The organism is Microcoleus sp. D3_18a_C4 (assembly GCF_036702415.1).
In the GTDB taxonomy this organism is placed as follows: Bacteria; Cyanobacteriota; Cyanobacteriia; order Cyanobacteriales; family Microcoleaceae; genus Microcoleus.
In genome coordinates, this window is the sequence record NZ_JAUBTI010000007.1 from 55,372 (window position 1) to 109,134 (window position 53,763).

Sequence of the window (53,763 nt, forward strand, 5' to 3'; positions counted from 1 at the left end):
GGTCAAGACACAGGCAATTACGAGCTTTTTGTTGATGTTTACGACCCACAAGACTCGCCAGATTTTAGCTCTGCAGCTAGTGGCGGCGGCGGCTTCGGAAAAGAAATGCGCGGCCTCACACAGCAAAACCCCATCCTTCCCAATTCTATCCAAAATGGCTGGCAAGTTTTCAACAAAGTTCCCGGCTGTCGCTGGTATGACCCTCCAACTACTTACGGCTTTGAATTCCAATCTCTGGAAGACACTTTATTTACTGAAATTCTCGATTTTCCTGCGGGCGATGACCAGGAATTTACTGTTGCAGTAGGAGATTCGATCCTCGGTAATTTCAGTCCGGGAGATAAATTAGACTTTGTTTCTTTGTTGGGTTATCCAGTAGACAAGTTTAGAATCACTGGGATTGATTCATTATTTGGCCCGACAGCAGAAACAGCATTTCCCATTCAATTAGCTTTTCAGGAACGGGAAGGAAGTTTCAAGATGCGGCAAATTTCCCAGCCAATTGATGCGGAAGCTGTACCGGAACCGGGGAGTATTTTGGCGGCTAAGGGAATGCTGTTATGGTTCGCTGGGATGCGGCATATTTTGCGAAAAAAGCGGCTGGCTGGATAATTTTTCTAGACCCTAATATCCAGACCGGGGCGGGTTTTTGAGATTGTCAATTATTAGCAGGTATTGTTGGTGAACCCGCCCCTACAGGAATCACTATCGAATGAGCCTAATATCCAGACCGGGGCGGGTTTTTGAGATTGTCAATTATTAGCAGATATTGTTGGTGAACCCGCCCCTACAGGAATCACTATCGAATGAACTGAAGATGCTGCGATTGCTTCGATTCGCTGGCACTGACACAAAGCTCGCAATTACACAACTATATTTCATATGAAAAATATTTACACTTTGCTATATGCTTTCAGTCTCATTCTCATCAACCCTTGGGGAGGCAGCCGCGGCGAAATTTGGACGCAACCTAAAGTTTTTGTTGTCCTGCTGATTGTGCTTTCAAATTTATCATTTTTATGGGAAGAAAGGAAACTTTTAACTTTTTCCCGGCAGTGGAAAGTCTGCCTGATTTTGTGGGGAGTGTTTTTGACGGTGGGAGCGATTTCTACCCTAAAAAGTCCTTTCCCGGAGCGTTCTTTTTGGGGACAAGACCAAATGGGAGATGGCTGGCTGTATTGGCTGTTAATTGCTATTTTTTCGCTGAGCAATAGGTTGCTGCTAAAACTTCATCCCGAACTGTTTCTCTCTCAAATGCGGGGTTTGCTGATAGGAGGTGCGGTTGTAGCTGTTAGCGTTTTTCCGCAAGTTGTGAACTGGCAAATTGATTATACAGCAACGAACGGTCAGTTGGTCGCAAATGATGTTTTGGCTAGTACGATTTTTCGAGGACAGCAGCCGATCGCACTTTTCTCGCACCGCGGCCACGCAGCTATAGTATTGGCTCTGACAGCCGTTATTTGTGCGGTAGCTTGGAAGCGGAAATTAATTAGCGATCGCACTGCCACTCTCGCTTTATTTCTCATTCTCCCCGCTTTGCTATTTACCAACACTCGCACAGCAGTTTTATCTTTAATAATAGCAATATTTTACTTATTGGGACGGCAATATTACAAACAATTAATTCCCGCTCTTGCGATCGGCTTTGTGGCCATTAGTGCGATGACTTTTACTAGACCTCTGGACTGGAATCGAGTATCTGTTGCACAAGTAATGTCCAGCCGATCGCCTTTGTGGGAAATTGCTGTGCGCGGGATTCAAAAACGACCTCTCTTTGGCTGGGGTTTTAACGGATTTGGCATCGCATATCCTTTCGTCGCCACTCCCAATAAGGTTCCTGAAATTGTGAATTTAGGTCAGTTTTCTTATGATTATATGGCCCCAAACGGACAGGTTCGCACTGAAAAAATACCGAGTTATAAAGCTCACAATTGGATTTTAGATACTGCTATTTCTACAGGCATTCTGGGACTAATCGCTGCTGTTGCTTTGTGGGGATATTGCTTGAAATGCGCGATCGTGTCGCTAAATACCGATTTATCAGCAGTGGCGATCGGCTATTTAACTTTCATTCTGCCTTGGTTTGAGTGCGCTCAATACGCGCAGGTGCTTTGGTTAGCGCTAGATGGCTCCGAATCGAGTTTTCCGAGTCCAAAACTCTCAATCCTGCAATAATAGTCGGTTTTTCTCTTGCACCCACCGCTAACAAATGATATTATTATAAGTCTGCCTGCAATTAAAACCTCAGCCAAAAATTAAAAATCGTACCCGTAACAAAAACTCTTAAAAAAATTAGATTGCCAAAAAAGTCATGCTCGATACTCCACATCTAGGGCTGACCCCCCAAGTCCCACTCCTATCGGTAGCGTTTTGATACTTGTATCTGGCTGAGTCGGAAAACTCAGTACAAATTTTTGCCTCGTAATTTTTAGCTGAAAGGATTAACATATAAGGGTGACAGAACATTATCATCCCCTAAACTCATTAAAAGATGGCCATTGGTTCAAGCTGATCTGTGGGGCGAGCTTTCAGCACCTACCGGCTGTACGGAATCTCACCTTGGCTTACACCTTAGCAGGCGCTGACTGTATCGATGTCGCGGCAGATCCCGCCGCCGTCGCCGCAGCGAAAGAAGCCCTACAAGTGGCCAGCGACTTACAGGCAAGAACTCAAAACCGCAGGTTTGGCGGCAAAGGGTTGCCGTTGCTGATGGTGAGTTTAAACGATGGGGAAGACCCGCATTTTCGCAAAGCCGAATTCAACCCAGCCGATTGTCCGGCGGACTGCTGGCGGCCGTGCGAAAAAATATGTCCAGCCGAAGCAATAGTTTTTCAGAGTGCTGGCAGTGGTTTTTCCGGGGTGATAGACCAGCAATGCTATGGCTGCGGTCGCTGTCTGCCGATTTGTCCGAGCCAACTGATTTATACTCGTTCTTACGTGTCTGCTCCCGCCGCGATCGCACCTTTAATCTTGCAATCCGGTGCGGATGCCCTAGAAATCCACACGCAAGTAGGCAGAGAGGCAGATTTTGCGCGACTTTGGTCGAGCATAGCTCCCTGGGTCGCTCAACTCAAGGTAATAGCAATTAGTTGCCCCGATGGAGACGGTTTGATTGATTATTTGCGGACACTCTATCAAATAATTTCCCCCCTTCCTTGTCCCCTAATTTGGCAAACGGACGGTAGGCCAATGAGCGGAGATATCGGAACAGGAACTACTAGAGCCGCGGTCAAACTCGGTCAAAAAGTTTTGGCTGCCCAGTTGCCGGGATACGTGCAACTTGCAGGCGGCACTAATGCTCACACTGTCAGCAAGCTGAGAGCCGAGGGACTGATGAAGGATGCCGGGAAAAATTTGTCAGTTCCCCCTGTCCCATACATTGCAGGTGTAGCTTACGGCAGCTATGCCAGGGTTTTGCTATCGCCAGTTTTAGAACAATTAGAAACAATGCAGACCGATCGAGCCTCTGCCGTTCCGGTGGCAGTCGCGCGGCCAGCAGCCGGAGTTCAAACATCTCGGCTACCTCAGCTCGAAGCCGTCCCAGAACTTCTCTCACAGGCCGTGAGTTTAGCTTGTTCTCTAGTTTCCCAGCTCAAAGAATTTTAGTCAGTAGTCATTAGTCATTAGTCAGTAGTTAGTGGTTATATCGCTTCCGCTTTCATCAGAATCATAATTTTCCGAGTGCGAGCGTCCCGCTCGCGAGCGGGACGCTCGCACTGAGAGAGCGTTCGGATGTAATCGGATTTGATATTACAAGTAAAAAACAACTGGCAACTGACAACTGACAACTGGCAACTGACAACTGACTAAAAAGTTGAAAACGTCACCGAACACATCGAGGCGAATGCAGATTACAGACGACCTCAACAGATTATTAGACATCGTGCCAGATGAGATCCGGCAGCCCTTAGAGCAGCACCCGCAGCGCAACAATCTCATTGAGATTGTCATGGATTTGGGCCGCCAACCTGAAGCTCGTTTTCCATCCTTGGCCGAACCTCTTTCCCAAACTCCGATTACCAAAGCACACATCAACTATTGCATCGAGCGAGTCGGCCACTTCGGCGGCGACAACCGAGCCGGTATCGAGCAAACCCTGCACCGAATTAGCGCCCTTCGCAACCGCAGCGGCGAGATTATCGGCTTGACTTTGAGGGTGGGCCGCGCTGTGTTCGGGACGATCGGCATTATCCGCGATTTGGTGGAAACCGGTCAGTCAATTTTGATGCTCGGCCGCCCCGGTGTTGGCAAAACCACGGCCCTGCGCGAAATTGCCCGCGTGCTCGCCGATGACTTGGAAAAACGGGTGGTAATCATCGACACCTCCAACGAAATTGCCGGAGATGGAGATATCCCACACCCAGCGATCGGCAGAGCTCGCAGAATGCAAGTTTCCCGCCCCGAACTCCAGCACCAAGTCATGATCGAAGCAGTGGAAAACCATATGCCGGAAGTGATCGTGATTGACGAAATCGGCACGGAACTCGAAGCTTTGGCGGCTCGGACGATCGCCGAAAGGGGCGTGCAGTTGGTCGGTACAGCCCACGGGAACCGGCTCGAAAACTTGATGAAAAACCCGACTCTGGCCGATTTAATTGGGGGCATCCAAGCGGTGACGCTGGGAGATGACGAAGCAAGACGGCGCGGTTCTCAAAAGACGGTTTTGGAGCGCAAATCACCGCCAACTTTTGAAATAGCCGTCGAAATGCTGGAACGCCAGCGCTGGGTAATACACGAGCGAGTTGCAGATTCGATCGACACTCTGCTGCGGGGACGCGAACCGAGCCAGCAAATCAGAAGTGTCAGCGACAGAGGAGAAGTAATTATCGAGCGCGACTCAGCCGCTCCGCCCGCCCGGTTTCCGGGGATGCCAGCTTCCGGCGGCCCCGCTGCTGTATCGGCAATCCGGCCCGTCACACCGATCTCTGGGTGGCGGAGTGCTGGCAAAATGGTGCCGATGCCCGCTCCAGGCGAGAACTTCGCTGCTAAAAGCGCGCCGGTTTCTGAGACTCGGTATTTCGAGCAACTGCTCGAAGAATCCCTGTCCGTCGAACCAGTACCCACCCCCGGACGCTATTCCCATAATGTCGGCCCTAACGGCGAAGATTTGCCCCTCCACGTTTATCCTTACGGCATACCTCGACACCAGCTCGAACAGGTGATTTCGACGCTGAATCTGCCGGTGCTGCTGACGAAGGATATTGAGAGTGCTGACGTGGTTTTGGCTTTGCGATCGAACGTTCGGAACCAGTCGAAATTGAGGCACTTGGCCAAAACTCGCCAAGTTCCCCTGCACACAATTAAGGCCGCCACTATTCCCCACGTAGCGAGAGCTTTGCGGCGCCTGTTGGACATGGATGACCCAGGTACCCCGGAAGTGGCAGACCTCGCTTTATTCGCCCGCAGCGGTTCTTCTGACGAGCTCGAAGCTCTCGAAGAAACGCGCTTAGCAGTAGAGCAAATTGTCATTCCCAAGGGACAGCCGGTGGAACTCCTGCCCCGTTCTCCCAACGTCCGCAAAATGCAGCACGAACTTGTGGAACACTATCACCTGAAATCCCACAGTTTTGGGGAAGAACCCAATCGCCGCCTGCGGATATATCCAGCTTAAAGTGGGAGGTTGATGCCTGTGAAGGCAGAAGGTGGAAGGCAGAAGGGAGAATTTTTTCCTGGCTTCTGTCTTTTACCTTTTGCCTTTTTCGTTTAAATAGATGACCACTTTCTGATATGATGTTGTGTGATACTGTTCTTGTTAAGGCGATCGGCTAAATTCCCAATTTCTAATTTCAAATTCCCCAATTTCCAATTACCAATACTTCGACTGCACGAGCTTACAAGTTCCCCAATTCCCAATAGTTCAGCTACGCACTTCCCTTCGGCTCCCTTTGGCTTTGCGAACGGACGAGCCGCAGGCTAGCAGCTCTGCTCAGCACAAACTCAGCAACAGCTCAGTAAAAATTCCCAATTTCCCAATTATTAAAAGAATCTACCTGAGTTGAGATGAATGATTCAATAATTCAGCTATTTATTAACTTAATTACTACTCAGATTGGTTTGCGAATTCGGTCGCAAGATCGTTCGGGTTTGTCTCACAAAATTTTGACTCGGATGAGAGCCAAAAAAATCGCCGAACCCGAAAAATATTATAAACTTTTAACTGCCCAAACTTTGGAAAGTAAAAACGAATGGACAGAATTAGTATTGCTATTGACAACAATTGAAAGTTATTTTATGCGAGATAAAGGACAGTTTGCTCTGTTAAATAGAGTAATTTTTCCTGAATTGATAGAGCAGAAAAGAAAATTGCACCAGACCTTGGGAAAGCAGCCGACACTGCGAATCTGGAGTGCGGGCTGCTCCACTGGTGAAGAACCTTATTCTTTAGCTATTGTTTTAAAACAGTTGATTCCCGATTGGGAAGAATGGAAAATATTAATTTTAGGTACAGATATCAATGAAAAAGTAATCAAAAAAGCGCCCCAGGGAGTTTACAGTCATTGGTCGTTTCGCTTGGTTGAACCGCAGATACAAAAGGAGTATTTTCATCAGAGGGAAAATGATTGGGAAATTAATCTAGAATTGCGCCAAAGTGTCAACTTTAGCTGTGTAAATTTAATCACAGATGAGTTTCCTAATATTTACCAAAATCTTTATAACATAGACTTAATTTTGTGTAGAAATGTTTTTGTGTATTTTGAACATAAGTATATTTCACTGGTACTGAAAAAATTTTCCAATACCCTGAGACCTGGAGGATATTTAATGACCGGTCACGCTGAAGTTTACGGTCAAATTATGAACGAGTTTGAACCCAAGATTTTCCCGGAGTCGGTGGTGTATCAGCGTCGGGATGCCGTACCGGAGGAAGGCGGTCAAATAGAGTCTAGGGTTGCGACGGTAGGGGAAGCCAACTCGGCATTTCGGGAATTCCCGAAAGCAGATCCTGTGGGCGATGATAGTGGTGAGTTGCTAACATGGGAAACGATGCCACCTAGTGTTACTACTAACAGCAATTTTCCAGAAATGCCGCCCGTATTAAAAATAAGTAATCCCCTGGGAGCGCGCTCTCAGGAGGACGGCTTGGCGGGCAAGGCAGTGTCAGTCTCACAGACAATAATAGCAGAAAATGGTCAAAATAAAACGCCTCAAATGCTAATTTTAGAGGCTAAAAAATCATTTAAGAATAAAAATTATGCTGAGGCGCTCAACAAGGCACAAGAGGCAATAGATTTGCAGGGACATAATTTTGAGGCTTATTATTTGATGGCTCAAGTTCAGGCAAATTCCGGCAATTATTCTCAGGCCATAGAATACTGTAATCGAGCTAGAAAAGTCGATCCGGGTTCAGTATTTACTGATTATTTACAAGCTCAAATTGCTGAAGAACAGGGGCAATTGGAAACCGCCAAGAATTTATTAAAGAGGACTATTTATATGTGCCCATCTTTTGTGTCGGCTTATATAGAACTAGGGAATATATACAATAAAGAAGGTCAAGTAAAAAGAGCTCTTAAAATGTACAATTCATCTTGTGAAATCCTGAAAGCACTACCGCCCCACACTCCCATAGATTCCCAGGGGAAAATGACAGCTAGTCAAGTGCTGATGAATGTTAAAAAAAAATTGTTAAAATTATACAGTAAAGAAACTGTACACTAAAATATGGAAACTAAACCGTATCTTATCTTTGAACAGAACGGTTTTCTCTGCGGTATAGAAGCCTGCTACGTTCGGGAAATTTTATTTCTGCCGGAGTTGACAGCAATTGCAGAAGCACCTCAAGATATTGTTGGGGCGATCGACCTTCGGGGCGAAATTCTGCCCGTGATGGATCTGAATCTCCGTTTTGGATACGTTTGGCAAGAGTATTCTCTGACAGATAGTACGATCGTCCTAGAGTGGCAAGAATCGCAACTCGGTATAATTGTCAATCAAGTTCGCGAAGTTAAGGAAATCTCAGAAGATGCGATCGCTCCGCAGCTATCTTACGGGCGAGATAATTCAGAAGCCTCTCATCATTTTGTAGCTGGATTGGCCCGCTGCGAAGCCGATATTATCATGCTGCTGAATCTCGATTCCCTAATTAGATATTCTCCCAAAAAGTCAGAGGAAAGCTGGTCTGTTTCTCCCAGCAATGCAGGTAGTGCAGAAACAGCAGGTGAGGCAGAGACGAAAAATTTAAAGTGGCAAATAAATGGAAAATGGTTAGGCGAAAATCCTAAAATTATGAGCAAGCGGGACGTTTTTTGCCCGCACGCTACCCCGCAAGAAAAAGCTATTTTTCAATCGCGGGCTAATAATTTAAGGCGGCAAGGCGAGGGGGAAAATGGTGCTGCAATTAATATGTCTTTGGCAGTGTTTGCTTTGAATGGCGAATACTTGGGTATTCCTTTAGAGCTAGTGCGCGAATTTACTGACATTGGTCAAGTAACTCCGGTTCCTTGCACTCCCGATCGCATAGTGGGAAATATAAATTTACGGGGAGAAATTGTGACGCTAATTGATATTCGCAGTGTTTTAAATATGTCTTTAAATATGTCGGATGCTGCAAATTATCTCTCTAAGGCGATCGTTGTTGAAGTTGGGGATTTTGTCACTGGTATAGTTGTTGACGAAATATTAGATATTATATACTTAAATGTGTCGGAAATTGCGGCTGTTCCGACTGCACTGTATTCTGTCAACCGCGAATATCTCCGGGGGACAGCTATTTACGGGGAAAAAATGATGGCTATTCTGAACTTGCAAAAACTGCTGACCAAAGGAGGACTGGTGGTTGATGAGGAGGTTTGAATCAACAAGTTATCTCAATTATATCAGTTCCGGTTGCACGATCGCGATGATTGTTGACGTTTCACGGTTGACACTGGACGATTGACAGTGAGTCGAAAAGCTGAAAATGGCGCTGATATATGGAAGATACATATGGTGAGCACTTGACTCGACTTTACCACGACGATGCTAGCAGATTTTATCTTATATAGTGCGTCTAAATGAGTTGTAAAATTAAGGTATGTCCACTCCCCCCGTGCTTAAGCGGGTCGGGGTAGGCAGTCTTGTCACTAACCCTACCAATCTGCATGAATGATTTAGACTTGCTATATAGCAACCGCCAATACGGTGAGGAAGTTGTTCGGGGCCCAAATCATTGATTTTATTGCTTCTTCCTTCTTTTTAACTTGCCATTCTACTACGCTCAGGAGAGGAACCGCGACTTGCCGATCGCGCCCCGATCGTAACCGAATGGCGATCGGCTTCGCCTCCCCTGAGCTTAGTCAAAGGGAAGCGAGCCGAAGCAGCTTCTTCCTTCTTCCTTCAACATACGCTATACCAAATCCCCTCGCTTTTCAAGCCATATTGGACTAAAATTAAGGAGAAAAATATGTTTGCTAACTTAATAAAATTAAATATTAGGAAGAGAATGCTGCTTGCATATGTAGCGCCCGCAACTATATACTTGGGTTTTCCCGTGCTAGTTTATACAACCACTAATCAGGTATTGAGTAATTTTCAAGAAGTAGAAAGGATCGAAAATGTGATCAGACACACAAATAATATGTCTGCAGGTGCCGAGCAAATGGTACGGGGGTTGCGCGGCTATTTAATTAATAATAAAAATACGGACTTTTTAAATGATTTTCAAACAGGTTTAGAATTAGCACGGCAGTCGGCTAATAGTGTTGAGTCAATGATCCAAAATCCTGCACAAAAAGAACGTTTAGAGAAGATGCTACAACTCTGCAACCAATATTATGAGAGTTCTAACGAAATGATGGGTTTTTTACAACAAAATAAGAGGGCGGAAGCCGTGGCTATATTTAACACCGGAAAACAGACAAAATTTGTGAATGAATTTGTGGAAGTGAATAAGCAATTTCGCGACATTGAAGTCAATGCGATTAAGCAAGCCACCGCAAAAACGAAGGAATCTTTAGTTTTCTTGCTCTGGGCTGTGGTATTTGCTTCCGTACTTTTATTGGTGTTAGGTACTATTATAGCTGGGTTGATTTCGTCAGGAATTGCACAAACTATCGATCGGGCCATTAGCTCGATCGCCACTTCTTCCACTGAGATCGCAGCCACCGTGGAAGAACAGGAACGCATGGCAAGTCAGCAAGCAGCTTCAGTAAATGAAACTACTACTACAATGGACGAATTGGGAGCATCTTCCAGGGCGACATCACAGCAGATAGAAACAGCCGTGGTTCAAGCAATGCAAGCTTTGAATTTAGCTGGAGGTGGCACAAAAGCTGTAGAACAAACTTTAGAAGCAATGGCCACTCTAAAAACTAAAGTTCAGGATATCCAAGGACAAATTATAGAGTTGAGCGAACAAACAGATCACATTGGTAATATCTCAACTGTAGTTAGCGATTTGGCCAATCAAACTAATATGTTAGCACTCAACGCTGCTGTTGAAGCAGTGCGGGCGGGGGAACACGGCAAGGGGTTTGGCGTGGTGGCGTCAGAAATTCGCAAACTGGCCGATCGCAGTAAAAAATCGGGAGCGCAAATTAATCTATTAGTGGCTGATATTCAAAGGGCGATTAACTCAACGGTAATGGTGACAGACGAAGGAACTAAAACTGTGGAATCGGGCGTGAATATTGCCTCAGAAACCGCAGTGGCATTTGCAGGAGTTGCCAATGCCATTAACAATGTGGTTTTGAGTTCTCAGCAAATTTCGCTGAATGCCAAACAGCAAGCGATCGCGATCGAACAGGTAGTGCAAGCTATGAACTCCCTCAATCAAGCGGCAGCCCAAACCGCTTGCGGTATCAGTCAAACTAAAGTCGGCACTCAAAAATTGAATGAAGCAGCCTTAGATTTGAAAGCAGTTTTGTAGGAGATCGATGAATTATGAGTAGTTCCGAAAAAATGCCCAATATATCCTTAAAAATTAAATCAATTGCTTTGGCGATCGGCATCGCTACAATTCCCGCGATCTTAACGGGAGTAATAACTTGTTTCTGGGCAAATCAGAACCTAATCTCAAATCAGCAGTGTAGTTAGTTGTGATTGGTGAGTTATTATTGGGGAGTTGTTATTTTTTATTTACTACCAATTCCCAATTCCCTATACTTCGGCTACGCTAGCGTACAATTTTCCAATTCCCTATACTTCGGCTACGCGAGCGTACAAGTTCCCAATTCCCTATACTTAGACTATGCGAGCGTACAAGTTCCCAGTAACCAATTCCCCGTAACCAATGATGAACAAATTTTTCCAAAAAATGCAGCACCGACTGCTCCTCCTCCTAATTTTAAGTACCTTGATTCCAGTATCTCTGGTTGGTTGGTATGGCATTTCTTCTTCAACAGAAGCACTACAAAATTTAGCATTAATAACCCTTAGTGACAGTGTTAATTCCACCGCCAATCAAATGATTAACCAATTTGACAATCTGAGAGCCGATATTTTGTTTCTCCGCAAAACTCCCCCAGTTCAGGGAATGATTAGAGCGAGAGAAGGAAAGGGAGTAGACAAACAAACTAATTCAACTTATAAAGATTGGGTTTATCGAATGCAACTCACATTTTTATCGTTGATGGAAGCCAAGCCATATTATATGCAATCGCGTTACATAGATAACAGCGGTAAGGAGATCGTGCGCGTAGATTCTGACGGCACAAATCTCCAAGTTATTCCCGATTCTCAACTACAAAATAAAGCAGACGAAGATTACTTTTCGGCAACTATGAAGCTAAAATCAGGAGAAGTCTATGTGTCTTCCTTAAATCTGAATGAGGAAAGGGGGAAAATAGAAATTCCTTACAAGCCAACCATTCGCTACGCCACTCCAATTTTTAATCCCAAAGGACAAAGACAAGGCTTTATCATTACGAATGCTCTGGGTAGCACTCTGCTCGATCTGGTTAAAAATTTTAACCCTGAACTATCAGACCAATCTTTTATCTTAAATCAAGATGGGTATTATCTGGCTCATCCCAATCCTCAAAAAGCCTGGGGATTTGAACTCAAAACTAAGGAAAATGTCAAAAATGATTATTCAGGAGACATTGTTGCTAAAATACTCTCAGGTGGCAAGGGAAATATTGACAAGACGGATCTAGTGATTAGCTATAATACAGTTTTTCCCAGCCAGGAAAATAAAAATAAATTTTTAGTAATTGTGGATACTTCACCCAAAAAGTTGCTATTTTCTTCTATTGATTCTCTTCAGAAAATAGCAGCGTTTATTGCTATTGTTTCCCTGGCTGTGGTGCTGGGATTGGGATGGTTTTTTTTGCAACAGATTGTTGCTCTCATTCGGGGGTTGATTTACCAAATATCGTCATTTTCACTGCAAATAGAATCTAATATGAACCGGCAAGAGCAAATAGCCGATCGGCAATTTGTCTCTGTCAATCAAACAACTATAACTCTCGAAAATTTGGGCAGATCTTCTCAGCAAACAGCCGAGCAAGCTGAGTCTGTTGCCGCTGCGGCTCGCCAAGCTTTAAATCTCGCCGAAGAAGGTACTAAAAAGGTAGATCAAACTCTCAATCAAATGCTGAATCTTAGAGAAGCTGTGGTGGCAATTTCTAAGCAAAATCATCGACTCGACGACAGCACGAGTCAGATTGGCAATATATCGACTCTCGCAAGTTTGGTTAGCGATTTAGCCAGCCAAACTAATATGCTGGCTCTCAACGCTGCTGTTGAAGCAGTCAGAGCCGGTGAGTACGGTAAAGGTTTTGCGGTGGTAGCAAGCGAAATTCGTAAGTTAGCAGATGAAAGCCAACAAGCAGCACAAAAAATTAATGGTATTGTTCCAGAAATTAAGGGCGCGATCGACTCTACGGTGAAAGCAACTGAAGATAGTCGCAAAACGGTTGCAGAAGGGGTGAAAACAGCACAAGATACGGCAGAAGCTTTTACGGGTGTGAGGGAAGCTTGCAATCTGGTGTTTGCTAGCAACCAGCAAATTTCATTTAATGTTAAACAGCAGGCGATCGCAATTCAGCAAGTAGGTGATGCCATGAGTTCTATGAAGGAATCCGCGTCTCAAACAGTCAGCGGCATTAATCAAGTTAAAATCGGTACTCAACAACTCACAGAAGCTGCATTTAATCTTAAAGAAGTAGTGTAGTCATTAGTCATTAGTCATTAGTCATTAGTCATTAGTCATTAGTCATTAGTCATTAGCAATCGACTGAGTAGTCAAGATAATTATCATTACCAATTACCCACGAGCCATGCTCAATTACCTATTACTCAAAAACATATATGATGATTGAAGATCAAGAACTTCGAGATGTATTTAAAGTCGCTAGTCAAGAACACTTACAGAAACTAGATGACGGATTGCTGTACTTAGAACAACATCCAGACGACTTAGCTAAGTTAGAACAATTGTTGCGGGAAACCCATTCTCTTAAAGGTGATGCTGGGATGCTGGGAGTAAAAAATGTAGCATCTTTAGCTCATCAAATGGAGCATATTTTGGGAGGTGTCAAGCGGGGAGAAACTCCACTAAATTCAGATATTAGCGATCGGCTTTTGCAAGGTTTAGACGCCATCCGCAAACTCGTTAACGAAGCCGTTACCGGCCAAGATTCCGGCATTAATACATTTTATATCCTCGCTAGCATGATGGGTGCTTCTAGTCAGTTACAGCCACAGGCTGCCGCCTCAATCGTAGAGCCATCATCTTCACCAGTACCAGAACAACCGTTGGTAGAAGCGCAATTTACTGAGCCTCCTACCCAACAACCAGAAACAAAAGTTGAAAATTCAGAAGTCGTTAACTTAGAGAATAATTCCTCTTTTTTACCCCTACAATCCCAGCCAGAATTTCCACTGCAAGCTCAAAACTTGCCTGCACCTTCTGAACCCGCCCCTGCGTCGGCCTCGCAGTCGGCAGTTACTGCATCCTCTACCTCATCTTACCGCATTGAAACCATTCGCGTTGCTACCCAAAATTTAGACGATTTAATGACTCAAGCAGGGGAACTTACTGTCACAAAAACTCGACTAGGACACCGAGTTGCAGAGATCGAACAAATTACAACTTTGTGGGAAGAGTGGAGCCGAGAATTTTTTGTAACTAGCTTGACTGTCGATCGGATGCAAATAGATGAAAACGGTATTAAAGCCAACGGTAAATTTAGCCAATTGCAGGATTACTATCACCGTACAGAAGAACGTTTGGAGCGTCTCGGAACTTTAGTCAACCGCTTGAGAAATCGAGTTTATGAAGATACTGCCAGACTCGAATTAATCGCTGAGGCATTAGAATCAGGAATTCGCACTCTGAGACTGCTGCCTTTGTCTACTATTTTTAATTTATTTCCTCGAACTGTTCGAGACTTAGCTAAACGGGAAGGGAAAGAAGTTGCATTAGTGATTGAAGGAGGCGAAACTACAGCAGACAAACGCATTTTAGAGGAAATGAAAGACCCTTTAATGCACATGATTAGAAATGCGATCGACCACGGTATTGAAACTGTTGAGGAGCGGAAAAAACTAGGTAAACCTCCCGTGGCTACTCTCCGAATTAAAGGCTATAATATGGCTAGCAATATTATTATTGAAGTGGCTGATGATGGTCGGGGACTAAATCTAGAGAGCATTAAACAAACGGCTGTAAAACGTAATATTTGTACGCTTGAACAACTGGCAGAAATGACAGAAACTCAAGTACAATCTTTAATTTTTACTCCGGGTTTTTCGACCAAAAAATTTGTTACCGAAGTTTCGGGCCGCGGGGTGGGTTTAGATGTAGTTCGCACTAATGTTGAAGCCCTAAAAGGTAGTATTCAAGTAGAGTCTTTGCCGGGCAAAGGATGCACTTTGAGGCTGCAAATCAGCACGTCTTTAGCTACAGCCAATGTATTAATTGTCGTAGTTGAAGACATTCCTTATGCTCTGCCAGTCGAGTTTGTAGACACGGCACAACAGGTCTCGCCGTCTGAGATATTTGCTATAGAAGGTAAGGAAACTATACTTTCAAAGGGTCAGCCTCTGTCAGTTGCTCACCTGACAAATTTACTAGAATTAAACAATAGACAAGGCTGGCAAAAAAATCGGTATTTGAGACAGGAAACCGGGAGCGAATTTTTGATAAAAAATCAAAAACACTTCCTAAATTCAACTTCCAAAATGCCTTGTATTGTTTTGAAAGTAGGGGAGGAAAGATTGGGATTATTTGTAGATGGTTTGATTGACGAACAGGATGTGGTGATGAAACCTCAAAGTCAATTGCTGAAACGGGTGCGAAATGTTTCGGGTGCCACAATTCTCGCTACTGGGGAAGTTTGTATGGTACTCAATCCCCACGATTTGATAAAATCTGTACGCCAGCAAGTTTCGTCTCGTGGGGTTGGGAGTGCGCGATCGCAACTTGAGACTGCCACCCGGAAACAAGTTATACTATTAGCAGAAGACTCGATCGCCACGCGCACTCAAGAAAAACGCATCCTGGAAGCTGCGGGTTACGAAGTTGTGACTGCCGTAGACGGGTTGGATGCTTTCCATAAATTGAAAACTCGCGATTTTGATGCTGTGATTTCTGACATACAAATGCCCAATTTAGACGGTTTGGCCCTGACTATTAAGATTCGGGAGCAAAAAGAATACAGTGAGTTGCCGATAATTTTAGTAACATCTTTGGCATCGGATGAAGATAAAAAAAGAGGTGCTGATGCGGGAGCAAATGCTTATATTCCTAAAGGTACTTTCAATCAAGATGTGTTGGTAGAGACACTAAAAAGGTTAGTTTAGTCATAAATCATTACTCCTTGGTTATGAGGCATTTGTTATTTACTATCAATTAGCAAGGCCCAATATCCAGTGCCCAGTGCACAATTACCCGTGCATCGATGCTCATCAATGCCCAATACTTTGACTACCCGGTTACTGAGCGACTCGTGCTGAGCTAGCCACTCGCCCTGCGCGGTTTGCCCGCTCAGCTTCGCCGAAGGAAAGTAAGTCGAAGGGCAGCACAAGTGCCCTATTTCCCATTCCCCATTCCCCATTTCCCAGCAAACTGATGTTATCGCCCATTAAACTATTGTTAGTTGAAGATTCTCCAGTAGTTACGCTCGTCCTCAAACGAATTTTTGAGTCCTCGCCAGACATCCAAGTTGTAGGAACCGCTTGCAACGGATTAGAAGGACTAGAATTAATCCCCAAACTTCAGCCCCAAGTAATCTGTACGGATTTGAACATGGTACCAATGAACGGGTTAGAATTTACGGAAGAAGTAATGAAGAAATATCCGCTACCAATTTTAGTAATTAGTGCTTCAGTGCAAGCGAATGATACTCAGAATGTATTTCAACTGTTAAAGGCTGGTGCATTGGATGTTTTTCCGAAACCGATTGGCGGGTTGGTATCTGATTACGGTCGCCTCGCAAATCAATTAATAGCTAAAGTTAAAATCCTCTCAGGAGTTAAAGTATTTACACGGCATCAAAAAAAGATGTCAACAGAATATAATAATCAACTTGTAAAAATCAACCAAGCACCAGTTGCTAATTACAAATTCTCCCACGAAACTGTTAAATCTCCAACAATTAAAGTATTGGCTATAGGGGCTTCGACAGGGGGGCCGCAAGCACTGTACGCGATTATTTCTAAACTTCCGGCTAGCTTTCCCGTGCCTATAATTTGTGTCCAGCACATCAGTGAAGGTTTTTTGCAAGGATTAGTTAATTGGCTGGGTAATGAATCGAAACTGCCTGTTAAGATAGCTTCTTTTGGGGAGTTGCCACAAGCAGGTACTGTTTATTTCCCGCCCGAAAAACGTCATTTAGAATTGGACTCTCAAGGGCGATTTGTTTATTCAGAATCGGCTCATGCTGCGGGACACTGCCCTTCTGTAACGGTGACTTTTAAGTCGGTAGCTAATTTTTATAGTCGGGCAGCAGCGGGGGTTTTGCTGACAGGAATGGGTAGAGATGGTGCTGACGGAATGTTGGCTATCGCCAGACAAGGGGGGTTGACAATCGCCCAAGACGAAGCTAGCTGCATTGTCTTCGGAATGCCCAAGGAGGCGATCGCCCTCGGTGCCGCCCAATATGTTCTACCTGTCAGTGCGATCGCTCCCCTACTCCTGGCTAAATTAAAAATTTAGGACTTACCTCGCAAATTGTGCAGAATACCCCGCCCCCCGACTTGTTAAAGAAGTCGAGGATCACAGAGCGCGATCGCAACTTTTTAGTTCATTAATTACTCAAATTACTTCATTAATTACTCAAAAATGATTTTTTTTCCTAATTCCGATTATTTGATTTTGATAAACTTACCAATTACCTCGCGCAACTTATCAGCATCAAACGGCTTAGTTAAATACTCTGTTGCTCCCGCCAAACGCCCCTGTACCTTATCAAAGGCTCCATCTCGCGCTGTCAGCATTACGATCGGCAAATTCTGAAACTGAGGCAAGCTCCGCACCGTGCGGCAGAGTTCCAATCCGTCAATACCAGGCATCGAAACATCCAGCAACAAAACAGAAATTTGTTCGTGATAAATCGTTGACAAAGCATCCACTGCATTGTCGGTTACGAGAACTCGAAACTCTTTGCTTAAGGCCTGTTTAACAAGTCCTTGCATCACGACGCTATCATCAACTGCCAAAATAGTTGGTACTTGACTGCTACTTGCAGACATATTCTTCTCCCTGTTTATTTATAGTTGTTGAAAATACCAAACATAATTCCCGCCGTCATTTTTTGAGAGTTGTCTCTGTGCAATAATTGTCAACCCCGTTGGAGCGTTAGTTGAAACTTTAGCCCGGTTTTTTTTACCTCAAGCCCGAAAAAAGGGATTGGGAGAGTGGTCTATCGGCAATTACAACAGTTGCAAAATGTGCATCCGGGCCCATAAACCCTAAAAGGTCGAGTTTGAACAACTATTGTTACAAAGTTTAACATCTTACCAATCTTTTGTAATTCATCTCCTAACTGTAGTTGAACTACCGGCTAAGGCACAGCTCGGTAAAGGACACTGGTATTGTGGCACAAACCCCTCATTTAAATCTACCAGCAAGCCAGCTACCCACGATTAGACAAGTCTGTTAAAATACAATTAAACTGATTAAAAAATTATAGGTAAGCAATAGTCATATATTTTGGAAAGCGGCTTCCTCCCAACAGAGGCTCTTAGATTTAGAGAGCCGGAGGTATTCAAAAGCATAGTCAACTGGAAGTATAATTTATATAGTCTTAGATCTGGGGTGCTCTAACTCCCATAACCCAAAAGTTTCCAGATCGGTCAAGAGGTTAGTCTGAATTTGGCGCAAGCAGCCTGCGCCGAATTTGCGCCCACAGTCTCCCATTACACAATTCATAGCTTGTTTTTCTCGAAAGTATTGAGAAGGGCGGTTGCCAGCAACTAGACGGGCAGTTACACATGATGAAAGCACCCTTGCCTCTTGATAAAAAAGTGTTCAAGCTCCATAACATTGACTTGTATCAGCTTCTCGGCTCTGCTCCAGACGCTTGCTTGGACAATTTGGTAGGTTTGGCAGCTCAGATCGGCCGAACTCCTATTGCTTTCTTGAGCTTGATTGACGGTAATCGCCACTGGTTGAAGTCGCAGTTAGGTATCGATCGAACTTTGGCCCACCGTTACCTGAATTTTTGCGCTCGCGCCCTGGACCAAATTCCCGAAGAGTTCGCCGTTGGCTCAAACTCAAACTCGGAATTTGACCGGGTAATTTCCCTGCAACAACCGCCAGTTGCTCCCGAATTGGCGATCGAACTTCCTATAAATTCCTTTAAAGAACTGCCTGCCGCCATTGTTCGAGACGCTTCCACAGATGTGAGATTTGGCGAGCATCCCCTAACGGTTTTCTACCCCTTCGTGAAATTTTACGCCGGAATCCCAGTTGTGAGCTCAGAGGGGCAGATGCTGGGAGTGCTATCCGTCATGGACTCGGTGCCGCGAGACTTGACAAAAGAAACGATAGAAGCTCTCCAAGCTTTAAGTCGGCAAGTTGCGAGTTTGGTGGAGCTGCGCTGGCAATTAGTCAAAGCGCAGAAACAGTTGCCAGAGGTAGAAGATATCAGCTCGAACAGCCAGCAAATCTCGGAGTTAGTTCCTGGCTCGAACCGATCGAGCTGGTATGCGGTACATACGCCACAGAGTAGCAGGACAATATACGGAACAAAAAAGCTCCCGACGCTGGGGGAAACAGGCAAATCTCAATATGGGTGGGAAGCTTCAGCGGGCATCGGGCGCGCGGACGATACCCAACAAATCCGAGAAATTGTTGCCGCCCCCCGCGACACCTCCGATCGCCAACTAACGGCAGCATCCCTACAAGAGCGAGCTCGCTTGGGAGCCCTGCAAGCTAAAGTCGGTGCAGCCCTCGGACAAGGCGGGAAAATATCCGTCATCCTCAACCGCTGCACCGAGGCAATGGTAGAGTACCTAGACGCCACAGGGGTGAGCATCTGGACTTTCAACCCGCAGACAGAGCGGTTAGAATTGCAGGCCTATTCAGGACTTAGCAGCCAAGAGTTGGCACGGGAAATAGAAGATTGGGTGCCAACAGAAGCGGGAAACCTCCAAACGGCTCCTGTGTGCCTACTGTCGAACCCGTCTCTCTGTGCCATTGCCTATCCGCTGATTGTGGAGGAGCGGTTGGTGGGAGTGATGGCTCTGTGCAGTAGCGCTTTGGCAAGCGAGGGAGCGTTAGAAGTTCTGGGCTGCATGGCTAACGCCATCGCCGTGGCGATCGATCGCGTCACTGCCCGAGAAGAATTGTTGAGCCGCCGCGAAGCGCTGCTCTTCGGCCTCGCCAGCCAGATGCGGAATTCCCTCGACCTCGACAAAATTTTAGATACGGCTGTCAACGAAATTCGCAGCTTGTTGCAGGTTGACCAGTGCTACTTTTTGTGGTATTCCATCTCGCGAGACGGGCAGCCAAGCTTTGCAATCACCCACGAAGCGGCAAATCCCGAAGTGCAAGACCGGCTTACAGAATACCCGATCGAACAAGTAACCCTGCTGGCCGAGAAAATTTGCCACCGCCAAACGCTCCGGATCGGCGACGCTGCAACAGCACTGTGCATCGAACCGGCCACGCGAGCTTTTTTGAGCAGTCTCGGTATTGTTTCTAACCTGCTGCTGCCGCTCAAGACTCGCTCCGGTCAAATGGGTGCTGTAGTTTGCAACCATTACAGCAGCCACCGTTCCTGGGCAACGAGCGAAGTGGAATTGCTGCAAGCGGTGGTGGATCAATTGGCGATCGCGATCGACCAAGCCGAACTCTACGCCCAAACCCGCGCGGCAGCCTTAGCCGCTCAAACTCAAGCCCGCCAACTGACGGAAACTTTGCAGCAGTTGCAGCAGAAAGAAGCTCAGCTCATCCAAAACGAAAAAATGTCCTCTCTTGGTCAAATGGTCGCCGGCGTCGCCCACGAAATTAACAATCCGGTTAATTTTATTTACGGCAACTTGACTTATTGCAAGCAGTACATGAAAAATCTGCTGGATTTGCTGCACTTGTATCAAAAGCACTACCCCGAGCCTTGCCCCGAAATTATCGACAAAAACGAAGAAATCGATGTTGAGTTCATAGTGCCGGATTTGCTGAAAATTCTGTCTTCAATAGAGATGGGAACTGAACGCATCCGCCAAATTGTTCTGTCTCTGCGGAACTTCGCGCGACACGACGAAGCAGAGATGAAGCCGGTGGACATTCACGAAGGGATTGACAGCACGCTGCTGATTTTGCAGAGTCGCTTGAAGTCAAACGGGCTAGTGCCGGGAATTGAGGTGATTAAAAACTACGGCGACTTGCCGAAGGTAGAGTGCTATCCCGGACAGCTCAACCAAGTATTTATGAATATTTTGGCGAATGCGATCGACTCTTTGGAAAATCAGCCTCCACCCAAGACGATCAAAATCTCGACGGCGGTGGTGAACCCAGACTCGGAGGCTGATGAGTCAGGAAAGTCGAGGGGTCAAGTTGTGGTGATTCGGATTCAAGACAGCGGGCCCGGATTGCCCGAAAAAGCTAAATGCCACTTGTTTGACCCTTTCTTTACCACTAAACCTGTAGGCAAGGGTACGGGGCTCGGCTTGTCTATCAGCTACCAGATAGTGGTGGAAAAACACGGAGGAAGTTTGAAGTGTATCTCGGAACCGGGACAGGGAGCGGATTTCAGGATTGAAATCCCGCTAGCTCGCCCCCCTGCGAGCAAAGAATAAACCTGCGGGCGATCGCTTCCAAAAACATTTTTTAAATTTTCTTGTCAAAATGCTTGACAGATTCCCGTGTCTGGGTGTTACTATATTAAATGTTGAGACGTTGGGGCGTCGCCAAGTGGTAAGGCAGCTGGTTTTGGTCCAGCCATTCAGAGGTTCGAATCCTTTCGCCCCAGTTAAATTGTGTCAGGTCAATCAATTGTTTAACTGATTGTTTATAGTTAGCGCTTGGCAGACGAGAGACAAACCACTTCATTACTACTCACATCTTTCACCATTCTCAGGAACGGGCAAGATGCCCGTTCCACAAAGACTAGATTTTCTTGTGGAACAGGCCGGAAAGCCTGTTCCTAAAAGACTAATTGAGAATGGTGCAAGATATAAGTTATATCAATTCCGGTTGCACCGGAATGATATAGCTTTGGTTGTAGGCCACCAATGGAAACAAGTAATATCAAATCCGGTTGCATTGGAATGATTAAACCGCTGTTGACGCCTAGAAAACAGAGGAAGAGAACAGAGAGACGAATAATTCCGATGCTACCCGATTGCATCTAACCATCATTCAGTTTTTCGACTAACAGTCAACCGTCAACAGTCAACACTCAACAGTCAACAGGCCCTACTCCATATTACTGCAAAGTGCTGGGGCCACGAGCGTTTAGCCGATCGAAAACGTATCGGGAAATTGCCGGAAATGCTGTTTCGTCCTTGGCATAAGCCGGATCGTCTGCGAAAACAACTAAGATATAAATCGCGCGATCGTCTAAAGTTCTGACAAATGCCGCTTCGCTGCGGGATTTGGAAGTATAGCCTACTTTGGAACCAAAATAAATATTAGGTGGTAAAGATTCGCCCAAAAATCCTTGTATCGAGTTGAGAGGGTCATTTTTCCACGCCTTGGGGTCTAAGTCTCTCGTTAGCAAGTAAGCCATTTTGCGGCTGGCGACGCTAGAAACCGCTTGTCTAGTATAGATTTCATATATTAATCTGGCGGCTTGGTCGGTAGTTACTTGATTGCGAATCGGCACAGAAGCATCGCCCCGCAATTGCAAGTCGCGACCGATTGGCCCTTCTTGTCTTAAATAGTATATGGGATAATTTTTGGTGCTTATACGAAGATCATTGTAGCCGGCAGACTGGAAAAATGTGTTAATTTGAGTGCGCTTTTTCAGCCAGGTTTGCAACTCTTCTCCTGCGAGCCTGCCGCCGGATTTTGTATCTGTGATTTTGTCTAAAAGTCTGCTAGCAGCATCGTTGTTGGAGACGCGCATCATTTGTTCGAGGTCGTTTTTAAAGGCAGATTCTCTTTGCGTAATGAGGCCTTTTTCTATGGCTGAGTAGAACGCTGCCATCCAAAATAACTTGGCCACGCTAGCGGGAAATCGGAGAGTTTGATTTTGATATCCGGCAAAGGTGTGACTTTGGGAATTGCTGACATCAAATAAGGTAATTGATAGCCGTTCTGCGGGCAGTCCTTTGCTGGTTGCAATTTTCACAGATTCATCAACAATCCCTTGCAATTCTTGAGAGTAAACTGGATTGGGAGGTGTTTTGATGTTGTAGCTAAAGGTAGGCTCGCTTTGACGATCGGCTAAATTTTCCGATGGTTCAATTGTCGGAGGCGAGAGTGTTTCTTGAGGCGACACGGCCTGTTGAGGCAAGATGACTGGCGGTTCTGGGGCACGGCGAATTCTGAACGGTATTGTGACAATCCAACCGATCGCGATCGCCCCGGCAATTAAGCACAGGATGTTACGGTATTTTAAGCGAGAAAATTTCGTCCTGACTCGACGACGGGATTGGACAGGAGGCTGGCTGCTTTGGCGTCGTGGCCGGATTGGGCCGAGGGGCTCGATTGGGCGTCGGGCGGGAATTGGGCGCGGGCGGCGTCGGCGTTCTACTTGCATTACAGTTTTGTGCTATCAAACTCGCACGATCAGTTTATAATAGGGCGGCATCTAAATGACAAGTGTATCCATCTAGTCCGCTGTTGCCAATTTTATCGGTCTACTAGGCTGATTGAGACTTCTAGTAATTGTAAAATTTTCAGGATAGCACTGAGTTGAAGCAAAATCCTTTGAAAAACATGAGAAATTTTTGGAGTCTGGCTGTTTTGGGATTTGCGATCGTCGGCGCGAATAATTCTTTGATACCTGATGTTTGGGCATTTCAGTCTCAATCTGCTGCAGGATATGTTGTCGATCGACAAACAGCAGGACAGGGCGCGGATGTAGCGTTTTCCTTGACGGGAGAAAGCGAAAATCGGGAAATAACAAACAAGCAAACTGTTTCCAGTTTTCCGAGTATGTTGTGGGACTTCAACAATTTAGCGGAAATTTCCTATTCCGAATTGCTGAAAGTGCTGGCGAGACGACCGGACTCAAATAATACCGAGAGAGAAACCGTTGCACAACCTGAAGACATAGCACGTTTTGAACAGGTTGTACAGTATGCAAAACAACAAAATTTGCACGATCGCTCGATCGGAGAAATCGTCCAGGCGATCGCCGATAAGTTCCAAGGATTGCCCTACGCCGCGGGTTTGCTGGACAAATCCGGCGAAGAAAAGTTGATCGTAACTTTGAATAAATTTGACTGCGTTTTATTTGTAGAAACCGTTTTGGCGATCGCCAGGGGCGTAGCAGTACAAGATTACGACTATCAAAATTTTGTAAATCGCATAGAAGAACAGCGGTATTTAAACGGTAAAATGAACGGTTATTGCAGCAGATTGCACTATTTTTCCGAATGGATTAACGACAATCAAAAACGGCAAACAGTGGAAAATATCACCGCTGAATTAGGGGGAGTACCCATGAATAAAACACTAAATTTCATGAGTCAGCACCGCAGCAGTTACCCGCAAATGGTCAAAGACTATGCAACTTATCAGTGCATAGTCAGCCAAGAAGCAGACTTAGCCAAAACTACTGTTAATTACATCCCGACAAATCAGATAAAAAGTCTTTATTCTCAGTTAAAACCAGGGGATATTGTAGCGGTAGCCACGGATGTTAAAGGATTGGATGTCACCCACACGGGTTTAGTCTACCGCAATGCTGACGGCAATATGGGTTTAATTCACGCTTCGCCGGCTGGGGAGGTGACAGTTGCTTACGACTTGCACAGATATATTAGCAGAGTCGAAAGTGCGATCGGCATTGTAGTCGCTAGGGCGAAAACACCTAATTAAATTAGTTTGGACTCCTAGGGTGCATCAACTTGCATTATTTTAGCTGCCAATTCACAATTTATGTACTGATATCAAATCCGGTAGCATCGGAATTATTCATCTCTGTATTCTCTCCCTCTGCGTTCTCTGCGCCCTCTGCGGTTAAATCATTCCGATGCAACCGGAAACGATATGACGCACCCTACCAAGTATAGAAACCGGGTTTTTTGCCGAATTTGCGGATGGCAACCCGTCTTTTTGTAAAAAAACCCGGTTTCTGGGCCCATGCGTCAGCCTCAAATCAATTGACAATTTCGCTGCGAGATACCTTACTCTTTCTAGCAGGATTTGGCGTTAATTCCGGCGGCGAAACTTGAACACTTCCCCACTCATTCACAAAGCTTTTCAGCAAAACCTCTTGCTGAGTGCGAAATGTCTCGACATTTGCCCCTCCATTCATAATCACAAACCACACAGTTTCTTGTTTTTGAGTTGGCAGCGCTCCGCCCAAAGCGCTAACATTATCCAACGTGCCAGATTTGACCACTGCTAATTTGGGAAGCGCCCGTTCTGCCAGTATTCCTTCATCTTTCCCAACTACAGTTAAGACATCCGCAACTGTCATGCTGTAAGGTTCTAGATAGCGTTCTAAAGCTATAAACAACGCGCAAGCAGCCCGGGGAGAAATGAGATTTTCTTCGCTCAATCCCGAACCGTTGACGAGTTGAATTTCGGCCGGAGGAACTCCGGTTGCTGCTGCTGCTTTTTGCGCGACTGTTTTGGCGCCGCCGACAGTATCCGCTAGCATATCTGCCATGAGATTGTTGCTGTACTGATTCATTTTTTTGATCAGTTCAGCAAGGGGCAAAGAATAATGTTTGACTAAAGGCTGCACCTCGTTGGGAGATGCGGGCAAAACTTTGACAGTACCCTCAATTGCTATTTGGGGTTTTGGCGTATTGGGAGGCAGGGTTTGATACTGGGCGGCGGCTTCACTGGGCCAGATTTGACTGTTCAATCCTTGTTTGAGCAATTCTCCCGATTTGAGGGGATCGAGTTCAAAGTTCATGTAAAACTTATCGACAATTATCAAATTGCCACTGACTCGCTTGATGCCTTTTTGATTTAAGGCGTTACCAAGGGCGATCGCCTCTTCCCAGACAAACAACGGATCTTCGCTTCCCTGAACAATTAAAGATCCTTTTAATACGCCGTTTTCAATTTTTCCCGTTGTACCAATTAAGGTGATAAATTGATGTTCCGGGCCGAATTGTTGCAGCGCTACGAGAGATGTTGCTACTTTGGTAATAGAAGCGGCGGACAGAGGAACGGTACCTTGATGATTGGCTAGCAAAGTATTGCCAGATTGCATCCAAACGCCTTGGTTTTCTTTGGCAAAACCTTGGGCTGCCAACCCGTTGAGATATTGCTGGATTTTGGTATTTGTGGGGGTTTCGGGATTGGTAGCAGAGACTATTAAGGGCTGAGGCTGACTTGGTTTAACTGGTGGCGGGGAAGATTCAGCTACAGGAGAGGGAGATGCAAGTTGAGGTGATTCAGTAGCTGCACATCCGGCAATAATTGTGAGAAGGGCGATCGAACTCGCGGCAGTCAAGTAGCGGTTTTTCAGCATTACTTTAATTTTTTTCATCAAATGTACGATCGTCTGTTCGGCACGCCCGATGGAAAGTTTAGCATTCTTCTCGCGCGTGGGGCGAGCCTCCGGATCTGCATTACCAAACTCCCGAACCGCTAAAATTGCCTATCTTCTTCCTTCTCCATCTTTCTTCGCGCACTTCGCGTCTTCGCGGTTCGTTAAATATATCTCCTTGAAATGCTTCGGAAACCCATCTTCAGCGCCTGGGTCCTTCACCCCAGGCCGATCGCTCTCACAAATTTAAGGGTAAACTGGTTTATCAAAAAACTGGGTTGAAAACCCCGTCCTTCTAGGACGGCTTTAATTGTAACTTTTCATTACGCCATACTCCGTTTTGTGCTGATTGCGGTAGCATAAGAGTGGAGGTAGAGCCATGCTCGTTTTTGAGTTTAAATCTTACGGAAAATCAAGTCAGTTCAAAGCAGTAGACGAAGCAATTCGTACCGCTCAATTTGTCCGCAATAGCTGTTTGCGCTATTGGATGGACAATCCCAAAAAGAACAAATACGACTTGAATAAATATTGTGCTGTACTGGCAGCTACGTTTCCGTTTGCTGACGAACTCAACTCAATGGCAAGACAATCAAGTGCTGAACGTGCTTGGGCAGCTATCTCCCGATTTTACGAAAACTGCAAGAAGAAGATTCCTGGTAAAAAAGGGTATCCAAAGTTCCAGCGAGACTGTCGCTCGGTAGAGTACAAGTCAACCGGATGGAAGGTTGCAGATGACAGAAAGTCGATAACTTTCACGGATAAAAAAGGAATTGGCAAACTCAAACTCAAAGGCACACGCGACCTGCATTTTTACCAAATCAACCAAATAAAACGGGTTAGATTGGTAAAACGTGCGGATGGTGTGTACGTCCAGTTCTGTATTGATGTTGACCGAAAGGAAAATACAGCGCCGACAGGTAATACTATTGGATTGGATGTCGGGCTAAAAGAATATTACACCGATTCAAACGGAATCAAGGTTGAAAATCCTAGGTTTCTGAGGAAAGGTGAACGTGTTCTCAAACGCAGTCAACGTCGGGTATCTAGAAAAGTCAAAGGTTCAAAGAATAGAGGCAAAGCTCGACAGATTCTTGGTAAGCGCCATCTCAAAATAAGCAGGCAACGTAAAGACCATGCCCTAAAGTTGGCAAGGTGCGTCACTCAGTCCAACGACTTGATAGCCTACGAAGATTTGAGAATCAAAAATATGGTGCAGAATCACTGTCTCGCCAAGTCTATTAACGACGCATCTTGGTATCAATTCCGTGTCTGGCTTGAATATTTTGGAAAAGTATTCGAGCGGGTAACGGTTGCGGTAAATCCGCAATATACCAGTCAAGAATGCTCTAGTTGTGGTGAAATCGTCAAAAAAACTCTATCTACTAGAACCCACGCTTGTAAATGTGGGTGCTTGTTAGATAGAGACGAGAACGCAGCTAGAATAATCCTAAGTCGGGGATTGAGTACGGTAGGGCATACCGGAACTCTTGCACTAGATGCAAATAACGCTTCGGGAGAATTGTCCTCTACTTTCGTTGGAGAAATCCAATTAGAGCAAGTCAGCTCGTAGATAGAAGAATCCTCATGCCTTCAGGCCCAGGAGTGTCAACCAGGCATACTCCCTATACTCAGCGGCACCATTTCGCCGTGCATCGTCAGGCCTAATAACATCGGGCCGCCCGGTCGGATCAACTCTCCTGTAAGCGCGCAGCGTTCCTCCTGCTGTGCTGTGGCATTAATGCTGGCTCGAATATCCGATCGAGAAAACATCTGCCGATACTCTCCAGACTTCTGCTGCACGTAATTCCAGAGCAAATCTCGAATCAAAGCTTGATAGCCTTGATTGCCCGCGAGCTCTTTAAGTCTCTCTTTGAGTTCTCTTTCGAGTCGAATGCTGGTCACTTCCATTTCGGTGGTTGAGGTTCTAGGTAGGGTATGCATAATTTTTTCTCCGTGACGGGTGGACATATGTGTAATATCAGTGTAGTATGTTTACAGCTAGATTGAAAGCCTCTTAACCACCTTCTGCCGACTTTGAAATTTCTCCCCACCTACTCCAGCTATCAACTGAAGTGCGATCGCCCCACGGGTCGCTCCGAGTCGTTATGGCACGTCTTTAGCACGGGTTTTGCGACTGTTGCAGCGACTTCGTGGGCGGGCTTGGGCCTAAATAAACACGGTTATAGTGGATTAGGAGAAATTGCAGAAATTAATTACAACGAGGTAGACCAGCACGGTCTGCAAGTGGCACAGCCAGATCGAGAGACGCGAAGCGGGAGGTACAGCTAAACGACTGTACCAAGACAGGATGAAAATTTGCATGAAAGCAGTTTTTCTAGCCCCCGCTTCTAAGTAAGAGAAGCGGGGGCATTTGATTGGATATTTGATAAATTCGATCGGCTTGGGGAACTGGCAAAAAATCAGATGTAGCCAATGCTGACGAAGCAACCAAAATTCAAAATCGACAATCTAAAATCTAAAATCTAAAATCTAAAATCTAAATGAGGAGGAGCAAGCCGTGAACGTAGTAACTGATGTATTGAGGCAATCTGTGGTGGTGTTTTCTCAGAATTACCTACCGATGAGCCGTGTCAACATCAAACGGGCGATCGTACTGTTGGTAACAGGCAAGGCTGAACCTCTGGATTTTAGCATTGGCAACGGCTGGTTGGTGCGATCGCCCAGCACCAGCATCCACGTACCCGAACAAATCCGCTTGACTTTTGGTAACAGGGAACGCCTGTGGAAAGTACCCCCGGTTAATCGCCGGGAAGTTCTGCGCCGCGACGCTCATTCTTGCCAATACTGCGGTAGCAATCGGCATTTGACGCTGGATCACGTCATGCCTCGATCGAAGGGCGGCCCGCATACTTGGGACAACGTGGTGACTGCTTGCGAACGGTGCAACTCTCGTAAGGGCGATCGAACTCCCGTAGAAGCTGGAATGACTCTGCGAACTAAGCCGAAGGCCCCCATACACCCCACTGTTGCTTTTGCCGAACTGTTTTGGCACGAATATCAAATAGGGGAATAGGTAATGGGAAGAATTTTAGATTTTAGATTTTAGATTTTAAATTGATGCGTAATTCTCATCTAAAATCTGCCCTAACTCCCAATTCCCAATTCCCGATTCCCAATTTTCAATTACCAATTTTCAACTTTCAATTCCAAATTTAGGGCTGTCAATATGCTGAAGTTGACTTACACTGAAACGGGCTTTAACCTAGAGCGTTTGGCTCAATCTCCCGAACAGTTAGTGGCGCTGCGAGTTGTGCTGGCTATGCGAGTTGGTCAAAGCATCAGCGTCGAACCGAGCACTGCGGCATTTTTGCTGCCCGCGAATTTGTCGGCGCTGCCTCTGTTGGAATCTGAGGCGCGCCGAAACGACAACGATGCGATCGCCCTTTGTGTTGCTGATGCTGACTTTGTAGAAGTGACTCTGCGCGGTACGTGGATTTCTGACGCGTCTGAGGGGGCCCAGGGCGTGTTTGCGACTGTTTTGGGCGATCGGGCGGAGTTCTTGCTGCTCAAACTCTGGCTGGAAACTCAGGCTGCTGCGGAGGTTGTCGGGGAAGTCGGCGATTAATATCGGATGTGGAAGGAAGAGGGAAGAAGGAAGAAGGAAGAAGGAAATATTTCTTCATTTCCCACTCCCCCACTCTTCCCATCTCCCCTCTGCCATAACAGACAATTTATATGGGTAGCAGAGCCGGAAATCGCTCATTTTAGGGCGTATAAATTATGTTGAAGTAAATTCCCTTATCTTGCAGATTGTCGCCTTTATCGCTAATTCTCACCAAAGGAAAAGCGTAATCTACGCGCAGGTTCACCCGCTGTATCGGTTCCCAGATTACCCCTAAACCTAAACCTGCTAAAAAGGTCTGATTGGTTAATGTATTAGGATTGTTCGCAACGTTCCACACCGTACCCGCATCCAAAAATGGAGCCAATTGAAGTTTGGGATTTCCCGAAGCATCGCGCTGCAAAGTAATCCGATCTTCGATCGAAACTCTGAAGCCGTTATCCCCAGAACGGACATTTTGGCGGTAGCCGCGCAAAGATTGCCCGCCGCCAATTACAAATTGCTGGGAAGGCAACAAACTATTAGCTGACAACTGTAAGTCTGCCTGCAAAATTAATAAATGTTTGTCATTCAATCGCTGTACTCGCTGCACTTGACCCAGCCAACTCAAAAATTGTCCGTCGGGATCGGAACCTTCGTTTTGAGTAGCATCAAACAAGCTAGTGCCGATCGTAAATTGCGATCGCAAGGCCCAAGCACCCTGCGGGTCACGCCGAATGTAGTCCTGTCCCAGCTTAATTGCGCTCGTAGTGGTGACACCATTGGAGTCCGGGCCGATGCCAAAAGGAACCGGTTCGCCGGCGACAAAAGTTCTGCCTGTCTGATAAGTAAAACCAGCAGACAAGGCAAATTCTTCGATCGGCGTTCTCCGCAGCGGCTGGCGGTAACTAACTTCAAATAAATGCGATTTTCCCGAAATGTCAGCACGGTTAAAAGGTGGTTGTACGATACTGTTGCGGTTCGGTGCCGCCCTCAATTGCAAAGTGCCGTTCATCGCATTTAGCGGCACGCGATAGCTGAAATCAAACACGTCTGAATCGCCGAGCGATCTGTAATAAGCCGCTGCAAGTTCGTCGCCATTTCCTGTTATATTGCGGTGCCGCAAACTAACTCCCAATCTTTCGGAACCGACACTGGGAGGCGAGTAATTGTCAATGCTGAAACTAGGTTGAAACGGATTAGCTTCCGAGACTCGGACGATCAGAATGCTCTCGCCTTCATTATCCCCAGCCCGCAGACTGGCTTCTACATTGTCAAATAAAGGATCGACCCGCAACAGCCGGAGTTGGTCTTCTAAGGAAGCTGTGCTTAAAGGCATTCCAGCACCGAGTCGAATCCGGCTGCGGATGTAACTTGGATTCAATCTTTTAGTTCCTTCTACCTCTATTCGGGCTAGCTTGCCTTCAATAACTTGAATTTGGACTACCCCTGCGGTGATAGTTTGGGGCGGCAAGACTGCTCTCGAAGTGATGTAGCCACGATTGAGGTAAATTTCGGTAATTTTGTCGGCGATTTGTTTGAGCTGTTCTAGGGTGGTAGAACGGCCTTCTAACGGGTTGACTAAGGCATTAATTTCATCTTGGCTTAAAATTGTGCTGCCAACTACTTGAATTTTCTGCACCTCAATTGGTGTATTCGGCAGCGTTGGGGGAACTGGCGACGGGGGCCCCGGCGCTACTGTGGGCGGTACTTGGGGAGGTTCTGGGGAAGGCTGGGGGGCCGGTTGCAGAAATCGATCGCGATTTGGATCGGGCTGCGTCGGCGGCGGTGGCAGGTTTGGAGGCAGCGAGGGTTGGTTCTGGGCTAAAACATGATTGCAATCTAGCTGGTTCTGACATTGGGGCTGGTTGTCAACCAGATTTTTTGGTTCGGGCAAGATGCCCGCACCACAAGCAGTTTCATCGATTGTGGAACAGGCATCTTGCCTGTTCTCGGCGGGGTTCGATGGTGTTTCTAGTTCAGGGTTGGTCTCGATCGCATCGGGAAGCTGATTTAAGTTTGTTGCTGTTTCATCCTGCTTGATTTCCAGTTTTTGCAGGGCTAATACTTGATTGCCCGTATCTGCTGAGTTGTCAGCAGCGACGGGCAACTGAGAAATATCCTTTGTTTGGGATATAGCTTTATTGGCATAAAAGCAAGCCATCGGCAGCGCAGTTAGAAGTGAAATCCCCAACCGAAATAGTGCAATATTTGCATTCGGGCGCATAATTAATAATTTCTCTAAAATAAGTTTGTCGGCTGCTTGACTATGCCAGTTTATCATTAAGTATTAGGCGAAATTTGACCATCAAAATTTCCACCGCCCGCCTTTCAATATGCCAGAAGTCCGAACTGCCGATCGGTACAAAAATTTTAATTTATTTAGGACGATCGACCAAACAACCCGCAACAGCCAAAAATCATCTGGGGCGCTGCCAAATACCGCGCTCGAAACCGAGTTTTTCGTACTTGCTGCACCAGTCATACCATTTTAGATTTTAGATTTTAGATTTTAGATTTTAGAATTGGCAATGACTTATGGCTATCAGGGTTTGGGGCACGGGCCTACCGTTGCATTCTTTGCGTGAAGCTGGTGTCGAATTATTTTCTTGTGATAGGTGTTAACTCACTTGCGACTAAGGGTTCTTGGGCTATTTTGCCGAGTTCGACTGAGTTGAGCACTGCTGACCACTCGATCGCTAAACTGGCATCGCTGGGAGACTCGATACGCAATTGAGCTAGAGTTGCCAGGTACTCGTACCAGAGATTTTGTTGGGCGAAGATGCTGAGCTTGGTGCGATCGGGCGATCGATCCAACTCTGTTTTCACGGTTGGGGCGAGTGCGGTGCGGTTGATCCACCCGGAAACGAGAACATCATCTGTTGTATTTTTTGGGTTGCATTTGATAGTAAAGTACCATTGATAGTTTTTGCCAACTTCTAGGGCTGGCGAGTTTTCATCGGAGCCGAGGCTGACGCTAACTACACCTGCACGGCTAGTTACCATGCGAAAACTTTTTTTGTATAGTGTTTTGTCCCTTTCGTCTGCTAACTCAAACTGAACTGTTTTGTCGATGGCTACGGGAAGGTAGTAGAAAAATGTCGGTTTTGCTGATATGGTTTGCCCCATAGTTGATTGGGGAATCAAGGCAGTTAAGGCAGTTGTGGCCGTGGGGCATTCTAAGCCGCGGGTTCCTCCCCCTTCCCGCCTTCCGGGTACTCCGTCCTCCGGCGGTTGAAAGCTATTCCACGCGGCTCCTAATTGCTGGCTGTTCGGTCTGCTTCCGCTTGCTTGGGCGGGTTGAACTGTTTGCCAGTTGAGGGGTAGCTGCGGTGGTGAGGCGCGCTGGACAATGTTGGCGGGGCTGTTGAGAGCCTCTGCTGGTATTAAAAAACTACCGGCGGCAACTGCCTCTAAAGACAGAATTAAGGAAAGAGCACCGATATTTAGAGCAGACTTCAAAGCCATGACGAACCTGCCTTCTGATGAACCTAGGAACTTTATCTCACGGTTTTATTCTATCCAAGGTTTTGACGGATATAGTAATCTCTTGTACTTAATTTATATCTTCAGGCAGATACGATTATTTGGGTCGCTCTGATCAACATAGAATTCTCTGTCGCGTTTGTCAGTGGTAGCTTAGTAGTTATACTTAATTCCATTCACGGCAGCAGGTTGGGTTGAGCTTGTTAAACCCAACTTTGACAAAGACTAATATTCCGGGTTTTTTAACTCAGACAAGAGGCTACAAGGGGTCTTTTCCTAACAACACCCAGTTAATGCGTCAGTCCTGGATATCAGGAAACTCGGCAATTTTGCTGGTGAACCTCAAGCGATCGGCTACAAGTTACAAATCAGTTTTTGTGTACAATACCGGCAAGAAATTTAGCATGAATCTCGATTCACCTGTTCTCTCGGACAAACAGCCTTCGGGGCTGCGGATGGTAAGACCCATCGGGGTTTTGGCACTGCACGGCATTGCTTTTTTAGGAAATAGGTTGTTCGCTGTCGATCGCGCCGAAGGGCTGCTATTGGAGATCGATCGAGAAACTGACAACACTACTGTTTTGAATCCTTATCACACGCCTAAGTTTGCCGGCGCAACGGGGCTGGCTATTTCGGAAGATACTCTCTGGTTTGCGCGGGATGAGGATATTTGTTGCTGTCGGGGCGCAATTCGGGACGGGGCGATAACTGAACTCAAGCCGGAACATTTTGTTTCGCTTTCTTATCCTGCTGACGGCATTGCTGTTTGGAAATCTACGCTTTATGTGACTTGCCAGAGATTAGCCGCGATTCTGGTTTTTGACCTGAAAACTGGTCGGGAAATTACTCGGTTTTATGCTCCCGGTATTGGGGTAGAAAATATCACTGTCCGGGATGAGGAACTTTGGGTTTGCGACAAGACTGAGCAAACTGTTTACTGTTTGGAACGGGGAACTGGGGAGATTAAATTTAGCGTTTTGACTCCCTTTGAGTCGCCTTCGGGTTTGGCTTTTCACAAGGATTCGGAAACCGGGGAAGATGTTCTGTACGTGGCTTATGCCGGGGATGAACTTTACATCCGGGATGACCCGAATTCGGAAGATCCTTTTCAGTTGACGAAGCGCGATCGCACTTTTATTCAGCCTTTGTCTTTTCACTACAATGAAGCCGAGCGCTACGCTTTGTCAAACGGTTTTTTGATGGAAATGTCTTATGTGGAGGAACTGTCTCCCCTCGATGAGGTAGAAATCGAAAATTTGGAGTGGCGGATTGCTTTGCCTTCGCAAACTCACCGACAAAAGGTCAGGAAAATTACGCCGATTGGAATGCCTTTTACTGAGGAAATTCAGGAAGGGGAACGGGTGGCGGTGTTTAAGTTCGATCGGCTGCACCCTGGGGAACGCCGAATTTTTGGCTGGAAGGCTTTGTTAGAAGTTCGATCGATTAAGTATCAGTTGTCGCCTCGGGATGTCGAAAAGAGTCCGAAGCTGTCGCCGGAGTTTGCAGCTAAGTATTTGGTTGATAATGACAATTTGGCGATGGATACGGAGATTGTGCGATCGGCTGCTGTGGCTGCCATTGGCTCGGAAACAAACATTCTCAGGCAATTGCTGAGCATTCGCAATTTTGTTTACGATCAACTTTCTTACGGAATTAGACCTCACATTGACACTCCCGATATTGTGCTGCGCCGCGGTATCGGTTCCTGCGGCGAATACGTGGGACTTTTGTTAGCTTTGGCTAGGTTAAACGGGATTGCTTGCCGCACGATCGGCCGCTACAAGTGTCCGGCTTTTGGTGACAGAAAAGGTGTGTCGCTGGAGCCGGATTTCAATCACGTTTGGCTGGAATTTTACATTCCAGGTTTTGGCTGGGTGCCAATGGAATCTAATCCTGATGATATTCAAGACAGAGGCCCTTATCCGTTGCGATTTTTTATGGGTTTGGCTTGGTATCACGTAGAAATTGGCAAGGGAATCCGGTTTCAAGGTCTCACCAGCGGCGGTCTTCCTTTAAACAAGGAGGAGGTTTCCGTGGGGAGTCTGGCAATTAATCATGTGAGGTTTACAATTTTGGAAGAGTTGCCAGCAGTTTGAAGGGAGTGTTAACTGTTAACAGTTAGCAGTCTATATTCAACTGTTAATTGTTAACATTTTTAATCTAAAATCGAAAGTAGAAAATGTAAAATCAGAGGAAGAGGGGTTGTGGAATTTTCGATTGCTAATTTTCTCGTTTTAGTGGCCTTTGTACTGCTGGTGACGGTGACTGGCGGGGTCGCTTATTTGACTTCTGTTGAGTGGCGCGATCGCAGGCGGTTAGATAAGGCTAAACGGAAAAAAAAGTAGCTTTTGGCTGTTGACAAATTGCATCTTTTATGATAAAGAACAAGGCGACCTGGTTGGGTCGCCTTGTTTTTTGATTTGAGGTATAGCAGAAGGAAGTTCGGCAACGGATTGTGTAACGGATGTAACGGATGTCAGGAAGAAGGAAGAAGGAAGTTCGGCAACGGATTCTGTAACGGATGTAACGGATGTCATGAAGAAAAAAGTTCGGCAACGGATTGTGTAACGGATGTAACGGATGTCAGGAAGAAGGAAGAAGCAACAATCGCAATGGTTTGAGCAATTGAAAATCTCCTAATTGGCTTGGCGGTTGCTATATTTTCACCGCAGATAAAAACAAGTTCGGTAACATAAACATTTTAGGTTTGTAGTGAGGACTTGAGTCCTAGTAGTTTTATGAGACTCAAGTCCTGACTACAAAACAATTGGATTGCATTCGTTCGATCGCACATAAGTTGACATCCGCCCCGACCGTCGCGGACGGGGATTCCCAAACCTCACGATTTGAATTTCTGCTTCTTCGCAACTGCCTCCACCCTACAAGAGATTTGGTCTTATGTTCGCTCTCGCGCACTAACCCCGCAAGAGAAAGCGGTTTTTACGTGTCGAATACCAAACGGAATTCTTCTCCTGTGTTGATTCTAGGGATGTTTACCATTGCCCTATCGTCTTTTCCCGGTCTACCGATTTTGCTTCGCCGCCAGCACCTCGGGCTGAACTTCGCTCGTATAGGCTGTTTGATCCATCGTCTCGGGTGGGTCGTTGACCAATTATATTGTAATATAAAGCCGTCCTAAAAGGACGAGGTTTCTACCCAATTTTCTGATGATTCACGGGCGAGACGCCCGCGCCACAATAAACACACCACAACGAACACACAGGAAAAAAGGGATTTTGGAGTTGATATTTTAAGTCCACTGTCGGAAAAATGTATTTTCTTCCCAAGCGGCGGCGGTGCGTTTTTCAAGTGCTGCCATTTCTGTTGTGTTTAGGGGTTTGAATGCTTGGGCGACTTTGAAGTTTTCTTCTAATTGCTTTACTGAGTCGGCGGCGATGACGCAGCAGTGCACGCCGGGAAGTGAAAGCGTGTAGCCCATTGCTTGGTGCATTCCATCTAAAACACCGTTCTGAAATAATTTGCCGTAAGCTGGTATTTTCATGGCTATGACGCCGATGTTTTTGGCTTTGGCCACTGGTAAAGCGCTGGTAACAAAGGAGCGCGGATGGTGTTTTTCGGCGGCGTTGAGGGAGATTAATGTTGTGTCGAAAGGATAGCGCTGCAAGCCTGTGGCAATGATGGCTGGTTCGTGGTGTCCGGTGATGCCGGAAAAACGAATTATTTTTTGCTGTTTGGCTTCTTCGATCGCCTTTATTGCTCCTTTGGCACTGAAAATTTGGTCTAATTCTGTTTGGAATGAGACGTGGTGGAGTTGCCACAAGTCTAGCCGATCGGTTTTCAATCTTTTGAGCGATCGCTCTAAGTCTCTCCACGCGCCGTCTCTGTCTCTGGCGGCGGTTTTTGTGGCTAGGAATAGGCGATCTCGATATGGTGGCAAAACTTTGCCTAAGTTTTCTTCGCTAGGCCCGTAGTCGGCGGCCGTGTCAAAATAGCGAATGCCTAGTTCGATCGCCCGTTCAATTTGCGCCGCCGCTTCTGCTTCTCTTCCCGGCTGCGACAGCGGTGTTTGTCCGGCCCCTCCCAAACCGAAAATCGGCACTTTCACCCCGGTGTTGCCTAACAGTCGTTCTGGCATTTTTACTGTGGCGGCCGCCTGGTTATTGGGTGTGGCTGCGATTTCCCAATCCTGCTGTTCGATCGCCTTAGCACCTGCAATGCCGCTGGCAACAGCTATACTGCTCAATATAAAATTGCGGCGAGTCTTTTTGCGGGTCATTATTTCCGTCTCCTCAGAATATGTGAGTAGAATTTAACCGCGTTTGTGAGAACACAATAAATAGATTGTTACTGCAAATCGGATAATTTTCCCCCTCTCCGAGGGAGGAGATGGCAGGGGAAAAATTATCTATGTGCCGATCGACTATTGGTCAATTATCCATGCGCGAATCAGTTCGTTTATCTGTTCTGGTACTTCGTCGTGGGGACAGTGACCAGCTTTGATAAAGTGTTCTGTCAACTGCGGATAGTGTTTGCGAAATTTGGCGCTTCTTTCTGTGGAATTCATCCACGGATCGCCTTCTCCCCACAGCATTAGCAACGGGCAGGTTAATTGACTAAGTAATACGTCAATTTTTTCGCCTTGGGGTGTTCGGAATACGGACGCGAATACTTTGGGGGCACCGGGATCGCAGGAGGGAAGGTAAATTTCTTCTACTAATTGGTCTGTAACCGCGCTTTGGTCGAGATATACTTTTTCTAGGGTTTTCCGAATTGTCGATCGCTGGCGCACGTACTGGAACAGCAGAAAACTTGCCCAATCTTGCTGAAATAAGGTTTTAGCTACTGCAGATATGGCTTTTTGCAAGGGCGGGGCTTCGGGTGCGGGCTGCGGTTCGCTGAAGGGGCCGGCGCTGTTGATTAATATCAGTCCGGCTGCTGATTCGGGGCGCCCGGCTGCTACACACAAGGCGGCGTAGCCTCCGAGTGAGTTGCCGGCTAGTACGGCGGGCCGGCCGATGATGTTGGTGATAAAATCGTGGAGTTGGTCGCGCCAGAGGTCGCCGCTGTACTGCAATTCTGGTTTTGCCGATCGCCCGAATCCCAAAAGGTCGATCGCCCACACTTCAAAGTCTTTGCTCAGGCCGCTGATATTTTTGCGCCAGTGGTCTGTGGAGGCTCCAAAACCGTGAATTAACAGCAGGGGAGGGCGTTCTGGATGCCGATCGCTGGATCGAACGTAGTATACTGAATGCCCTCGCCACTGCCAGTAAGTGCCAGCTATGGGGGCTGCAGTTATGGCTGGGGTTGCTTGCATAATGTAAAGAAATAATTATTTACTTTAACTATTGTATCGCGACATTCAGATTTATATAGTTGGAACAACGCCCCGGAGTTTCGCCAGCAAAGGATAGGTCAATTTGGGCGAGTTGGGAGATCGCGCTCGCCCGCACTCAGGCTTAATAAGTTTTGTAACGAATATTGATTTTGTGAGGGGCGCAGCAATGGGAGATATTTGGCCCGATCGCATTTGGGGAAATAAATCGGGTTTGGGCTGCAACATACCTAGGTATGATGATTTGGCTGTTTGGCGGCCACATCAAGTTCTGGGCGATGGCGCTTACCCAGGGGCTGCGAGGGTCGAACCTGATGGGCGAGGGTGAAGGGATCGACTTTTTTATAGTTATTTCCGAGCTTTTCAAGGTGGGGATCGTTTGTTAGGTAGCTGTTGACGGCTTAGGGGATGCAGCTAGCCGTTTGGTTGCTAGTTGGCAAAAGTCAAACTCAAAAATTTCGCTGCTAGGAGAACTTATAAGTAAAATTACTGATGGTTCTCTGCAGAAGTTTCTCAGAATCGCTGAATATTTTGTGACGTTGTTTGCTGTTCTTAATTGCTTTGATACTCTAAGATAGAAGTAGAGCAGCGCAGCTCAATTAATTAGCATTTTGAATACTAGGGAGCCAACTATGCAGGGTGTGAACTTTATCCACCTGAAAGTTAGGGAGTTTTCTGAGTGATTGCTATTTCACCTCGTCCCGTCGGACGCAATTGGATTACGATTAGCTTCGCTTCTACTCTATACCTTTGTCCTATTTTGGATCTGCTCCTAGCAGAAGTGCCAGATTTCTGGCAAGCGGAATTGCGGTTGGGGCTTCAAGAAGCTTTGGTAAATGCTGCTAAGCATGGAAACAAATTAGATCCCGGTAAAACTGTGGGAGTCCGTTTTTCGATCGTCCAAAACCAATATTGGTGGGTGATATCGGATGAAGGTTCTGGCTTTAAGGCTCCTTGCAGTTGCAACCTTTATACCGATGATTGCGACAGTCTCCTCACAGAGGAGGTTGCAGATAACTCTGGACTACCCCATGTGGAACAGGAATGTGGTAGGGGGTTGTTTATTCTTTACCAAATATTCGATCGGGTAGAGTGGAATTCTGAAGGTACAGAGTTACGGCTGTGCAAAGCACTGGCCAGTCCCTACCGACTGCCTCGCTTGCGCTAGCACCGCTATGAAAGCAGCAGTTTTCACCTCCGCTAGACCGGGAAATTTTTTCGTTCTCGGGCTCAAGCTTGCAGTGAGAATTTGAACGCTATGGCTATTGATAGCTGATCGTAATGCAAAATGTGAGTTTTGAGTTAAAAAAGTATAAATCTTTTCAACTCACAATCGCGCTGCTCGATCTAGCGGCGCGATTGTCTAAATTTTGAGCGACTAATCAAGTCAAAACTCCCAACCGCCCAGCGTTACGAAAAACGAAGCAATCTAATTATTTGCCGTGGGTGGGGCAGGGAGGAGCAGATATCGATCGATCCAGCCATCCTGCTGCTTGGTTTAAGCGCGGGAGAGCTTCTTCGGGCTGTTTTTTGAGCAAAAAGACCAAAGCGGCCGCAGCTTGCTCGCAGGCCCGCGCGGAACGGTTGGCTTTGAGGCGGTGCCAATCTTTTTCGCCGATGGCGAGGCGCGCGGCGAGAGCTTGGGCTAGTTCTACCGTGCTCAGCTCGTTGAGGTTGACAGTTTGGGTTGTTTGTGTAGTTTCAAGCATAATTGGCAATTATACGGATTTGGCTGCCGTTTCTGAATTTAAAAAATATACTGCATATAATAACAACTTAATTGGAAATCGGTTTTTTTTATTATTATTGTCAGGTTTGCAGATCGAAATGCCTCAACAGCCGTCAGAGTTAAATCCCGAAGAGCAAGAAAGTGAGTTTGTTCAAGCGCTCGCAGCAGTTGAGCGATCGCTCGCAGCAGTCAAAGAACGGTACACTCAAATTCAGGTCGATCGACAGCGCCAAGTCGAACTCGGCCATCGCCGCGAAGAAATCCGCCAGTCGGGGCGTCGAAATCCATTGCCGCAACTCAAAAAAGAATTGCGGGAAATTGAGCAAGAATTGGAAACTATCGAGTTGAATTTAGAAAGCAGCCTGTTTTCGTGGGGAAGCATAAAACAACCTTTTTGGCAAGCAGTTCGGTTTGGGGGACTCGGCATTTTGATCGGTTGGATTTTGAAATCCTATGCAGGTTGAAGGATGTTGGGATTTATGATTTTTTTTAATGAACCGCAGAAATTCACAGGCGGGACGCCTGTTCCACAGAGGACGCTGAGTCAGAGAAAATAGAGAAATATGGTGCAAAATATTAAATAAACAGGAGTGGATATGACAAATCAACGAATTGCAGCGATTTTGCGCGCAGGTGAACCCGACGAAACTGTAAGTGTTCAAGGTTGGGTTCGTACCAAACGCGAATTGAAAGAATTTGCCTTTGTCGAAGTCAACGACGGTTCGGCGATGGCTAACTTGCAAGTAGTCATAAGTTCCGATTTGCCAGATTTTGAAAATGTACTGAAACAACTGAATACAGGTGCATCTCTAGAAGTGTCGGGAGTGCTGGTAGCATCTCCAGCAAAAGGACAGCGAATTGAGTTGAAAGCCTCACAAGTACAAGTTTACGGCGATGCAGACCCGCAAACTTATCCGCTGCAAAAAAAGCGCCATTCCTTTGAATTTTTGCGGACAATCGCGCATTTGCGACCGCGCACAAACACCCACGGTGCTGTTTTTCGAGTCCGCAATGCTTGTTCGGCGGCGGTACACCAATTTTTTCAAGAACGTGGTTTTTTGTGGGTTCACACTCCGATTATTGCTGCTAGCGACTGCGAAGGTGCGGGGGAAATGTTCGCCGTTACCAACTTTGATTTAAAGAATGTGCCGCGCACGGATTCGCAAGAGGTTGATTATGCTAAAGACTTTTTTGGAAAGCGCGCCTATTTAACAGTTAGCGGCCAGTTGGAAGCGGAAGTTATGGCGATGGCTTTCGGCAATGTTTACACTTTTGGCCCGACTTTTAGAGCGGAAAATTCTAATACTTCGCGGCATTTGGCGGAGTTTTGGATGATTGAACCGGAGATGGCTTTCTGCGATTTGCAGGGAGATATGGATTTGGCTGAGGCGTTTTTAAAGTACATTTTTAAATACGTTTTGGAGCGTTGCCCGGAAGATATGGAGTTTTTCAACGAACGCATTGACAAAACGGTTTTGGCTACTGCTGAAAATATCATTAATAATCAGTTCGAGCGGATTACTTATACCGAGGCGATCGCACTTTTGGAAAAAGCAGACAAAAAGTTTGATTTTCCGGTAAGTTGGGGCTTGGATTTGCAGTCGGAACACGAGCGTTATTTGGCTGAGGACTTGTTTAAAAAGCCGACAATTGTCAGCGATTATCCCGTCGGGATTAAAGCATTTTATATGCGTTTAAATGATGACGAGAAAACCGTGCGAGCAATGGATGTTTTGGCTCCTAATATTGGGGAAATTATCGGCGGTTCGCAGCGGGAAGAAAGGCTGGATGTGTTGGAGCGGCGCATGGAAGCCCAGGGTATGAATAAGGAGGAATTGTGGTGGTATTTGGATTTGCGCCGCTACGGTACTGTGCCTCACGCTGGGTTTGGTTTGGGATTTGAACGGTTAGTGCAGTTTATGACGGGAATGGGGAATATTCGGGATGTGATTCCGTTTCCGAGAGCGCCTTTGAGTATTGATTTTTAGTTGAGGATTGTTTGTAGTGAGGACTAAAGTCCGAGCGAGTTTTAGGAGGACTTTAATCCTCATTACAAACACCTTCTTTTCCAATCTAAAATCTAAAATCTAAAATCTAAAATGGTATGAGCTAATGGTTGTTCAAATCCCATCGAGTTCCAAAGCACCAACTGTCACCTGGGAAGCCTTACCAGCCGACTTTGTTTTACCGGACGATCCCGTGGAAAATATTCAACAACCACCCCTTGCTGCCGCTCTCACCGATGCTCTGGGAGCCGCTGGACGCATTGGGCCGATCGCCCTAATCGGTTCCAATTTTGGACTGGTAGCGACAGTAAATAAGCAGACTGTAGTCAAAGCACCGGATTGGTTTTACGCGCCGCAAGTGCATCGAGTCGCAGATGGCACCATTCGCCGCAGTTACACGCCGAATTTGGAGGGTGCGCCGGTATCGGTGGTGATGGAGTTTTTGTCTAATGAAGATTACGCCGAACTGTCGGTGCGATCGACTCCTCCCTACGGCAAGCTCTACTTCTACGAACAGATTCTGCAAGTGCCCACCTACGTTACCTACGATCCCTACGAGCCCAAGCTGGAAGTGCGGTATTTGCAAAATGGTGGTTATGCAGCCCAGACGGCTGATGCTGAGGGACGGGTGCGGATTCCAGAGTTAGATTTGTGGCTGGGGATTTGGCCGGGGGAACGGCTGGGGCAAACTATGAATTGGCTGCGCTGGTGGGATTCGCAGGGAAATTTGCTGCTGTGGAGTTCGGAACAGGCCCAACAGGAACGCCAGCGGGCCCAACAGGAACGCCAGCGGGCGGATGTATTGGCGGCAAAGTTGCGGGAGTTGGGTGTCGATCCCGATCTGCTGGCCTGAAAGGGCGGGATGTTCGTTAGTTAGCCGTAGGGTGCGTCGCGATCGAACTTTCTGTATAGCTCCCTGATTGGGGAAGCTATACAGAAACTTTCTGTATAGCTCCCTGATTTGGGTAGATAGGCTGAAACTTTCTGTATAGCTCCCTGATTGGGGTGGATAGGTCGAAAGTTTCTGTATAGCTTCCTTTGTAATTCATAAGTTAACCTGATTCCATCGAATCGACCAGTGATTTTCTCAAAAGAATTCTAAAGGACCGAATTTTCAGTCGATGGTCTGAATAGATCTTGAACCAAACCCATGCCAATCCGCCGGATGCTTCGTCCTAGGATGCCGGTGAATTCCAGATCGCCACTCAGGAGTCGGGTGACGAGTCGGGTGCCTTTGGGATGTTTGACACCATATTTAGAGCAAAGTTTGGGAAAGCGATAGAACATAAAGGCGAGCTGACGGGCGGCGTCGAAGTTGGTGGCAAACTCAGCATGGATGCGATCGCTATATTGGTGCACCTTCCCTTCGGCCACACAGTTGCCCGCAATCACGCCACTTCTGACCGCATGGAGGATGCCATCCCCAAACACCGGGTTAATCAACCCCGCCGCATCACCCGCTAGCAATAGTCGTCCATCGGTCGTATGCAAGGGTTCTCGGCCATTCCAGATGGGCAAGGGATGGGCATAAAACTTCAAGGCTTCTCGTTGGTAGGGAATTTGCAAATGATCCATATATTCAAAAATCGTGCGCTGAATTTCCCCACGGGCCTTGGGATCCTCGCGGGCATCCCGATAGCGGGAATGGAACACGCCTGCGCCAATATTGAGGTGATTGGCTTTTGGGAAAATCCAGGCATAGCCACGGGGAATGGCACCATATTCCACATGGATCGTGTCGGGCTTGAGAATGGGGTGGTTGGCATCCCATGCGTGGGGGAGTTCGATTTCCATGCCCAGGGCGATCGCCGGATTCTGTCGCAACTTGGCAACCTTAGCCACAATTCCATTCGCGCCATCTGCCCCAATCACCTGGCACGCCGTTGCCACAAACTCCCCTCCTTGACCGGAATCCCCATTGGCTTTCATGGCCTTTGCCCGCACCGTTACCCGGCTTGATTCCAGTTCCAGAGATCGCACCGCTAACCCATCCCGCAGTTCTACCCCTGCCTGAACAGCCCGAAGAGCCAAAGCTTGGTCAAACAGAGTCCGCTGCACCATCCAGAGAGAATAGTGGTCATCGCTATCGGGCAGATTCATCGCCCCCAGGTAGGGATCGCCAAACTGCCAGGTATGCCGCATATACCGCACATTGCATTCCACCACTGCATCAGGAACCAGATCCCGGAGGACTTGGTGGATGGCAACCGGCGTTCCCCCACCGCAGGGTTTATGGCGAGGCAAGGAATATTTTTCTAGCAAAGCAACTTTCAACCCCCGCTGGGCAGCCGTTGCCGCTGCCACCGTCCCCGCTGGGCCGCCACCACAGACAATCAAGTCATAATGGGTCATTCGGTCTTTCCTATGCTTCTGAGTCAGTACCATTTAATCAGAAACTGCCAATGATTTCGCTGAATTCCGTTTCCATACTGGGAGAGTTAGTCAACTTCATCAGGGAGTGCAATATGAAATTTCTGATTGGTGTCTTGGTCAGTGCATTGGGAGCATCTCTGGGGAGAGTAAAAAGCATTTTTTGTTTGAGTGCGAGATATTGAAGTGCTCGCACGGGCTTATAGTATGTAGCGCTCACTTCAAGATCTCGCACTACAAAAGCTTGCGTACAGATGCTCCCTGTACATTGTTAGTCCTGTTGACATCCACCCCGACCGTCGCGGACGGGGATTCCCAAACCTCACGATTTGAATTTCTGTTTCTTCGCAACTGCCTCCACCCTCAAAGAGATTTGGTCTTATGTTTGCTCCACAGACTAACCCCGCAAGCCCTGCGGTTTTTACGTGTCGAATACCAAACGGAATTCTTCGTATTTTTGATTCTAGGGATGTTTACCATTGCCCTATCCTCTTTTCCCGGTCTACCGATTTTGCTTCGCCGTCAGCACCAAGCTGAACTTCGCTCGTATAGGCTGTTTGATCCATCGTCTCGGGTGGGTCGTTGACCAATTATACTGTAACACAAAGCCGTCCTAAAAGGACGGGGTTTCTACCCAATTTCTTGATGACCCTATTATAACCCGCGATCGCGGCGAATCCACCCGCTGGCTATCGGTCTTTCACCGAGTATGAAGCCTATTTACATCCCGCCCAAGAAGCCGATCCAGAACTCAAGGTGCAATCCATAGCCTATGGTAAGCTACGGTTCCCGCGCCATCTGAGTTCCGGCAATTTTGAGTTCCAAGTGTCAGGCGTTGATGCGGCCAATGTGACGGCATTTCACATCCATTGCGGCGCACCGGGTGTGTTGGAACCGATCGTTGTGGACTTTTGGCAGTAGTTAGCCGTAGGGTGCGTCGAAGAAAGAAAATTTACAAAGAAAGAGCGACAATCTCACAGCGACGCACCACACAATAGTCAGGCGCGTCGAAGAAAGAAAATTCACAAAGAAAGAGCGAAGTTTCAGCAGCGACGCACCCTACAAAATACTTCCGAAAATGGAGGCAGAGCCTCCGGATCTGCGTTACCAGGCTCTGCCTGGTAACGAGTAGACGAGTAAATAAATTAAGTCGCTGGGGGAATTGTGATATCAACAGATTGCACTTTTACCGAAGTTCCCAAACTCGATAACGGCGGTTCAATTGCCTCCGTATTTCCAACTACTAATGTTACCAAATTCTCCGGTTTCAAGTAAGTCTTGGCTACGCGCTGCACGTCGGCAATTGTTGCTGCTTCGATGCTGCGGCGGTAGCGAAAAATGAAATCTTCGGGATAACCGTAGTATTCGTAGCGAATTAATCGCGACAAAGTTTGACTGGGATTTTCAAATTTGAAGATGAAAGAATTTAGGGTGGAATCTTTAGCAAAAGCTAATTCTTCCTGGGTAATTGGTTCGGTGCGGATACGATCTATCTCGGCGCGAATTGCCTGGATAAACGGTACTGTGGCATCCGATCGCGTTTGGCCTCCTGCGACAAACACCCCCGGATAGTCATATCTCGGACTCCAAGCGGCGTATACTGAATAAGCTAAACCTTGGCGCGATCGCACGTTATTAAACAAACGGCCACCGAAACCGTTCAAAACCCCATTCATCACGTCCAAAGCACCGTAATCTGGACTGCTGAGCATTCCGCCCAAATGTCCCATTTGCACGTAACTTTGACTTAATTGCGGCTGATTTACCAAAAATATGCCGCCGCCATTTGCGGGCGATACGGTTGGTAGCGCAGGCACTTCTGCACTTTGACTCGGTTGCCAGTTGCCAAATTTTTGCTCGACGAGCGATCGCATTTTAGAAGTGTCAAAGTCGCCAGAAATACCCAAAATCATGTTTTTGGGGTGGAAATATTTCTGGTAGAAACTCACCAAATCGTCGCGGGAAATATTGGCGAGGGTTTTGTATTCTACCGTGCGCGCGTAAGGACTGCGATCGCCGTAAATTAACTTTTGAAACTCGCGACCGGTAATATCGTCAGGATCGTCATTGCGGCGGGCGATCGCACCTTGAGTTTGGTTCTTCGCTAAATCCAACTTTTCCTTAGCAAATATTGGTTCCCGAATCACTTCCGCAAATAAGTCAAACACGGGTTCCAAATCTTCAGCTAAAGCACTAAAATTAGCGCTGCCAGAACTAACATCAATCCCCGTTTCTACCGAAGCTGCTCGCTGTTCTAGCAACTGATTTAATTCATCAGCCGTATGCCGGCTCGTGCCACCAGTTCGCATCACTTCTCCCGTCAAACCTCCCAATCCAATTTTATCGGCAGGTTCAAAGCGCTCGCCCGTGCGAAATAGCGCCGTTCCCCCGACTAACGGGAGTTCCCGGTCTTCCATAAGATACACCCGGATGCCATTTTTCAGCTCGAAGCGAGTGTATTTAGGCAGTTTAATTTCTGCCAGCGGGGGAAATGTTAATTCGTCGTAGTGTTTGGGTGCCGCCGCAAAGGAAGGTAACAAATTAAACGTGCCCAGTGAAACAGTAAAAAAGCACAGGGATAGCAGAAATAACTTTACTTTTTTCAGTCTCAATTTAGTCCTTTTCATTCTTTCTCCTAAGTTTTATATTGTGACATAGCGAGGCAGAGCCTCTGGATCTGCGTTCCCCGGCTCTGCCCAAGGCGTGACAACTTAACGTTAAACCGACCGTCTCTCTTGTTTGTAGCGAAGTCTAGATCCCCCCTAACCCCCCTTAAGAAGGGGGGGACAAGAGTGTTCTCTTTCGTCAACCCCTACTCCCCTTATTAAGGGGGATGCGAGGGGGAGCGAGACTCGACTAAAAGCGACATTTATTAGGGGTTTCAGTCTTAAGTTTTCAGGAATGGGCCGAGCCTAGGAACGAGTCTTTCTTCTTTCTGATGAATGCCTCACGCTCGACAATTCATCCGTGTATCCGTGTCAAAATCCGTGTCGTGCCTTCCTTCTTCTTAAAGTGGCAAAAGCTTACCAATCGTGCGATTTTCCGGGCGGAAAGTTGCCTGAGCGACACGCTGAATGTCAGCGGGAGTAACAGCCGCGATCGCCTCCAATTCCTTGAACAAATTTCGCCACGAACCGGTGTTTACTTGATAGTCCACCAGCGCAAATGCCATGCCCATATTAGAATTGAGCGATCGCAACAAATCGGCTCTCGCCTGAGTTTTCACGCGCTCCAATTCCAAAGCAGAAACCGGCTCTGTTTTCAGGCGCTCGATTTCCTTGCTCAAAGCGGAGGCTACTTCATCAACCGTGCGGCCCGGAGCAGTTTGAGCGTAAAATAACATCAAATTCGGATACTTTTCCCCCGGATAACCGCTGAAACCTTGAGCAGCCAGCGCCAATTGCTGTTGTTCTACCAAAGATTTGTAGAGCCGAGAAGTGCGGCCATCGCTGAGCAAAGAACCAATCATTTCATAAATCGCATTGTCGGGATGATTCATCGCCGGTTTGTGGTATCCTTCCAAATACCAAGGTTGAGTTTTTAATTGCAGCGTGACTTCCTTAGTTTGCGTTTGGGGAGGTTCGACAAGTTGCAATTCTGGAGGGGCTGGTTTCGCCTTGTAACGGCCGAAATAAATTTGAGCGAGTCGCTTCACCTCCGAAGCTTTCACGTCACCTACCACCGCCACAGTCAGCTTGCTGGGGACGTAGTGAGTCTCGAAAAACTTCTGCACGTCACTGCGGGTGAGGTTTTTAATGTCTTCACTGTAGCCAATTACGGGGCGGCGGTAGGGATGAACAGAGAAAGCTTTGTTGGCAAAAGCTTCAACCATTTGTCCGATCGGAGAATTCTCGGTTCGCAGCCTGCGCTCTTCTAAAATTACCTGTTTTTCTTTGTAAAATTCCCGAAATACTGGTTCTAGAAATCGCTCGGATTCCAGCGACATCCACATTTCTAACTTGTTAGCTGGAAGGCTGTAAAAATACATTGTGGCGTCGGTAGAAGTAGCGGCATTTAGTCCGACTCCGCCTGCTTGTTCGACTATTTTGCCGAGTTCATTGCGCTTGACAAATTGCGAAGCTTCGGCTTCAACTTTGTCAAATTCTGCTTTTAATTGGGCGACTTCTTCAGTTTTGCCGCTGGCCTTGGCTGCTTGCATTTGCTCGAAGAGTTGGTCTTGTTTTTCTAGCAGCGGCTTTTCGGCTTGGTAGTCGGTAGTGCCGATTTTTGGCGTGCCTTTGAAGGCTAAATGTTCGAGATAGTGAGCGACTCCGGTTTGGCCGTCGGGTTCGTTGGCGCCCCCGACATCGGCGTGAATCAGAAACGATGCTACGGGCGCTCTGGGCCTTTCGAGTACGATGAATTTCATGCCGTTGTCGAGCTTAAATTCGCTGACTTGGCTGATTACTCGATCGAGCGACGGTTGAACAGAGACTGCTTGGGAGCCGCTAGCGGGGTTGGGGCGGGCGAGGGCGATTTCCGGCGAAATTCCCCACCACAGCAGTACAGCGGCTAGCAGGGAGGCAATGAATCGAGTTTGGCGATCGGGCGATTCCCTACGGGATAGCTTCGCTTCACGGGGTTTTTGGAACTGCGGGGTCATTCGATTTTAGATTTTAGATTTTAGATTTTGGAGTGTCAAACAAAAAAATGTTTGTGCTCGCTGGCCAGAGATTCTTTTCTCAGGATAAAGATTTTTGGAGGCATAAGCGATCTGTTGCGCCGCAGATGTTAGGCTGATACAGCAAATCTCAAAAAGGGTCATTCGATTTTAGATTTTAGATTTTGGATTTTGGATTGTCAAACAAAAAAATGTTTGCCCTCAATGCCAGAGATTCTTTTTAAAACTTAACATCAATTAGTCCCTCAGTCCAGCTCCCGTAGTTCCAAGTAGCCAATTACCCATTGCAAAGCCATGCGAATTTTTCATCAGTCTCCTCCTTCTGAAACAGAAACCAAGAAGCGGATTTTACAAGCCGCTCAGCGGTTGTTTGCCCGCAGCGGATACGACGGCACCACAACTCGCGATTTAGCAGCGGCGGCGGGGGTGGCCGAGGGTACGCTATTTCGGCATTTTGATAATAAAAAAGCGATTTTGATTGAGGTGGCGACGGAAGGATGGGTGGAGTTGCTGACGGATTTGCTGACAGAATTAAGCGAGATGGGCAGTTACAAAGCAGTGGCTCAGGTGATGCGGCGACGGATGCTGAATATCCGCGAGAATAGCGACATGATGCGGGTGTGTTTTTTGGAGGCGCAATTTCACCCGGATTTGCGCGACAGAATTCAATTGGAAGTCATCGGAAAAATGAGCGATGTTGCTGAGGCTTTTTTTGAAACAGCGATGGAAAAAGGAGTTTATCGGAAGATGAATCCGAAGATTGTCGCTCAGGTATTTTTGGGAATGTTTGCAGTCGCGGGTTTCAGTCAAAATACGATTATGGAGCCGAATGCTTCGCCGCAGGAAATGCAGGAAATGGCGGAAGGATTAGCTGATATTTTTCTGAATGGGGTTTTGCTGAAAGATGAATAATTAGGGCAACAGGGAAAAGTTGTTATGGGCCAAATTTTGCACTATTCTATTCGGCCGCTAACGCAGGAAGACGAGCCTTTTCTGTGGCAAATGCTGTATGAAGCGGCGCACATGGCAGAAGAAGGCGAATCAAGGGTGCAAGCGGTTGTCAATCATCCTTTAATTGCGAAATATGTCAAGAATTGGGGAGGTGCAAACGATTTGGGCTTCGCAGCAATCGAATTGAACGCGAACCAGCCAGTAGGCGCCGCCTGGCTGCGTTTGTTTACAGAGGATGACAAGGGGTTTGGCTGGGTTGACGATACTATCCCGGAATTGGCGATCGCCGTTCTTCCAGAATATACAAATCAGGGTGTAGGAACGCAGTTGCTGGATCGTTTGCTGTCCGCAGCAAAAGCATCTTATCGATCGGTATCCCTGAGTGTCAGAAGCTCGAATCGGGCCCTGAGCTTGTACGAGCGATCGGGATTTAAAGTAATTGAGGGAAGCGAGACAATCAACCGCACAGGAGGGACATCATTCACCATGAAAGTGGATTTTGATTGAGTGAATTATTACTCTATAAATTGGTACATTTGCTGTACCCACTTCTCCCGATTATTCTGCCATTCATCCGTCACTACTTCCCAAGTTGTATTGCTTTCAAGTTCCAGCAAGAGACTTGATACTTCTTCCAGCGTCGATGCTATATGACATTCTTCTACCCAACTTTCACGGATCATTTTCCAGAGACTTTGTACCGCTTCTCGCTGATAATTTGATTCTAATTCAACTAGCAATTTGGCTAGGTGTTTTTCGTCACTTGCTGCTGACACCTCGCTCATCCAACAGTCGCGACGTTCTTTCCATTCTTCCCTCACTGCGTCCCAGTTTAGGTGGGCTTGAAACTCTAACAGTAATTGGCTTAGTTCTACCATATTAAATTTTGTCTTGTTTGCAGTTTGTGCTATTTTTGTACAAATTTTATTGATTGAGAGTGTTGGTTTTTTATAATGAGGGATGTGGCTGAGGCTTTTTTGGAAACGGCGATGGAAAAACAAGTTTATCCAAAGATGAATCCGAAGATTGTCGCTCAGGTATTTTTGGGAATGTGTGCAGTCGCGCCCTTCAGTCAAAATACGATTATGGAGCCGAATGCTTCTCGGCAGCAAATGCAGGAAATGGCTGAAGGACTCGCAGATATTTTTCGGAATGGGGTTTGGCAGAAAGATGAAGAATTAGTCATTAGTCATTAGGAAATTATCGAGCCTGAAAACGCATATCTACAGGCTCTGACTCCTCGAAACTACTCGTTAAACTTGTGCATTTGCTGTACCCAATTCTCCCGATTCTGCTGCCATTCATCAGCCATAGCTTCCGAATTTATATTGGTTTCAAGTTCCAGCAATAAACTTGATACTTCTTGAACAATCGATGCTCCCAGACATTCTTCTACCCAACGGTTGCGACGCTCTTGCCACTGAATATCAACCGATTCTCCCTGCAAGTTTGATTCCCATTCAACTAGCAATTCTGCTAGATATGTCAGGTTAACTGATGCTGCCACACCGCTAACCCAACTTGACCGGCGCTCTTTCCATTCTTTTTTCACTCCTTCCGATTTGAGGTTGCTTTCAAGCTCTAACAGTAACTGATTTAGTTCTACCATCTTAAATGTGGGATTTTTTGTAGTTTGTGCTACAATTATACCAAAATTTTCACTAAACAGAGTGTTAAGTTTTTTTTAAGATTGCGGGCTCAGTGAAACTACAAAATAGATAACTGAATAATGAGCGATAAATTTACTTTAGATATGCTAGACATTCCCTGCGGTTGGAGTAGAGGCGAAGGTGACTGGACTGGAGTGGCGGCGGCTATGGCTAGAGGGGAAACTGTCGAAGTAATTCAAGAAGTTGGTTCTACTTTGTGGCAAAACAGTCTGCCAGAAAAACATTCTTTGTATTGGGAGGGGGAAAATCTCTCAACTATCAAAGCCCGAATTTGGATTAGTTTCACCCAGAGAAGATTTTCGCCGGAATCTGTTTTGCCAAAAGTTCAGTGGCATCCGAGAGTGTTGTGGATAGGGATAGGTTGTGCACGCGGAACAGGGCGAGAATTAATCGAAACTGCGATTCAAAATGTATGTCGCGGTTATCATTTAGCGGAAAGTGCGATCGCAGGTATTGCTACAATAGACACTAAAGCAGGTGAAGTCGGCTTGCTGGAACTTTGTCAAGCCCGAAACTGGCCGTTAAAAACCTTTGCTGCTGACATTTTAAGTTCCGTAGAAGTCCCCAATCCTTCAAATATTGTAGTCGAACAAGTCGGGACGCCTAGTGTAGCAGAAGCCGCGGCACTTTGTGCGATCGAACAGATATCTTGTACCATTCTCAACAACAGGCAAGATGCCTGTTTCACAATTCTCAACCACAGGCAAGATGCCTGTTTCACAAAGAGTGAATCTGCTTGTGGGGTGGGCATCTTGCCCGCCCGTACCATTCTCAACAACAGGCAAGATGCCTGTTCCACAATTCTCAACAACAGGCAAGATGCCTGTTCCACAAAGAGTGAATCTGCTTGTGGGGTGGGCATCTTGCCCGCCCAGCAAAGGCTTTTAGTCCCTAAAAAAATATTTCGCAGTCAAAATCCCCCCCCTTTACAAGGGGGGGTTAGGGGGGGTTCTGCGGTAACAGTAGCGGTTGCAGTTTGCCCGATCGAATATCTGGAATATCTGGGATAATGTATTACTGATCCAAAGTATTGGCATTCACAAATCGACCAATCAACCCAGAGACGAATGACAACACAATGGAACCCACCAAAGCCGGCCAAAAACCGTTAACCGCAAAGCCGATATTGAACGCACCCGCTAACCACGAAGCCAGGGAAAGCGAAATTGCATTCACAACGAATAAAAACAAACCTAAAGTAATAATGGTCAAAGGCAGCGTCAGCAATGTAATAATCGGTTTGACAACCGCATTCACCAATCCGATAACAACAGCAGCCAGCATCGCCGCCGGAAAGCTAACCACCGCCATACCTGGTACAATGTTAGCGGTAATGACCAGCGAAACTGCTGCTACTATCCAAGTTAAGAAAAAACTTAGCATATCTTTTTTTCCATCTCCATCACTATTAATTAAGATTTTAACTGTTTAGTCGATCGACCAAAGTTCGGGATACACTACGAAATACCCACCTTGCGAGAATATCAGACTTATGAAACTCCGGCAACTAGCAGCATTCCTCTTGGCGCTAACTATCTTCATCCTGCCGCAGCCAGCCCAGGCTCAATCTAAATATTACGCTCCGCCGTTGTCCTTTAGCAACGCCGAACTGACAAGACGCGATTTTTCCGGTCAAATGCTGCGGGCTGCTGAGTTTTCTAACGCTAATATGGACTTGACTAATTTTTCTAATGCCGATTTGCGGGGAGCAATTATGAGCGCTTCGGTGATGACTGAGGCGAATTTGCACGGAGCAAATTTAACTAATGCAATGATAGATCAAGTTAAATTTACTAAGGCCGATTTAAGCGATGCCATATTAGCAGAAACAATTTTGCTGCGTTCTACTTTTGAGGGAGCTGATATCACCGGCGCTGACTTTACTGATGCAATTATGGACGGCTCACAAATTAAAGAATTGTGTACAAAGGCAACCGGGATTAATTCTCAAACTGGGATTTCTACTCGCGATTCCTTGGGATGCCGCTGATATCATCTCCGCTCAATTACTGATGATTGTTTGTTGGGTGGGGGCGGGTTTTTGAGATTGTTTGTTTGAGACGATTATGGTTGGTGGAACCCGCCCC

46 protein-coding genes, 1 tRNA gene and 1 pseudogene (1 of these 48 only partly in view) are annotated in these 53,763 nt (G+C 46.6%); 31 read left to right on the top strand and 17 right to left on the bottom strand.

Going from position 1 to position 53,763, the window contains the following annotated elements:
• The 10 genes from QUB16_RS05780 to cheB form a co-directional block, all read left to right on the top strand.
• Positions 1-612 carry the 3' end of a hypothetical protein gene (locus tag QUB16_RS05780; RefSeq protein ID WP_333314739.1) on the top strand. 999 nt of this gene lie to the left of the window's left edge, so 612 of the gene's 1,611 nt are visible here — the last part of the coding sequence; its start codon lies off the left edge, out of view; its stop codon occupies positions 610-612.
• Between the two features lie 270 nt (positions 613-882).
• Positions 883-2,175: an O-antigen ligase family protein gene (locus tag QUB16_RS05785; RefSeq protein WP_333314742.1), complete on the top strand. Its 1,293-nt coding sequence runs from the start codon at positions 883-885 to the stop codon at positions 2,173-2,175.
• A gap of 279 nt (positions 2,176-2,454) precedes the next feature.
• Complete coding sequence (ldpA, locus tag QUB16_RS05790; protein ID WP_333314743.1) at positions 2,455-3,606, top strand: circadian clock protein LdpA; 1,152 nt, start codon at positions 2,455-2,457, stop codon at positions 3,604-3,606.
• Between the two features lie 238 nt (positions 3,607-3,844).
• Positions 3,845-5,611: a R3H domain-containing nucleic acid-binding protein gene (locus QUB16_RS05795; protein ID WP_333314745.1), complete on the top strand. Its 1,767-nt coding sequence runs from the start codon at positions 3,845-3,847 to the stop codon at positions 5,609-5,611.
• Between the two features lie 389 nt (positions 5,612-6,000).
• Positions 6,001-7,659, top strand: coding sequence for a CheR family methyltransferase (locus tag QUB16_RS05800; RefSeq protein WP_333314746.1), 1,659 nt, complete (start codon positions 6,001-6,003; stop codon positions 7,657-7,659).
• A 3-nt stretch (positions 7,660-7,662) separates the two neighbouring features.
• A complete protein-coding gene (locus tag QUB16_RS05805) occupies positions 7,663-8,793 on the top strand; it encodes a chemotaxis protein CheW (protein WP_333314749.1) in 1,131 nt (376 codons plus the stop codon).
• A gap of 628 nt (positions 8,794-9,421) precedes the next feature.
• Entirely contained in the window at positions 9,422-10,846 is a 1,425-nt protein-coding gene (locus QUB16_RS05810) for a methyl-accepting chemotaxis protein (protein WP_333314751.1), read from the top strand.
• 363 nt (positions 10,847-11,209) lie between these two features.
• On the top strand, positions 11,210-13,093 hold the full coding sequence (locus QUB16_RS05815; protein ID WP_333314752.1) for a methyl-accepting chemotaxis protein: 1,884 nt from the start codon (positions 11,210-11,212) through the stop codon (positions 13,091-13,093).
• 140 nt (positions 13,094-13,233) lie between these two features.
• Positions 13,234-15,726, top strand: coding sequence for a hybrid sensor histidine kinase/response regulator (locus tag QUB16_RS05820; protein ID WP_333314860.1), 2,493 nt, complete (start codon positions 13,234-13,236; stop codon positions 15,724-15,726).
• Positions 15,727-15,994: 268 nt separating this feature from the next.
• Positions 15,995-17,080, top strand: a complete 1,086-nt coding sequence (gene cheB, locus QUB16_RS05825; RefSeq protein WP_333314754.1) for a chemotaxis-specific protein-glutamate methyltransferase CheB — start codon at positions 15,995-15,997, stop codon at positions 17,078-17,080.
• A 149-nt stretch (positions 17,081-17,229) separates the two neighbouring features.
• Here the strand turns inward: cheB and QUB16_RS05830 are convergent, their stop codons facing one another.
• Complete coding sequence (locus tag QUB16_RS05830) at positions 17,230-17,616, bottom strand: response regulator (protein ID WP_015175702.1); 387 nt, start codon at positions 17,614-17,616, stop codon at positions 17,230-17,232.
• Positions 17,617-18,357: 741 nt separating this feature from the next.
• Here QUB16_RS05830 and QUB16_RS05835 point away from each other — a divergent pair.
• The 3 genes from QUB16_RS05835 (at position 18,358) to QUB16_RS05845 (ending at position 21,640) form a co-directional block, all read left to right on the top strand.
• Positions 18,358-21,165 (top strand): GAF domain-containing protein, encoded by a 2,808-nt coding sequence (locus QUB16_RS05835; RefSeq protein WP_333314756.1) that lies wholly within the window; start codon positions 18,358-18,360, stop codon positions 21,163-21,165.
• 101 nt (positions 21,166-21,266) lie between these two features.
• Positions 21,267-21,338: transfer RNA gene (locus tag QUB16_RS05840), tRNA-Gln, on the top strand.
• A 119-nt stretch (positions 21,339-21,457) separates the two neighbouring features.
• Entirely contained in the window at positions 21,458-21,640 is a 183-nt protein-coding gene (locus tag QUB16_RS05845; protein ID WP_333314758.1) for a hypothetical protein, read from the top strand.
• 154 nt (positions 21,641-21,794) lie between these two features.
• On the opposite strand, the gene QUB16_RS05850 is transcribed toward QUB16_RS05845, so the two are convergent.
• Complete coding sequence (locus QUB16_RS05850) at positions 21,795-23,072, bottom strand: serine hydrolase (protein ID WP_333314759.1); 1,278 nt, start codon at positions 23,070-23,072, stop codon at positions 21,795-21,797.
• Between the two features lie 179 nt (positions 23,073-23,251).
• Between QUB16_RS05850 and QUB16_RS05855 the strand changes: the two genes are divergently transcribed.
• Positions 23,252-24,358, top strand: coding sequence for an N-acetylmuramoyl-L-alanine amidase-like domain-containing protein (locus tag QUB16_RS05855; RefSeq protein WP_333314761.1), 1,107 nt, complete (start codon positions 23,252-23,254; stop codon positions 24,356-24,358).
• A gap of 280 nt (positions 24,359-24,638) precedes the next feature.
• Here QUB16_RS05855 and QUB16_RS05860 read toward each other — a convergent pair whose 3' ends face one another.
• On the bottom strand, positions 24,639-25,988 hold the full coding sequence (locus QUB16_RS05860; protein WP_333314762.1) for a D-alanyl-D-alanine carboxypeptidase: 1,350 nt from the start codon (positions 25,986-25,988) through the stop codon (positions 24,639-24,641).
• Positions 25,989-26,367: 379 nt separating this feature from the next.
• On the opposite strand from QUB16_RS05860, the gene QUB16_RS05865 reads away from it, so the two are divergent.
• Entirely contained in the window at positions 26,368-27,558 is a 1,191-nt protein-coding gene (locus QUB16_RS05865; RefSeq protein WP_333143883.1) for a transposase, read from the top strand.
• Positions 27,559-27,593: 35 nt separating this feature from the next.
• Here QUB16_RS05865 and QUB16_RS05870 read toward each other — a convergent pair whose 3' ends face one another.
• The gene (locus tag QUB16_RS05870) at positions 27,594-27,929 is read right to left on the bottom strand and encodes a ribbon-helix-helix domain-containing protein (RefSeq protein ID WP_333314765.1); all 336 of its coding nucleotides are present in this window, start codon (positions 27,927-27,929) and stop codon (positions 27,594-27,596) included.
• A gap of 93 nt (positions 27,930-28,022) precedes the next feature.
• On the opposite strand from QUB16_RS05870, the gene QUB16_RS05875 reads away from it, so the two are divergent.
• The 3 genes from QUB16_RS05875 to QUB16_RS05885 all read left to right on the top strand — a co-directional run bounded on the left by QUB16_RS05875 (position 28,023) and on the right by QUB16_RS05885 (position 29,574).
• Positions 28,023-28,277, top strand: a complete 255-nt coding sequence (locus QUB16_RS05875; RefSeq protein ID WP_333314767.1) for a hypothetical protein — start codon at positions 28,023-28,025, stop codon at positions 28,275-28,277.
• A 229-nt stretch (positions 28,278-28,506) separates the two neighbouring features.
• Entirely contained in the window at positions 28,507-29,022 is a 516-nt protein-coding gene (locus QUB16_RS05880) for an HNH endonuclease (RefSeq protein WP_333314770.1), read from the top strand.
• A 153-nt stretch (positions 29,023-29,175) separates the two neighbouring features.
• Positions 29,176-29,574 carry an alr0857 family protein gene (locus tag QUB16_RS05885; RefSeq protein WP_333314772.1) on the top strand — a complete coding sequence of 133 codons (399 nt, stop codon included), beginning with the start codon at positions 29,176-29,178 and terminating at the stop codon, positions 29,572-29,574.
• A gap of 139 nt (positions 29,575-29,713) precedes the next feature.
• Here QUB16_RS05885 and QUB16_RS05890 read toward each other — a convergent pair whose 3' ends face one another.
• The 3 genes from QUB16_RS05890 to QUB16_RS05900 all read right to left on the bottom strand — a co-directional run bounded on the left by QUB16_RS05890 (position 29,714) and on the right by QUB16_RS05900 (position 33,018).
• Positions 29,714-31,834: a ShlB/FhaC/HecB family hemolysin secretion/activation protein gene (locus tag QUB16_RS05890; RefSeq protein WP_333314775.1), complete on the bottom strand. Its 2,121-nt coding sequence runs from the start codon at positions 31,832-31,834 to the stop codon at positions 29,714-29,716.
• Between the two features lie 24 nt (positions 31,835-31,858).
• Positions 31,859-32,035 carry a hypothetical protein gene (locus QUB16_RS05895; protein WP_333314777.1) on the bottom strand — a complete coding sequence of 59 codons (177 nt, stop codon included), beginning with the start codon at positions 32,033-32,035 and terminating at the stop codon, positions 31,859-31,861.
• Between the two features lie 116 nt (positions 32,036-32,151).
• Positions 32,152-33,018, bottom strand: coding sequence for a DUF928 domain-containing protein (locus QUB16_RS05900; RefSeq protein WP_333314780.1), 867 nt, complete (start codon positions 33,016-33,018; stop codon positions 32,152-32,154).
• Between the two features lie 422 nt (positions 33,019-33,440).
• On the opposite strand from QUB16_RS05900, the gene QUB16_RS05905 reads away from it, so the two are divergent.
• Together QUB16_RS05905 and QUB16_RS05910 are read left to right on the top strand one after the other, a co-directional pair.
• Positions 33,441-35,132 carry a transglutaminase domain-containing protein gene (locus QUB16_RS05905; RefSeq protein ID WP_333314863.1) on the top strand — a complete coding sequence of 564 codons (1,692 nt, stop codon included), beginning with the start codon at positions 33,441-33,443 and terminating at the stop codon, positions 35,130-35,132.
• A 108-nt stretch (positions 35,133-35,240) separates the two neighbouring features.
• A complete protein-coding gene (locus QUB16_RS05910) occupies positions 35,241-35,381 on the top strand; it encodes a hypothetical protein (protein ID WP_190736053.1) in 141 nt (46 codons plus the stop codon).
• Positions 35,382-36,286: 905 nt separating this feature from the next.
• Here the strand turns inward: QUB16_RS05910 and QUB16_RS05915 are convergent.
• Together QUB16_RS05915 and QUB16_RS05920 are read right to left on the bottom strand one after the other, a co-directional pair.
• Positions 36,287-37,273, bottom strand: coding sequence for an aldo/keto reductase (locus QUB16_RS05915; RefSeq protein ID WP_333314781.1), 987 nt, complete (start codon positions 37,271-37,273; stop codon positions 36,287-36,289).
• 144 nt (positions 37,274-37,417) lie between these two features.
• Complete coding sequence (locus tag QUB16_RS05920; RefSeq protein WP_333314783.1) at positions 37,418-38,311, bottom strand: alpha/beta fold hydrolase; 894 nt, start codon at positions 38,309-38,311, stop codon at positions 37,418-37,420.
• Between the two features lie 187 nt (positions 38,312-38,498).
• On the opposite strand from QUB16_RS05920, the gene QUB16_RS05925 reads away from it, so the two are divergent.
• Both QUB16_RS05925 and QUB16_RS05930 read left to right on the top strand, forming a co-directional pair.
• Positions 38,499-38,657 (top strand): hypothetical protein, encoded by a 159-nt coding sequence (locus QUB16_RS05925; protein ID WP_333314785.1) that lies wholly within the window; start codon positions 38,499-38,501, stop codon positions 38,655-38,657.
• Positions 38,658-39,008: 351 nt separating this feature from the next.
• Complete coding sequence (locus QUB16_RS05930) at positions 39,009-39,497, top strand: anti-sigma regulatory factor (protein WP_333314787.1); 489 nt, start codon at positions 39,009-39,011, stop codon at positions 39,495-39,497.
• Positions 39,498-39,762: 265 nt separating this feature from the next.
• Here the strand turns inward: QUB16_RS05930 and QUB16_RS05935 are convergent, their stop codons facing one another.
• Complete coding sequence (locus tag QUB16_RS05935; RefSeq protein WP_333103061.1) at positions 39,763-40,038, bottom strand: DUF6439 family protein; 276 nt, start codon at positions 40,036-40,038, stop codon at positions 39,763-39,765.
• Between the two features lie 118 nt (positions 40,039-40,156).
• Between QUB16_RS05935 and QUB16_RS05940 the strand changes: the two genes are divergently transcribed.
• The 3 genes from QUB16_RS05940 (at position 40,157) to QUB16_RS05950 (ending at position 42,917) form a co-directional block, all read left to right on the top strand.
• Positions 40,157-40,522, top strand: coding sequence for a DUF2203 domain-containing protein (locus QUB16_RS05940; protein WP_333314790.1), 366 nt, complete (start codon positions 40,157-40,159; stop codon positions 40,520-40,522).
• 132 nt (positions 40,523-40,654) lie between these two features.
• Entirely contained in the window at positions 40,655-42,046 is a 1,392-nt protein-coding gene (gene asnS, locus QUB16_RS05945) for an asparagine--tRNA ligase (RefSeq protein ID WP_333314792.1), read from the top strand.
• A gap of 124 nt (positions 42,047-42,170) precedes the next feature.
• Positions 42,171-42,917 (top strand): Uma2 family endonuclease, encoded by a 747-nt coding sequence (locus QUB16_RS05950; RefSeq protein ID WP_333314794.1) that lies wholly within the window; start codon positions 42,171-42,173, stop codon positions 42,915-42,917.
• Between the two features lie 245 nt (positions 42,918-43,162).
• Here the strand turns inward: QUB16_RS05950 and QUB16_RS05955 are convergent, their stop codons facing one another.
• Positions 43,163-44,416, bottom strand: coding sequence for a geranylgeranyl reductase family protein (locus QUB16_RS05955; protein ID WP_333314796.1), 1,254 nt, complete (start codon positions 44,414-44,416; stop codon positions 43,163-43,165).
• A 37-nt stretch (positions 44,417-44,453) separates the two neighbouring features.
• Positions 44,454-44,654 (bottom strand): hypothetical protein, encoded by a 201-nt coding sequence (locus QUB16_RS05960; RefSeq protein ID WP_333314799.1) that lies wholly within the window; start codon positions 44,652-44,654, stop codon positions 44,454-44,456.
• Between the two features lie 536 nt (positions 44,655-45,190).
• Here QUB16_RS05960 and QUB16_RS05965 point away from each other — a divergent pair.
• Positions 45,191-45,355, top strand: a complete 165-nt coding sequence (locus tag QUB16_RS05965; protein ID WP_333314801.1) for a CHRD domain-containing protein — start codon at positions 45,191-45,193, stop codon at positions 45,353-45,355.
• Positions 45,356-45,579: 224 nt separating this feature from the next.
• On the opposite strand, the gene QUB16_RS05970 is transcribed toward QUB16_RS05965, so the two are convergent.
• Together QUB16_RS05970 and QUB16_RS05975 are read right to left on the bottom strand one after the other, a co-directional pair.
• Positions 45,580-47,061, bottom strand: a complete 1,482-nt coding sequence (locus QUB16_RS05970) for a pitrilysin family protein (protein WP_333314804.1) — start codon at positions 47,059-47,061, stop codon at positions 45,580-45,582.
• A 380-nt stretch (positions 47,062-47,441) separates the two neighbouring features.
• Positions 47,442-49,037 carry a pitrilysin family protein gene (locus tag QUB16_RS05975; RefSeq protein WP_333314805.1) on the bottom strand — a complete coding sequence of 532 codons (1,596 nt, stop codon included), beginning with the start codon at positions 49,035-49,037 and terminating at the stop codon, positions 47,442-47,444.
• A gap of 312 nt (positions 49,038-49,349) precedes the next feature.
• On the opposite strand from QUB16_RS05975, the gene QUB16_RS05980 reads away from it, so the two are divergent.
• Both QUB16_RS05980 and QUB16_RS05985 read left to right on the top strand, forming a co-directional pair.
• A complete protein-coding gene (locus QUB16_RS05980; RefSeq protein WP_333314807.1) occupies positions 49,350-49,967 on the top strand; it encodes a helix-turn-helix domain-containing protein in 618 nt (205 codons plus the stop codon).
• A 24-nt stretch (positions 49,968-49,991) separates the two neighbouring features.
• Positions 49,992-50,513 carry a GNAT family N-acetyltransferase gene (locus QUB16_RS05985; protein ID WP_333314810.1) on the top strand — a complete coding sequence of 174 codons (522 nt, stop codon included), beginning with the start codon at positions 49,992-49,994 and terminating at the stop codon, positions 50,511-50,513.
• A gap of 8 nt (positions 50,514-50,521) precedes the next feature.
• Here QUB16_RS05985 and QUB16_RS05990 read toward each other — a convergent pair whose 3' ends face one another.
• Entirely contained in the window at positions 50,522-50,884 is a 363-nt protein-coding gene (locus QUB16_RS05990) for a hypothetical protein (RefSeq protein ID WP_333103045.1), read from the bottom strand.
• A 75-nt stretch (positions 50,885-50,959) separates the two neighbouring features.
• On the opposite strand from QUB16_RS05990, the pseudogene QUB16_RS05995 reads away from it, so the two are divergent.
• Positions 50,960-51,202, top strand: a pseudogene (locus tag QUB16_RS05995) (TetR/AcrR family transcriptional regulator); the annotation flags it as partial.
• 50 nt (positions 51,203-51,252) lie between these two features.
• Here QUB16_RS05995 and QUB16_RS06000 read toward each other — a convergent pair.
• Positions 51,253-51,615, bottom strand: coding sequence for a hypothetical protein (locus QUB16_RS06000; protein WP_333314811.1), 363 nt, complete (start codon positions 51,613-51,615; stop codon positions 51,253-51,255).
• Positions 51,616-51,735: 120 nt separating this feature from the next.
• Here QUB16_RS06000 and QUB16_RS06005 point away from each other — a divergent pair, with 120 nt between their 5' ends.
• Complete coding sequence (locus QUB16_RS06005) at positions 51,736-52,686, top strand: cobalamin biosynthesis protein (RefSeq protein ID WP_333314814.1); 951 nt, start codon at positions 51,736-51,738, stop codon at positions 52,684-52,686.
• Between the two features lie 4 nt (positions 52,687-52,690).
• Here the strand turns inward: QUB16_RS06005 and QUB16_RS06010 are convergent, their stop codons facing one another.
• On the bottom strand, positions 52,691-53,059 hold the full coding sequence (locus tag QUB16_RS06010; protein WP_333314815.1) for a phage holin family protein: 369 nt from the start codon (positions 53,057-53,059) through the stop codon (positions 52,691-52,693).
• A gap of 109 nt (positions 53,060-53,168) precedes the next feature.
• Between QUB16_RS06010 and QUB16_RS06015 the strand changes: the two genes are divergently transcribed.
• A complete protein-coding gene (locus QUB16_RS06015; RefSeq protein ID WP_333314819.1) occupies positions 53,169-53,666 on the top strand; it encodes a pentapeptide repeat-containing protein in 498 nt (165 codons plus the stop codon).
• Positions 53,667-53,763: the final 97 nt, after the last annotated feature.

What these genes read in the sequence shown, in the direction of transcription:
- QUB16_RS06005 (WP_333314814.1), top strand. Translation starts at nt 51,736, where the DNA reads ATGAGCGATAAATTTACTTTAGATATGCTAGACATTCCCTGCGGTTGG.
- asnS (WP_333314792.1), top strand. Translation starts at nt 40,655, where the DNA reads ATGACAAATCAACGAATTGCAGCGATTTTGCGCGCAGGTGAACCCGAC.
- QUB16_RS06000 (WP_333314811.1), bottom strand. Translation starts at nt 51,615, where the DNA reads ATGGTAGAACTAAATCAGTTACTGTTAGAGCTTGAAAGCAACCTCAAA.
- QUB16_RS05975 (WP_333314805.1), bottom strand. Translation starts at nt 49,037, where the DNA reads ATGACCCCGCAGTTCCAAAAACCCCGTGAAGCGAAGCTATCCCGTAGG.
- QUB16_RS05980 (WP_333314807.1), top strand. Translation starts at nt 49,350, where the DNA reads ATGCGAATTTTTCATCAGTCTCCTCCTTCTGAAACAGAAACCAAGAAG.
- QUB16_RS05900 (WP_333314780.1), bottom strand. Translation starts at nt 33,018, where the DNA reads ATGGCTTTGAAGTCTGCTCTAAATATCGGTGCTCTTTCCTTAATTCTG.
- QUB16_RS05795 (WP_333314745.1), top strand. Translation starts at nt 3,845, where the DNA reads ATGCAGATTACAGACGACCTCAACAGATTATTAGACATCGTGCCAGAT.
- QUB16_RS05800 (WP_333314746.1), top strand. Translation starts at nt 6,001, where the DNA reads ATGAATGATTCAATAATTCAGCTATTTATTAACTTAATTACTACTCAG.
- QUB16_RS05905 (WP_333314863.1), top strand. Translation starts at nt 33,441, where the DNA reads ATGAATCTCGATTCACCTGTTCTCTCGGACAAACAGCCTTCGGGGCTG.
- QUB16_RS05815 (WP_333314752.1), top strand. Translation starts at nt 11,210, where the DNA reads ATGATGAACAAATTTTTCCAAAAAATGCAGCACCGACTGCTCCTCCTC.
- QUB16_RS05865 (WP_333143883.1), top strand. Translation starts at nt 26,368, where the DNA reads ATGCTCGTTTTTGAGTTTAAATCTTACGGAAAATCAAGTCAGTTCAAA.
- QUB16_RS05810 (WP_333314751.1), top strand. Translation starts at nt 9,422, where the DNA reads ATGCTGCTTGCATATGTAGCGCCCGCAACTATATACTTGGGTTTTCCC.
- QUB16_RS05970 (WP_333314804.1), bottom strand. Translation starts at nt 47,061, where the DNA reads ATGAAAAGGACTAAATTGAGACTGAAAAAAGTAAAGTTATTTCTGCTA.
- cheB (WP_333314754.1), top strand. Translation starts at nt 15,995, where the DNA reads ATGTTATCGCCCATTAAACTATTGTTAGTTGAAGATTCTCCAGTAGTT.
- QUB16_RS05920 (WP_333314783.1), bottom strand. Translation starts at nt 38,311, where the DNA reads ATGCAAGCAACCCCAGCCATAACTGCAGCCCCCATAGCTGGCACTTAC.
- QUB16_RS06015 (WP_333314819.1), top strand. Translation starts at nt 53,169, where the DNA reads ATGAAACTCCGGCAACTAGCAGCATTCCTCTTGGCGCTAACTATCTTC.
- QUB16_RS05830 (WP_015175702.1), bottom strand. Translation starts at nt 17,616, where the DNA reads ATGTCTGCAAGTAGCAGTCAAGTACCAACTATTTTGGCAGTTGATGAT.
- QUB16_RS05955 (WP_333314796.1), bottom strand. Translation starts at nt 44,416, where the DNA reads ATGACCCATTATGACTTGATTGTCTGTGGTGGCGGCCCAGCGGGGACG.
- QUB16_RS05785 (WP_333314742.1), top strand. Translation starts at nt 883, where the DNA reads ATGAAAAATATTTACACTTTGCTATATGCTTTCAGTCTCATTCTCATC.
- QUB16_RS05845 (WP_333314758.1), top strand. Translation starts at nt 21,458, where the DNA reads ATGCCCGTTCCACAAAGACTAGATTTTCTTGTGGAACAGGCCGGAAAG.
- QUB16_RS05860 (WP_333314762.1), bottom strand. Translation starts at nt 25,988, where the DNA reads ATGAAAAAAATTAAAGTAATGCTGAAAAACCGCTACTTGACTGCCGCG.
- QUB16_RS05925 (WP_333314785.1), top strand. Translation starts at nt 38,499, where the DNA reads ATGGGAGATATTTGGCCCGATCGCATTTGGGGAAATAAATCGGGTTTG.
- QUB16_RS05915 (WP_333314781.1), bottom strand. Translation starts at nt 37,273, where the DNA reads ATGACCCGCAAAAAGACTCGCCGCAATTTTATATTGAGCAGTATAGCT.
- QUB16_RS05940 (WP_333314790.1), top strand. Translation starts at nt 40,157, where the DNA reads ATGCCTCAACAGCCGTCAGAGTTAAATCCCGAAGAGCAAGAAAGTGAG.
- QUB16_RS05870 (WP_333314765.1), bottom strand. Translation starts at nt 27,929, where the DNA reads ATGCATACCCTACCTAGAACCTCAACCACCGAAATGGAAGTGACCAGC.
- QUB16_RS05820 (WP_333314860.1), top strand. Translation starts at nt 13,234, where the DNA reads ATGATTGAAGATCAAGAACTTCGAGATGTATTTAAAGTCGCTAGTCAA.
- QUB16_RS05895 (WP_333314777.1), bottom strand. Translation starts at nt 32,035, where the DNA reads ATGACTGGTGCAGCAAGTACGAAAAACTCGGTTTCGAGCGCGGTATTT.
- QUB16_RS05805 (WP_333314749.1), top strand. Translation starts at nt 7,663, where the DNA reads ATGGAAACTAAACCGTATCTTATCTTTGAACAGAACGGTTTTCTCTGC.
- QUB16_RS05855 (WP_333314761.1), top strand. Translation starts at nt 23,252, where the DNA reads ATGAGAAATTTTTGGAGTCTGGCTGTTTTGGGATTTGCGATCGTCGGC.
- QUB16_RS05950 (WP_333314794.1), top strand. Translation starts at nt 42,171, where the DNA reads ATGGTTGTTCAAATCCCATCGAGTTCCAAAGCACCAACTGTCACCTGG.
- QUB16_RS06010 (WP_333314815.1), bottom strand. Translation starts at nt 53,059, where the DNA reads ATGCTAAGTTTTTTCTTAACTTGGATAGTAGCAGCAGTTTCGCTGGTC.
- QUB16_RS05890 (WP_333314775.1), bottom strand. Translation starts at nt 31,834, where the DNA reads ATGATAAACTGGCATAGTCAAGCAGCCGACAAACTTATTTTAGAGAAA.
- QUB16_RS05885 (WP_333314772.1), top strand. Translation starts at nt 29,176, where the DNA reads ATGCTGAAGTTGACTTACACTGAAACGGGCTTTAACCTAGAGCGTTTG.
- QUB16_RS05990 (WP_333103045.1), bottom strand. Translation starts at nt 50,884, where the DNA reads ATGGTAGAACTAAGCCAATTACTGTTAGAGTTTCAAGCCCACCTAAAC.
- QUB16_RS05985 (WP_333314810.1), top strand. Translation starts at nt 49,992, where the DNA reads ATGGGCCAAATTTTGCACTATTCTATTCGGCCGCTAACGCAGGAAGAC.
- QUB16_RS05935 (WP_333103061.1), bottom strand. Translation starts at nt 40,038, where the DNA reads ATGCTTGAAACTACACAAACAACCCAAACTGTCAACCTCAACGAGCTG.
- QUB16_RS05850 (WP_333314759.1), bottom strand. Translation starts at nt 23,072, where the DNA reads ATGCAAGTAGAACGCCGACGCCGCCCGCGCCCAATTCCCGCCCGACGC.
- QUB16_RS05835 (WP_333314756.1), top strand. Translation starts at nt 18,358, where the DNA reads ATGATGAAAGCACCCTTGCCTCTTGATAAAAAAGTGTTCAAGCTCCAT.